The sequence below is a fragment of the Streptomyces sp. NPDC059897 genome, assembly GCF_042730865.1.
Lineage (GTDB): Bacteria > Actinomycetota > Actinomycetes > Streptomycetales > Streptomycetaceae > Streptomyces.
Genome location: NZ_JBHWKQ010000012.1, coordinates 1 through 57,671 on the forward strand (window position 1 = coordinate 1; position 57,671 = coordinate 57,671).

Annotated in this window: 45 protein-coding genes and 1 tRNA gene (1 of these 46 running past the window's edge); 20 read left to right on the forward strand and 26 right to left on the reverse strand. The window is 71.1% G+C overall.

Features of this window, described 5'->3' with window-relative positions; translation table 11 throughout:
• Window positions 1–165: 165 nt before the first annotated feature.
• The 4 genes from ACFV9W_RS15640 to ACFV9W_RS15655 all read right to left on the reverse strand — a co-directional run bounded on the left by ACFV9W_RS15640 (window position 166) and on the right by ACFV9W_RS15655 (window position 8,130).
• Window positions 166–930 (reverse strand): N-acetyltransferase, encoded by a 765-nt coding sequence (locus tag ACFV9W_RS15640; protein WP_385760413.1) that lies wholly within the window; start codon window positions 928–930, stop codon window positions 166–168.
• 90 nt (window positions 931–1,020) lie between these two features.
• A complete protein-coding gene (gene mfd, locus ACFV9W_RS15645; protein ID WP_385760415.1) occupies window positions 1,021–4,554 on the reverse strand; it encodes a transcription-repair coupling factor in 3,534 nt (1,177 codons plus the stop codon).
• 205 nt (window positions 4,555–4,759) lie between these two features.
• Window positions 4,760–7,345 carry an ABC transporter permease gene (locus ACFV9W_RS15650; RefSeq protein WP_385760418.1) on the reverse strand — a complete coding sequence of 862 codons (2,586 nt, stop codon included), beginning with the start codon at window positions 7,343–7,345 and terminating at the stop codon, window positions 4,760–4,762.
• Entirely contained in the window at window positions 7,342–8,130 is a 789-nt protein-coding gene (locus ACFV9W_RS15655) for an ABC transporter ATP-binding protein (RefSeq protein ID WP_385760421.1), read from the reverse strand. Before ACFV9W_RS15655 ends, ACFV9W_RS15650 begins: the two co-directional genes overlap by 4 nt.
• Before the next feature lie 297 nt (window positions 8,131–8,427).
• Here ACFV9W_RS15655 and ACFV9W_RS15660 point away from each other — a divergent pair, with 297 nt between their 5' ends.
• The 3 genes from ACFV9W_RS15660 (at window position 8,428) to ACFV9W_RS15670 (ending at window position 12,145) form a co-directional block, all read left to right on the forward strand.
• Complete coding sequence (locus tag ACFV9W_RS15660) at window positions 8,428–9,996, forward strand: MDR family MFS transporter (protein ID WP_385760424.1); 1,569 nt, start codon at window positions 8,428–8,430, stop codon at window positions 9,994–9,996.
• A 116-nt stretch (window positions 9,997–10,112) separates the two neighbouring features.
• Window positions 10,113–10,508: a DUF485 domain-containing protein gene (locus ACFV9W_RS15665; RefSeq protein WP_385760426.1), complete on the forward strand. Its 396-nt coding sequence runs from the start codon at window positions 10,113–10,115 to the stop codon at window positions 10,506–10,508.
• On the forward strand, window positions 10,505–12,145 hold the full coding sequence (locus ACFV9W_RS15670; protein ID WP_385760429.1) for a cation acetate symporter: 1,641 nt from the start codon (window positions 10,505–10,507) through the stop codon (window positions 12,143–12,145). Before ACFV9W_RS15665 ends, ACFV9W_RS15670 begins: the two co-directional genes overlap by 4 nt.
• A gap of 7 nt (window positions 12,146–12,152) precedes the next feature.
• Here ACFV9W_RS15670 and def read toward each other — a convergent pair whose 3' ends face one another.
• The 5 genes from def to ACFV9W_RS15695 form a co-directional block, all read right to left on the reverse strand.
• Complete coding sequence (def, locus tag ACFV9W_RS15675) at window positions 12,153–12,755, reverse strand: peptide deformylase (protein WP_385760432.1); 603 nt, start codon at window positions 12,753–12,755, stop codon at window positions 12,153–12,155.
• A 243-nt stretch (window positions 12,756–12,998) separates the two neighbouring features.
• Complete coding sequence (locus ACFV9W_RS15680) at window positions 12,999–13,898, reverse strand: cellulose-binding protein (protein WP_385760435.1); 900 nt, start codon at window positions 13,896–13,898, stop codon at window positions 12,999–13,001.
• Window positions 13,899–14,050: 152 nt separating this feature from the next.
• On the reverse strand, window positions 14,051–15,049 hold the full coding sequence (locus tag ACFV9W_RS15685) for an LCP family protein (RefSeq protein WP_385760437.1): 999 nt from the start codon (window positions 15,047–15,049) through the stop codon (window positions 14,051–14,053).
• Window positions 15,050–15,116: 67 nt separating this feature from the next.
• A complete protein-coding gene (locus tag ACFV9W_RS15690) occupies window positions 15,117–18,008 on the reverse strand; it encodes an SUKH-4 family immunity protein (RefSeq protein ID WP_385760440.1) in 2,892 nt (963 codons plus the stop codon).
• Between the two features lie 7 nt (window positions 18,009–18,015).
• Window positions 18,016–19,008 (reverse strand): SMI1/KNR4 family protein, encoded by a 993-nt coding sequence (locus ACFV9W_RS15695; protein ID WP_385760442.1) that lies wholly within the window; start codon window positions 19,006–19,008, stop codon window positions 18,016–18,018.
• Between the two features lie 300 nt (window positions 19,009–19,308).
• Between ACFV9W_RS15695 and ACFV9W_RS15700 the strand changes: the two genes are divergently transcribed.
• Window positions 19,309–19,872 carry a YwqJ-related putative deaminase gene (locus tag ACFV9W_RS15700; protein ID WP_385760445.1) on the forward strand — a complete coding sequence of 188 codons (564 nt, stop codon included), beginning with the start codon at window positions 19,309–19,311 and terminating at the stop codon, window positions 19,870–19,872.
• Window positions 19,872–20,369: an SUKH-3 domain-containing protein gene (locus ACFV9W_RS15705; RefSeq protein ID WP_385760448.1), complete on the forward strand. Its 498-nt coding sequence runs from the start codon at window positions 19,872–19,874 to the stop codon at window positions 20,367–20,369. The genes ACFV9W_RS15700 and ACFV9W_RS15705 overlap by 1 nt, the downstream gene beginning before the upstream one ends.
• 904 nt (window positions 20,370–21,273) lie before the next feature.
• Here ACFV9W_RS15705 and ACFV9W_RS15710 read toward each other — a convergent pair.
• Window positions 21,274–22,590 carry a sensor histidine kinase gene (locus tag ACFV9W_RS15710; protein ID WP_385760451.1) on the reverse strand — a complete coding sequence of 439 codons (1,317 nt, stop codon included), beginning with the start codon at window positions 22,588–22,590 and terminating at the stop codon, window positions 21,274–21,276.
• 158 nt (window positions 22,591–22,748) lie between these two features.
• Here ACFV9W_RS15710 and ACFV9W_RS15715 point away from each other — a divergent pair, with 158 nt between their 5' ends.
• The 7 genes from ACFV9W_RS15715 to ACFV9W_RS15745 all read left to right on the forward strand — a co-directional run bounded on the left by ACFV9W_RS15715 (window position 22,749) and on the right by ACFV9W_RS15745 (window position 28,369).
• Complete coding sequence (locus ACFV9W_RS15715; protein ID WP_385760454.1) at window positions 22,749–23,615, forward strand: helix-turn-helix domain-containing protein; 867 nt, start codon at window positions 22,749–22,751, stop codon at window positions 23,613–23,615.
• A gap of 8 nt (window positions 23,616–23,623) precedes the next feature.
• Window positions 23,624–23,696 (forward strand) — tRNA-Gln (locus ACFV9W_RS15720).
• A 118-nt stretch (window positions 23,697–23,814) separates the two neighbouring features.
• Complete coding sequence (gene glmU / locus ACFV9W_RS15725) at window positions 23,815–25,272, forward strand: bifunctional UDP-N-acetylglucosamine diphosphorylase/glucosamine-1-phosphate N-acetyltransferase GlmU (protein ID WP_385760457.1); 1,458 nt, start codon at window positions 23,815–23,817, stop codon at window positions 25,270–25,272.
• Window positions 25,273–25,402: 130 nt separating this feature from the next.
• Window positions 25,403–26,380 (forward strand): ribose-phosphate diphosphokinase, encoded by a 978-nt coding sequence (locus tag ACFV9W_RS15730; protein WP_385760460.1) that lies wholly within the window; start codon window positions 25,403–25,405, stop codon window positions 26,378–26,380.
• Between the two features lie 175 nt (window positions 26,381–26,555).
• Complete coding sequence (locus ACFV9W_RS15735; protein WP_385760464.1) at window positions 26,556–27,149, forward strand: 50S ribosomal protein L25/general stress protein Ctc; 594 nt, start codon at window positions 26,556–26,558, stop codon at window positions 27,147–27,149.
• An 89-nt stretch (window positions 27,150–27,238) separates the two neighbouring features.
• Window positions 27,239–27,838 carry an aminoacyl-tRNA hydrolase gene (pth, locus tag ACFV9W_RS15740; protein WP_385760467.1) on the forward strand — a complete coding sequence of 200 codons (600 nt, stop codon included), beginning with the start codon at window positions 27,239–27,241 and terminating at the stop codon, window positions 27,836–27,838.
• Between the two features lie 75 nt (window positions 27,839–27,913).
• Entirely contained in the window at window positions 27,914–28,369 is a 456-nt protein-coding gene (locus ACFV9W_RS15745; protein WP_385760470.1) for a hypothetical protein, read from the forward strand.
• Window position 28,370: 1 nt separating this feature from the next.
• Here the strand turns inward: ACFV9W_RS15745 and ppc are convergent, their stop codons facing one another.
• Entirely contained in the window at window positions 28,371–31,103 is a 2,733-nt protein-coding gene (gene ppc / locus ACFV9W_RS15750) for a phosphoenolpyruvate carboxylase (protein ID WP_385760472.1), read from the reverse strand.
• Between the two features lie 301 nt (window positions 31,104–31,404).
• On the opposite strand from ppc, the gene ACFV9W_RS15755 reads away from it, so the two are divergent.
• The gene (locus ACFV9W_RS15755) at window positions 31,405–32,394 is read left to right on the forward strand and encodes an acyl-CoA desaturase (protein WP_385760475.1); all 990 of its coding nucleotides are present in this window, start codon (window positions 31,405–31,407) and stop codon (window positions 32,392–32,394) included.
• A gap of 12 nt (window positions 32,395–32,406) precedes the next feature.
• Complete coding sequence (locus ACFV9W_RS15760) at window positions 32,407–33,108, forward strand: TetR family transcriptional regulator (protein ID WP_385760478.1); 702 nt, start codon at window positions 32,407–32,409, stop codon at window positions 33,106–33,108.
• Window positions 33,109–33,237: 129 nt separating this feature from the next.
• Here ACFV9W_RS15760 and ACFV9W_RS15765 read toward each other — a convergent pair whose 3' ends face one another.
• A complete protein-coding gene (locus ACFV9W_RS15765) occupies window positions 33,238–33,627 on the reverse strand; it encodes a VOC family protein (protein WP_385760481.1) in 390 nt (129 codons plus the stop codon).
• Entirely contained in the window at window positions 33,624–34,418 is a 795-nt protein-coding gene (locus ACFV9W_RS15770; RefSeq protein WP_385760484.1) for a trans-aconitate 2-methyltransferase, read from the reverse strand. The genes ACFV9W_RS15765 and ACFV9W_RS15770 overlap by 4 nt, the downstream gene beginning before the upstream one ends.
• Before the next feature lie 89 nt (window positions 34,419–34,507).
• On the opposite strand from ACFV9W_RS15770, the gene tamR reads away from it, so the two are divergent.
• Window positions 34,508–35,005, forward strand: a complete 498-nt coding sequence (tamR, locus tag ACFV9W_RS15775; RefSeq protein ID WP_385760487.1) for a MarR family transcriptional regulator TamR — start codon at window positions 34,508–34,510, stop codon at window positions 35,003–35,005.
• A gap of 67 nt (window positions 35,006–35,072) precedes the next feature.
• On the opposite strand, the gene ACFV9W_RS15780 is transcribed toward tamR, so the two are convergent.
• Window positions 35,073–35,822: a LuxR C-terminal-related transcriptional regulator gene (locus tag ACFV9W_RS15780; RefSeq protein ID WP_385760490.1), complete on the reverse strand. Its 750-nt coding sequence runs from the start codon at window positions 35,820–35,822 to the stop codon at window positions 35,073–35,075.
• 301 nt (window positions 35,823–36,123) lie between these two features.
• Here ACFV9W_RS15780 and ACFV9W_RS15785 point away from each other — a divergent pair, with 301 nt between their 5' ends.
• Window positions 36,124–36,567 (forward strand): GNAT family N-acetyltransferase, encoded by a 444-nt coding sequence (locus ACFV9W_RS15785; protein ID WP_385760493.1) that lies wholly within the window; start codon window positions 36,124–36,126, stop codon window positions 36,565–36,567.
• 3 nt (window positions 36,568–36,570) lie between these two features.
• Here the strand turns inward: ACFV9W_RS15785 and galK are convergent, their stop codons facing one another.
• Genes galK through galT form a run of 3 tightly spaced genes read right to left on the reverse strand, consistent with a single transcriptional unit; the run spans window position 36,571 to window position 39,800 of the window.
• Window positions 36,571–37,734, reverse strand: coding sequence for a galactokinase (gene galK, locus ACFV9W_RS15790; protein WP_385760496.1), 1,164 nt, complete (start codon window positions 37,732–37,734; stop codon window positions 36,571–36,573).
• A 36-nt stretch (window positions 37,735–37,770) separates the two neighbouring features.
• Window positions 37,771–38,736, reverse strand: coding sequence for a UDP-glucose 4-epimerase GalE (galE, locus tag ACFV9W_RS15795; RefSeq protein ID WP_385760499.1), 966 nt, complete (start codon window positions 38,734–38,736; stop codon window positions 37,771–37,773).
• Window positions 38,736–39,800, reverse strand: a complete 1,065-nt coding sequence (gene galT / locus ACFV9W_RS15800) for a galactose-1-phosphate uridylyltransferase (RefSeq protein ID WP_385760502.1) — start codon at window positions 39,798–39,800, stop codon at window positions 38,736–38,738. The genes galE and galT overlap by 1 nt, the downstream gene beginning before the upstream one ends.
• 238 nt (window positions 39,801–40,038) lie before the next feature.
• Here galT and ACFV9W_RS15805 point away from each other — a divergent pair, with 238 nt between their 5' ends.
• Complete coding sequence (locus ACFV9W_RS15805; protein ID WP_385760505.1) at window positions 40,039–41,721, forward strand: sodium:solute symporter family protein; 1,683 nt, start codon at window positions 40,039–40,041, stop codon at window positions 41,719–41,721.
• Window positions 41,722–41,739: 18 nt separating this feature from the next.
• Window positions 41,740–42,042: a hypothetical protein gene (locus tag ACFV9W_RS15810; RefSeq protein ID WP_385760508.1), complete on the forward strand. Its 303-nt coding sequence runs from the start codon at window positions 41,740–41,742 to the stop codon at window positions 42,040–42,042.
• A 256-nt stretch (window positions 42,043–42,298) separates the two neighbouring features.
• Here the strand turns inward: ACFV9W_RS15810 and ACFV9W_RS15815 are convergent, their stop codons facing one another.
• From ACFV9W_RS15815 to rsmI, 9 genes are all read right to left on the reverse strand, one after another.
• On the reverse strand, window positions 42,299–42,988 hold the full coding sequence (locus ACFV9W_RS15815; RefSeq protein ID WP_385760511.1) for a LuxR C-terminal-related transcriptional regulator: 690 nt from the start codon (window positions 42,986–42,988) through the stop codon (window positions 42,299–42,301).
• A gap of 249 nt (window positions 42,989–43,237) precedes the next feature.
• Window positions 43,238–44,857 carry a PQQ-binding-like beta-propeller repeat protein gene (locus tag ACFV9W_RS15820; protein WP_385760514.1) on the reverse strand — a complete coding sequence of 540 codons (1,620 nt, stop codon included), beginning with the start codon at window positions 44,855–44,857 and terminating at the stop codon, window positions 43,238–43,240.
• A gap of 174 nt (window positions 44,858–45,031) precedes the next feature.
• Window positions 45,032–46,840 (reverse strand): ABC-F family ATP-binding cassette domain-containing protein, encoded by a 1,809-nt coding sequence (locus tag ACFV9W_RS15825; protein WP_385760518.1) that lies wholly within the window; start codon window positions 46,838–46,840, stop codon window positions 45,032–45,034.
• 831 nt (window positions 46,841–47,671) lie between these two features.
• Window positions 47,672–48,553, reverse strand: a complete 882-nt coding sequence (locus tag ACFV9W_RS15830) for a 4-(cytidine 5'-diphospho)-2-C-methyl-D-erythritol kinase (RefSeq protein WP_385760521.1) — start codon at window positions 48,551–48,553, stop codon at window positions 47,672–47,674.
• 11 nt (window positions 48,554–48,564) lie between these two features.
• Window positions 48,565–49,431 (reverse strand): 16S rRNA (adenine(1518)-N(6)/adenine(1519)-N(6))-dimethyltransferase RsmA, encoded by an 867-nt coding sequence (gene rsmA / locus ACFV9W_RS15835; protein ID WP_385760524.1) that lies wholly within the window; start codon window positions 49,429–49,431, stop codon window positions 48,565–48,567.
• Between the two features lie 743 nt (window positions 49,432–50,174).
• The gene (locus ACFV9W_RS15840; protein WP_385760527.1) at window positions 50,175–51,485 is read right to left on the reverse strand and encodes a ubiquitin-like domain-containing protein; all 1,311 of its coding nucleotides are present in this window, start codon (window positions 51,483–51,485) and stop codon (window positions 50,175–50,177) included.
• Between the two features lie 79 nt (window positions 51,486–51,564).
• Complete coding sequence (locus ACFV9W_RS15845; protein ID WP_385760530.1) at window positions 51,565–52,443, reverse strand: TatD family hydrolase; 879 nt, start codon at window positions 52,441–52,443, stop codon at window positions 51,565–51,567.
• A gap of 24 nt (window positions 52,444–52,467) precedes the next feature.
• Window positions 52,468–52,902 carry a hypothetical protein gene (locus ACFV9W_RS15850; RefSeq protein ID WP_385760533.1) on the reverse strand — a complete coding sequence of 145 codons (435 nt, stop codon included), beginning with the start codon at window positions 52,900–52,902 and terminating at the stop codon, window positions 52,468–52,470.
• A gap of 198 nt (window positions 52,903–53,100) precedes the next feature.
• Window positions 53,101–53,985 carry a 16S rRNA (cytidine(1402)-2'-O)-methyltransferase gene (gene rsmI / locus ACFV9W_RS15855; protein ID WP_385760536.1) on the reverse strand — a complete coding sequence of 295 codons (885 nt, stop codon included), beginning with the start codon at window positions 53,983–53,985 and terminating at the stop codon, window positions 53,101–53,103.
• Between the two features lie 63 nt (window positions 53,986–54,048).
• Here rsmI and ACFV9W_RS15860 point away from each other — a divergent pair, with 63 nt between their 5' ends.
• Both ACFV9W_RS15860 and ACFV9W_RS15865 read left to right on the forward strand, forming a co-directional pair.
• A complete protein-coding gene (locus ACFV9W_RS15860) occupies window positions 54,049–55,821 on the forward strand; it encodes a dolichyl-phosphate-mannose--protein mannosyltransferase (protein ID WP_385760539.1) in 1,773 nt (590 codons plus the stop codon).
• Between the two features lie 947 nt (window positions 55,822–56,768).
• On the forward strand, window positions 56,769–57,671 hold the 5' portion of the coding sequence (locus ACFV9W_RS15865; protein ID WP_385760542.1) for an HNH endonuclease. Its footprint extends 780 nt past the window's final position; only the first 903 of its 1,683 coding nucleotides appear in the window; its start codon is at window positions 56,769–56,771; its stop codon lies beyond the right edge, outside the window.

Below are 57,671 nucleotides of genomic sequence, written 5' to 3' on the forward strand. Positions count from 1 at the left end.
GCCCTATCCGTTCCAGCCGTACCCCCCCCCCCCCACCCCCCCCCCCACGCACCCCCCCCCCCCCCCCCCCCACCCCCCCCCCCGCGAAAAGCGCCAGCAGCCCACCCCCAACCCCTGGCCGCGCCCCCGCGCCCCCCCCCCCCCGCGCGTGCCGCGTCCGCGTGTTCACAGCGCGTGCCGCACCCACACGTTCGGCTCGACGTACACGGCGTAGCCGTGTTCGGGCTCGCAGCGCACCGGCACCAGCGCGGCGGGGACCTCGACCGGGCCCTCCTTGTCGAAGGGCAGACCGGTCCAGCTCCGCCACTCCTCCAGCGAGCCCGCCACGACCATCGAGGCGGGCGCGGCCTTCTCGATGACGCCGCCCGCCCGTACGTGCACCCGCAGCCACGGGTCGTGCGGCAGCCCGTCCGGCTCCCGCACCCGGAACGCGTACTCGCCGATGAGCGCCTCGGGTTCGAGGTGCTTGGCGCTCGGCCGCACCGGCGCGACGACCTCGGCGAAGCCACGGGCCCGCGCGTTCTCCCGCATCACCGCCAGCATCCGCCCCGACAGGCCGCGACCCTGGAGCCCCGGCGCGACGGCGATCTCGATGGCGCTCACGGTGTCGGGCGCGACCCCGGCGGCCAGGTCGGCGAACGCCCACCGCAACACCTGGTCCCAGCCCCCGTCCGGCAGCTCCCCGCGCCCCTCACCGTGCAGCGCGAACGGCACGCTGTACGCCTTGGCGACCACGTCCCCTTCGGCGTCCGTCCCCACGAACGCGTACTCGGGCAGCTCCCGCCAGATACGCCGCAGGAAGGCCTCGGCACACGGATCGTGCCCGATGAACGCGGGCCAGGTGTCCGGCATCTCCCACATGGGGAGAGCGAGTTCGGGACGCTCGGCGAGGGTGGTGACCGTCAGATCGGTGCCCGGCTCGGAATTCATGCGCACATCGTCCAGCGGCCGGCACTGGCCCGCAGCCGGTTTTCCCTCGCGGGTGGGGGCGCCCGCCCCCACCCGTCGACCGCCCGAGGCCTACGCCCCCAGGATCGAGGTCAGGAACTCGCCGACCCACGCCAGCAGCTCCCGGCCCACCACCGGCTTGCCGCCCATCTTCTTGGGCTTTGGGCGCGGGACGAGGAGCTGCCCCGTGGCCGACTTGATGACCGTGCCGGGGTAGAGGCGCTTGAGGCGGAGTTCCTGGGACTCGCGCAGTTCCACCGACGCGAAGCGGATGTTGTTGCCCTGGAGGACGATCTCGCCGACCCCGCAGGCCCGCGCGAGCATCCGCAGACCCGCCACGAGCAGCAGGTTCTCCACCGGTTCTGGCAACTTGCCGTAGCGGTCGACGAGTTCCTCGCGGACGTGGCGGACGTCCTCCTCCGTGTTCGCGGAGGCGATGGCGCGGTAGGCCTGGAGGCGCAGCCGCTCCCCCGGCGCGTAGTCGTGCGGGACGTGCGCGTCGACCGGGAGCTCGATCTTGACCTCCAGCGGCGGCTCCTCCTCGACGCCGCCCTCGAGCGAGGCCCGGTAGTCCGCGACGGCCTCGCCCACCATGCGTACGTACAGGTCGAAGCCGACGCCCGCGATGTGACCGGACTGTTCGCCGCCGAGGAGGTTGCCCGCGCCGCGGATCTCCAGGTCCTTCATCGCGACGTACATGCCCGCGCCCATCTCCGTGTGCTGGGCGATCGTGGCGAGGCGTTCGTGTGCGGTCTCGGTGAGGGGCTTCTCCGGCGGGTACAGGAAGTAGGCGTAGCCGCGCTCGCGGCCTCGGCCGACGCGGCCGCGCAGCTGGTGGAGCTGGGAGAGGCCGAAGTTGTCGCCGCGCTCGACGATGAGGGTGTTGGCGTTGGAGATGTCGATGCCGGACTCGACGATCGTCGTCGAGACGAGGACGTCGAACTTCTTCTCCCAGAAGTCCACGACGACCTGCTCCAGGGCCTGTTCGGACATCTGGCCGTGCGCCGTCGCGATCCGCGCCTCCGGCACGATCGCCCGGAGCCGCGCCGCCGCCTTGTCGATGGACTCGACGCGGTTGTGGATGTAGAAGACCTGGCCCTCGCGCAGCAGTTCGCGGCGGATCGCCGCGCCGATCTGCTTCTCCTCGTACGGGCCGACGAAGGTGAGCACCGGGTGGCGCTCCTCCGGCGGCGTCGTGATCGTCGACATCTCGCGGATGCCGGTGACCGCCATTTCGAGCGTACGAGGGATGGGGGTCGCGGACATGGTGAGCACGTCGACGTTGGCGCGGAGCTTCTTCAGCTGCTCCTTGTGCTCGACGCCGAACCGCTGCTCCTCGTCGACGATGACCAGGCCCAGGTCCTTGAACCTGGTCTCGGAGGAGAACAGGCGGTGCGTGCCGATGACGATGTCCACGGCGCCATCGCGCAGGCCTTCGAGCGTCGCCTTCGACTCGGTCTCCGTCTGGAAGCGGCTGAGTGCCTTGACGCTCACCGGGAACTGGCCGTACCGCTCGGTGAACGTGCCGAAGTGCTGCTGCACGAGGAGCGTCGTGGGCACGAGGACCGCGACCTGCTTGCCGTCCTGGACCGCCTTGAAGGCGGCGCGCACCGCGATCTCCGTCTTGCCGTAGCCGACGTCGCCGCAGATCAGCCGGTCCATCGGGACCGTCTTCTCCATGTCCTCCTTGACCTCGGCGATCGTCGTCAGCTGGTCGGGCGTCTCCACGTACGGGAACGCGTCCTCCAGCTCCCGCTGCCAGGGGGTGTCCGAGCCGAAGGCGTGGCCGGGCGCCGCCATCCGCGCCGAGTACAGCTTGATCAGGTCGGCCGCGATCTCCTTGACGGCCTTCTTGGCCTTCGCCTTCGTCTTCGTCCAGTCGGCGCCGCCGAGCCGGTGCATCGTCGGGGCCTCGCCGCCGACGTACTTGGTGATCTGCTCCAGCTGGTCGGTCGGGATGTAGAGGCGGTCGCCGGGCTGGCCGCGCTTGGCGGGCGCGTACTCGACGACGAGGTACTCGCGGGTCGCGCCCTGCACCGTGCGCTGCACCATCTCGATGTAGCGGCCGACACCGTGCTGCTCGTGCACGATGTAGTCGCCGGATTCGAGGGTGAGCGGGTCGATGGTCTTGCGGCGCCGCGCGGGCATGCGGGCGCCCTCCTTGCCGGCGGCCCGCTGCCCGGTGAGGTCGGTCTCGGTGAGGACGGCGAGCTTCAACGCCTGGTCCACGAAACCGAATTCGAGGCTGCCGCAGGACACCTGGACGACGGACGGGGCGAGTTCGCCGAGGTCCTTCTCCAGGCGGGCCGCGATGCCCTCGCCGCCGAGCACCTCGACGGTACGGGTCGCCGGGCCGTGCCCCTCGGTGACGTACACGGCGCGCCAGCCGTCGGCGAGCCAGCCCTTGGTGTCGGCGAGCGCGCGGGCGGTGTCACCGCGGTACGTCTCCGGGGCGTGCATGCCGAGCTGGAGGGTGTCCGTGTCCGAGTCGACGGCGTCCGCCGCGAACGGGGACACCGACCACCACATCATCCCGAGCTCGCGCGCCCGGTCCCGGACGTCCGCGATGGCCCACAGGGACGCCGCCCCCACGTCGATGGGGGCCTTACCGCCGGTGGCCGAGGCCGCCCACGACGCCTGGAGGAACTCCTGCGAGGTCGCCACCAGGTCGGTGGCGCGCGTGCGCACCCGCTCCGGGTCGCAGACCATCGCCATCGACCCGGCGGGCAGCACGTCCAGCAGCAGCTCCATGTCGTCTACGAGGACGGGGGCGAGGGACTCCATACCCTCGACGGCGATCCCCTCGGCGATCTTGCCGAGCAGTTCGCCGAGCTCAGGGTGCTGTTCGGCGAGCTCGGCCGCGCGGGCGCGGACATCGTCGGTCAGCAGCAGCTCGCGGCAGGGCGGTGCCCACAGACCGTGCTCGGCGATCTCCAGGGAACGCTGGTCGGCGACCTTGAAGTAGCGGATCTCCTCGATGTCGTCGCCCCAGAACTCGACGCGGAGCGGGTGCTCCTCCGTCGGCGGGAAGACGTCGAGGATGCCGCCGCGCACGGCGAACTCGCCGCGCTTCTCGACGAGCTCGACCCGGGCGTACGCCGCCGCGGCCAGCGCCTGGACGGTCTCCTCCAGGTCGGCGCTCTGCCCGGTGCGCAGCGCCACGGGCTCCAGGTCGCCGAGCCCCTTGACCTGCGGCTGGAGCACGGAGCGGATGGGCGCGACGACGACCGAGACCGGGCCGGTCTCCGGGTCGTCGGTGCTCGGGTGGGCGAGGCGGCGCAGCACGGCGAGGCGGCGGCCGACCGTGTCCGAGCGCGGGCTGAGCCGCTCGTGCGGCAGCGTCTCCCACGACGGGTACTCGACGACGCCGTCGGGCGGCAGCAGCGAGCGCAGCGCCGCCGCCAGGTCCTCGGCCTCCCGGCCCGTGGCGGTCACCGCGAGGACCGGGCGCTTCGCCTCCCGGGCGAGCGCGGCGATGGCGAAGGGGCGGGACGCGGGCGGCCCCACCAGGTCGACGTGCATCCGGTTGCCGTCCCCGGCGGCCTTCACCGCTTCAACGAGGGCCGCGTCCTTGACGACGGCGTCGAGCAGTCCGTGCAGGCTCATGGAGAAAGGTCCGTCCCGGGTCGGAGGGCAACGCGAAGGGCCCGACACGTGGTACGGGCCGGGGGTTCCCAGCGTACGTCTTCCTCCGGAGGCTCACCCGTTTGATCCGTTGCGCCCCGCCCGGACGTGGCAGCCCCCACGGCGTTGCGGTCGCGGGGCGCTGCCCCGGACCCCGCTGCTCAATCGCCGCAGGGGCTTTAAAGAACTACTCCGTTGCGATCGCGTTCAGGACGTTCATGCGGCCTGCCCGGAACGCTGGGATCAGGGCTGCGAAGAGGCCCACGAAGGCCGAGGCGATGAAGACCGCCGTGATGGTCGGCCAGGGGATTTCCAGGACGCCGAGGCCCTCCAGGGCCAGGAGCTTCTGGGCCGTCGCGCCCCAGCCCATTCCGAGGCCGAGGCCGAGGAGGGCGCCGAAGACGGCGATGACCACCGACTCCAGGCGGATCATGCGGCGCAGCTGGCGGCGGGAGAGGCCGATGGCCCGCATCAGGCCGATCTCGCGGGTCCGCTCGACCACCGAGAGGGCCAGCGTGTTCACGACGCCGAGCACCGCCACGATGATCGCGAGCGCGAGCAGCCCGTAGATCATGTTCAGGAGCTGGCCTATCTGGTCCTTCAGCGTCTCCTTGTAGTCGGTCTGGTCCTTGACGTGGACCGTCGGGTCGGCGGCGACCGAGGCCTTGAGCGCCTTGTACGCCTGGTCGGCCTTGCCGGGCTCCGCCTTCGCGAACATCATCCCGTTCAGCGGCATCCGGTCCGCCGGCAGGTGGCTCGCCGCCGTCGTCAGGTTCGTGTACATGGCGCCCTTGTCGAACGTGGTGTCGTCCGACGTGACGGCCGCGATCTTCAGCTTGGCGGTGCGCCCGTGGTCGAAGGCGACGGTCATGGTGTCGCCGACCTTCACCCCGTGCTTCTCGGCGAAGGCGGAGCCGACCGACATCGCGTTCTTCCCGTAGGCCGCGGACAGCTCGCCGGAGGTCGTCTCGCGGCGCAGGTCCTGGGCGTAGGTCGGGGAGGCCGCGACCAGTTCCTCCGACTCCTTCGCGCCGTTCGGAGCGGTCAGGTCGGCCTTGACGTACTTGACCTCCGTGACGTGGGAGACGTACCCGTCCTGCTCGACCTGCTTCAGGTCGCGGGCCGCCTGCGGCTTGATGCCGCCCTGGCCCTCGACGATGTAGTCGGCGCCGACCGACTTGTCGAGCTCGCTGGTCGCCGAGGCCACCATCGAGGAGCCGACGACGGAGAGGCATGCGACGAGCGCGAGGCCGATCATCAGGGCCGCGCCGGTCGCGCCGGTACGGCGCGGGTTGCGCAGTGCGTTGCGCTCGGCCATCCGCCCGACGGGGCCGAAGATCCGCAGCAGGACCGCGCTGATGACGCGGACCACGACGCCGGCGAGCAGCGGGCCCACGACCACGAAGCCGATCAGCGAGGCGACGATGCCGACGCCGAGCCACAGCGCGCCCTGGCTCGCCTTGTCGGCCTGCGTCGCCAGATAGAGGGCGAATCCGCCGCCTGCCGTGAGGACGACACCGATGACGCCGCGTACGACGCCCGCCTTGACGTCGGCCGGGGTGCCCGCGTCGCGCAGCGCGGCCATCGGGGAGACCTTGCCCGCGCGGCGGGCCGGCAGATACGCGGCGAGGACGGTGACGACGATGCCGAGCAGCAGGCCGATCGCCGGGGTCGTCCACTTCACGGTGAGGTCGTCGGTGGACAGGTCCATGCCCATGGACGACATGAGCTTCATCAGGCCGACGGCCAGACCCACGCCCGCGCCGACGCCGAGCACCGAGCCGACGACGCCGAGCAGCAGCGCCTCGACGAGCACCGACCGGTTGACCTGCTTGCGCGAGGAGCCGATGGCGCGCATCAGGCCGATCTCGCGGGTGCGCTGGGCGACCAGCATCGAGAACGTGTTGATGATCAGGAAGATGCCGACGAGGAAGGCGATGCCGGCGAAGCCGAGCAGGGCGTACTTGATGACGTCCATGAAGGAGCCGACGTCCGCCGCGTTGGCGTCCGCGGTCTCCTGCTGGGTCTGGATCTTGTACGTGCCGCCGGCTCCGAGGGCCGCGGCGACGTCCTTCTTGAGCTGCGCGTCGCTGACACCGTCCGCGGCGGCGACGTTGACCTGGGTGAACTGACCCGTCTTGCCCAGGAGTTCGCGCTGCGCGGTCGCGGTGTCGAAGTAGACGACGGCCGCGCCGGGGTTGGTCACCTTGAAGGAGGCGATACCGGTGATCTTCGCCTTGATGTCACCCGAGGCGGTGATGGTGCGCAGCTCGTCGCCCATCGCGAGGTGGTGCTTCTTCGCGGTGTCGGCGTCGACCATCACCTCGGTGGGGCCGCGCGGCGAGTGCCCGGAGGTGATCTCCATGGAACGCAGGTCGTTGCGCGTCCAGTTGCCCGCGATGGTGGGGGCGCCGGTGGAGGACCCCATGTTCTTGTTGTCGGAGTTCACCACCGTCACGTTCATCGAACTGACCGCGCCCTCGGCGGACTTGACGCCCTCGGCCTCGCGGACGGTGGCGAGCGCGGACGCGGGAAGCGCCTCGGGGCGCCCGGTGGCGCTGCCCTCGGCCTCGGCTTCCTTGGGGCTGACGGTGACGTCCGACGCCGTGGCGGTGAACAGCTTGTCGAAGGTCTTGTCCATCGTGTCGGTGAACACGAGGGTGCCGCAGACGAAGGCCACCGACAGCAGGACGGCGACCGCCGAGAGGGCCATCCGGCCCTTGTGCGCGAAGAAGTTGCGCAGCGAGGTCTTCATGACCGTGTTGGCACTCATGACGTGCGGCCCCGCGCGTCGAAGTCCTTCATGCGGTCGAGGACGGCCTCGGCGGTCGGCCGCGCCATCTCGTCGACGATGCGGCCGTCCGCGAGGTACAGGACGCGGTCCGCGTAGGAGGCGGCGACCGGGTCGTGCGTGACCATCACGATGGTCTGGCCCAGCTCGTCGACGGAGCGGCGCAGGAAGCCGAGGACCTCGGCGCCGGCGCGCGAGTCGAGGTTTCCGGTCGGCTCGTCACCGAAGATGATCGACGGCCGGGAGGCCAGGGCGCGCGCCACGGCGACGCGCTGCTGCTGACCGCCGGAGAGCTGGGTGGGCCGGTGCTTCAGGCGCTCGGCGAGCCCCACGGTCTCGACGACCTGGCGCAGCCACGCGGCGTCCGGCTTGCGTCCTGCTATGTCCATCGGGAGCGTGATGTTCTCGATCGCGTTCAGCGTCGGCAGCAGGTTGAACGCCTGGAAGATGAAGCCGATGCGGTCCCGGCGGAGCTTCGTGAGCTTCTTGTCCTTCAGGCCGGTGATCTCGGTCTCGTCGAGGAAGATCTGCCCGGACGTGACGGTGTCCAGGCCCGCCAGGCAGTGCATCAGCGTCGATTTTCCGGAGCCCGAGGGGCCCATGATCGCGGTGAACCGGCCGCGCGCGATGTCCACGTCGACCTGGTCGAGCGCGACGACCCGGGTCTCCCCCGACCCGTACGCCTTCACCAGTTGCCGCGCTCGCGCGGCGACGGCCGAACTCTGTCCAGTGCCCCCGTGCCTGGGGATGGTTGCAGCCGTAGTCACGGTAAGTCTCCTAAGTCGGTCACGCGTCGGATGCGTGGAACAACGCCTTGTGCGGCCAAGTCTGGTGGAGCGGGGTGCCCCGGCGCGTTGTGGAAAAGCCCCGTCTTTTCCGGGGGAAAACCCCACCACCGAAACGCTACGAAGGTCCCCGCGCCGCCTCGTCCTCCAACGGGACGACCCGACCCTGCCCCCTTCTACGGAGGTCCCCTTAGGGGAGGTCCACCCCTCGGAGGACCCCTACTCAGGGACACCTCCACCGGCCTAAGCTCCCGACGTAGATACGTGCAGGGGGAACACATGCAGGGAAGCACCGACCGGCGGCGCGGAGCCGTCGTCGCCGCGCTGATGCTGAGCATGGCGCTCGCCGCGCTCGACACGACGATCGTCTCGACCGCCGTGCCGCAGATCGTCGGCGACCTCGGCGGGTTCTCCGTCTTCTCCTGGCTGTTCTCGGGCTATCTGCTCGCGGTCACCGTCACCCTCCCCGTCTACGGGAAGCTGTCGGACACCTTCGGCCGCAAGCCGGTGCTGATCGCGGGCAGCGTGCTGTTCCTGGTCGGCTCGCTGCTGTGCGCGTCCGCGTGGAACATGGGCGCCCTGATCGCCTTCCGGGTGGTGCAGGGCCTCGGCGGCGGCGCGATCCAGGGCACGGTGCAGACCCTCGCCGCCGACCTCTACCCCCTCAAGGAACGCCCCAGGATCCAGGCCAAGCTGTCGACCGTGTGGGCCACTTCCTCGGTCCTCGGCCCGGCCCTCGGCGGACTGCTCGCCTCGTACGCGGGCTGGCGCTGGATCTTCCTGATCAACCTGCCGATCGGCGCCGTCGCCCTCTTCCTCCTCGTACGGCATCTGCACGAACCCCGGGCGGACCGGGAGCGCACGGCGCGGCCGCGGATCGACTGGGCGGGCGCGCTCGCGGTGTTCGCGGCCGGCGGGGCACTGCTGACGTGGCTGGTGCAGGGCGGCGTCGCCTGGTCGTGGGGGTCCGTGCCGTCGATCGCCCTGCTCTGTACGGGAGTTGCCCTCATCGGCGCCGTGTTCGTGATCGAACGCAAGGTGGCCGAGCCGATCCTGCCGGGCTGGGTGTGGCGGCGGCGCACCATCGCGGCGGTCAACCTGGCGCTCGGCGCGATGGGCCTGCTGATGGTGGCGCCGACCGCGTTCCTGCCGACGTACGCGCAGTCCGTCCTCGGCCTGTCCCCCACGGCCGCCGGTTTCGTGCTCTCCGTGATGACGCTGAGCTGGCCGGTCTCCGCGGCCCTGAGCCAGCACGTCTACCGCAGGATCGGCTTCCGTGACACGGCCGCGCTCGGCATGGCGGGCGCGCTCGTGCTGCTCGCCGCGTTCCCGCTGCTGCTGCCCTACCCGGGCTCGGTCTGGCAGCCCACGCTCCTCAGCCTGCTGCTCGGCGCGGCCCTCGGCCTCTTCCAGCTCCCGCTCATCGTCGGCGTGCAGTCCACGGTCGGCTGGGCCGAGCGCGGCACCGCCACCGCGTCGGTCCTCTTCTACCGGCAGATCGGGCAGACGGTCGGCGCCGCCGTCTTCGGCGCGGTCGCCAACGCGGTGATCTCGGCCCGCCTCGGCTCCGGCACCGACCTCGACTCGGTGGCCCGCGACCAGGGCTCCGACGGGGTGCGCCGGGCGATCGACGCCGCCGTCGACTCGGTGTACGTCGGCGCGGCCTGCGCAGCCGCGGTCGCCCTGCTCGTCCTCCTGACGCTGGCCCCGCGGCGCTTCCCCGTCCTGGATTCGGACTCCTCGGACCCCGTATCGGACGGGAGCGAGCAGGAAAAGTCATCCGCCGCACAACTCCCCCACCAGCAACACTCACCTCAGGTACAAGAAAAGTCGCCCGGCACGGACTGATCGTTCGGCCAAACGCTCCCCAACTCGTCTACCTACGAGTAACGTTCCGGCTCCCCACACACTCCCTGCGGTCCGCCCAGTCCCCGGCGGACCCGAGCCATGCAAGGAGAACAGGGATGTCGTACCAGCCGCACCCGTCGCAGCCCTATCCGTTCCAGCCGTACCCCCACCCCCACACGCCACCCCGCTCGCACCGCCTCCCCCGCCACCCCGACGCCCCCAGCGGCGAACTGCGCCTGCTGCGCACCGCCTACCGCTGGCAGCGCCGCGTCGCCACCCTCACCGCGCTCGGATACTTCACGCTCTTCCTGCTGCTCTCCGCGTTCGCGCCGGGCCTGATGAACCGCTCCGCCACCGGCGGCCTCTCCACGGGGCTGCTCATCGGCCTGTGCCAACTCCCGGTCACCTGCCTGGCGTTGTTCCTGTACGAGTACACGGCCCGGCGCCGCGTGGACCCGCTCGTCCACCGCATCCGCCGACAGCGCCGCACGGGCGGGGGCTACGCGCGATGACCCCAGGTCACACCGTTGCCGCCGCGTCCACCGACGCCATGTCCCTGGTCGCTTTCACGGCGGTGGCCACGATCACGCTCCTGCTGTGCATCATGACCGGCCCCGACCGCGACGGCCTGGAGGAGTTCTACACAGGCTTCGGCCACCTAGGGCCGGTCCGCAACGGCCTGGCCATCGCGGGCGACTACATCTCCGCGGCCACCGTCCTCGGCACCGGCGGCGTCATCGCGCTGCTCGGCTACGACGGCGTGGCGCTCGCCCTGAGCACCGCGCTCTCCCTGATGCTGCTGATGTTCCTGCTCGCCGAACCGCTGCGCAACGCGGGCCGGTTCACGATGGGCGACACCCTGGCGCGGCGGATGCCGGGCCGCTCCGTACGGATGGCGGCCTGCGCGGCGACGATCGCCGCCCTGATGCCCATCATGCTGGTCCAACTGGCGGGCGCGGGCGACCTGTTGGCGTTCCTGCTCGGCTTCACCAACGAGACCTTCAAGACGGTCTGCGTGATCGCACTGGGCGGGCTCATGATCAGCTACGCGGCGATCGGCGGCATGAAGGGCACCGCCGTCATCCAGATCTTCAAGATCGTGATGCTGCTCGGCTCGGGCGCGGTGATCGCCGTGCTCGTCCTGAGCCGCTTCGACTGGGACCCCGGGGCCCTGCTCACGGCCGCCGCGCGCCGCAGCGGCGCGGGCAACGCCTATCTGACCTCGGGCCTCCAGTTCGCGAACAGCCCCGCCCCGCGCCTCGACATGATCACTTCGGAGCTGACCGTGGTCGTCGGCGGGGCCGCGCTGCCGCACGTCACGATGCGCATGTACACGGCCCGCCACGCGCGCGAGGTGCGCCGCTCGATGACCTGGGCGGTGTCCGCGGTCGGCCTCTTCGCCCTGGTCATCTCCGTGGTCGCCTTCGGCGCGACGGCGATGCTGGGCGCCCCGGCGATCGCGGCGGCCGACCGGCAGGGCAACACGGCGTACCTGCTCGGCGCGCGGGCCGTCTTCGGCGCGACGACGAACACCGGCGAGTCCCTGCTGTTCACCGCCGTCACCACGGCGCTGTTCCTGACGCTCCTGGCGTCCGTCGCGGGCATGATCCTGGCCTGCGCGAACTCCCTCGCACACGATGTGCTGGCCTACGGCAAACGGGGCCTGACGGACCGTAAGGAACTGTCGATCGCCCGGATGTCGGCGCTCGGCGTCGGCGCCTTCGCGATCGCCCTGGCCTGCGTGTTCCAGCACCGCAACCTGCAGCCGCTGGTCATGCTCTCGATCTGCCTGGGCGCCTCCGCCATCGCCCCGGCCCTCGTCTACAGCCTCTTCTGGCGCCGCTACACGCGCGCGGGCCTGCTGTGGACACTGCTCGGCGGCTCGGGCGCCTGCGCCGTCCTGATGACCGGGACCAACCTGGTGTCCGGCTCGCCCACTTCGGCGTTCCCCGGCATGGACTTCAACTGGTTCCCGTTCACGACGACGGGCGTCGTGTCCATCCCGCTGGGCTTCCTCTTCGGCTGGCTCGGCACGGTCCTCACGGACCGGCGCAGGGCCGACACACAGCGGCAGCAGTACGAGGCCGTGGAGGCGTGGATCCTGGCGGGCTCACCGACGGCGCCGGGCGGCGGCAGCACACGGAGCTGAGGGCGCGCTACTTCCCGAGCCGCTCCGCCAGCTCGGCGCGGCGCGCGAGGACGCCGCCCTTCAGCTCCTCCATCTCCCGCAGCGCGTCCCGGCGTTCACGCTTGGCGAGGCGGTCGATGTAGAGGCGGCCGTACAGATGGTCCGTCTCGTGCTGGAGGCAGCGGGCGAAGTAGCCGCGGCCCTCGACGGAGATCGGGTTGCCGTCCTTGTCCTGGCCGCGCACGACGGCGTGCTCGGCGCGCGCCACGGACTTGTAGGGGCCCGGCACGGAGAGGCAGCCCTCCATGTCGTCGACGAGCCGGCGCTCCGCCGGGGGCTGCTCGTCGAGCACGGGGTTGCAGATGTGGCCGGTGTGCCGCACGCCCCAGTCGTCCTCCATGTCGTAGACGAACAGCTGGAGGTCGACGTCGACCTGGTTGGCGGCGATGGCGGCGCCGTGCGCCACGTGGTTCGTCGCGAACATGTCGTCGATCAGACGGTCGAGCTCCGGCGTGCCGAAGAGGGCGTCGGTGACGGGGGCGCAGCGGCGGCGCAGTACGTCCTCGCCCACGATGGTGATGCGCCGGACCGTTCCACGCGCGACCTCCGGTGTCAGCTGGCCATCACCCATGCCGATTCAACCTCTCGCATCCGCCCACCACTTGACGACCGCCCACCTTAACGGGGCGCCCGCCCGCCCCCACGCCACGGGGCTCCGCCCCGGACCCCGCTGCTCAAACGCCGCAGGGGCTTGAAATACCGACTCCCGCCGCCGGTCCGGCACATGAGGGTGCGAAGTCACCACATTCAAGCCCCGCCGGCGATTGAGGCGCGGGGTCCGGGGCGGAGCCCCGCGGGCGGAGGACGGGTGGCCTCACTCCGCGTCGGCCGTCTTGCCCGTCAGGGCGGACAGCGACGCCCGGACGTGTTCCATGTGCGCGCGGAGCTCCTCCCGCTGCTCCTCGTGGCCCTCGAGGATCGACTCCGTCTCCCGCTCGATCCGCTCCGCCCGCGCCCGCGCCTGCGCGAGCAGCTCCGCCGCGGCGGCCTCCGCGTCCTCCTGGCCGTGCCGCGCCTCCTCCTCGGTCTCGCCGAGCGCCCGCTTCGCCCCGGAAAGGCGTTCCTCCGCCTCGGCGACGGCGCCCGCCTCCCACGCCTCGGACGCGGCCACCTGCTCGGCCGCCTCCCGGTCGGCCTCCTCGGCCCGCTCGGCGTGCTCCTTCGCCTGGGCGGCGAGGTCCGCCTCCGTGCGCTCACGCATCGCGCGCAGTTCCTCCAGGGCCTCGCCCCGGGTCTCCTTCGCGTCGCGCCGGGCGGACGTCCGGATGTCGTCGGCCTCCGCCTGCCCGGCCGCGATGCGCCGCTGCGCGTACTCCTCGGCCTTGGCGCGCACCTCGTCGGAGTGCGCCTGCGCGTCGTCCCGCGCCTCGTCGGCGGCCGCCCGCGCGGCGTCGGCCTCGGCCTGCGCGTCGTCCCGCGCGGCGCCGCGCACGGCGGTGTCCTCCTCCTCGGCCAGTTCGAGGAGGTACTGGGCGCGCTTGCCGAGCGACTCGTACGTCTGCGGGGCGAGGTTCGCGACGGCCTCGCGCAGCCGCTCCGCCTCCTCCTCCATCTCCTTGGCGAGGACGGTCAGGCGCGCGGCCCGCTCCCAGGCCTCGTCCCGTTCCCCGGAGAGCGTGGCGGCGGCGGCCTCCACCTGCTCGGGCCGGTAGCCCCGGCCCCGTACGACGACGAAGCCGTACTGCGACGACTCCGCTCCACCCGCACCGCTCATCTGGATCCCCTCTCCGGCAAGGCACCGACCCGCACCAGCAGGCCCGATCTACGACATTTTGCGCGATTGGCGCACATCTTGATGGAACAACCGGAGGCGGCCACAATCCGACACACGTGACACTCAGGTCGACCCACTCGGTCCAGGATGCGTCAATTGCCGTCGAAAGTCGGAATCGCCTTGTCCTCGCGCAGTGCGGTGAAGAGCTGATCGGCCTCGCTCTCGTTCCACATCACCACGTCCCCGGCCCCCGAAACATTGGGCTCACTGCCCACAGGAACGGTCGTCGTCGCGGCCGGGTCCGACATTTTGACACCCATGTTCGCCAGCGCCGCGACCCCGGTGTCCTGGTCGACGGTCAGCGCGTCGAGCGAGGCGCTCATGAACGGGACCAGGTTCCACGGCGGCACCAGCACCCCCGGGCTGAGCGCCTTGGCGGCGATGGCGTCCACCAGCTGCTGCTGCCGTTTGACGCGGCCGAGGTCGCCGGTCGGATCGGAGTAGCGGGCACGCGCGAACTGCAGGGCCTGCGTGCCGTTCATCGTCTGGCAGCCCCCGTCGAAGTCGGCGCCCGACTTCTCGTCGTGCAGACCGCCGTCCGCCACACAGATCTCGACCCCGCCGAGCGAGTCCACGACATCGACAAGACCCAGGAAACTGACCTCCGCGTAGTGGTCCATGCGCAGCCCCGTCGACTGCTCCACGGTCTGCGTGAGCAGCTTCGCGCCGCCCACCGAATACGCGTAATTGATCTTGTTCTTGCCGTAGCCCGGGATCGAGACGTACGAGTCGCGCGGGATCGAGACGAGATACGGGCCGTTGTCCCCGTAGTGCAGCACCATGATCGTGTCGGTGCGGTTGCCCTCGTCGTTGCCGACGTGCAGGTCCTTGCGCTGTTCGGGCGTCAGGTTCTCCCGCGAGTCCGAACCGACCAGCAGCCAGTTCGTGCCCGCGCCCGCCGCCGGACGACCCTCGTAGTCACTGAACGCGTCCGTCGTCTGCAACCGCGAACCCGCCCAGAAATACAGGCCGACCCCGTACGCGGCGAGCACCACGAGGACGACGAGCAGGGTCAGCGCGAGCCGCCTGGGCCAGCGCCGCCGCGGCCGCGTCGCCCGCACCGTCGTCGGCTCACTCCACTCACCAGCCATGTGCGCATGATCGGGGCGCCCGACCGATCCCGCAGGTCGAGCGCCCCTCACATCCGTACGTACGCGCCTACAGCAGGCCGTCCCACATCTGCTCGAGCAGCACCGACCACCAGGTCTCGGGCGAACCGAGCGCCGCCGAGTCGATCGCGTTCAGCTCCGCCTGGAAGTCGACGGTCCAGCGGCCCGCCTGCTCCTGGTTGAGCCCGAAACGCAGCCGCCACATCCGGCCGAGCAGCGCGAGGGACCGGGCGAACTCGGGCAGCCCGCTGTTCACGAACTGCGGCGGAGCCGGAGCCCCGTCGGGCCCGGCCTCCACCGGCACGGCCACGATGTTCGCCGTCCCGTACTGCACGCACAGCGCCTTGCCGAAGTCGCTGCCCATCACGAGGTACGAGCCCGCGTCCGACGCCGCCTGCACGCCACGCTCCTGCGCCAGCTCGGCGAGCGTCGGCACGGGGCGGCCCGGCTGGGCCTGCGCCCAGAAGAACGGCCCGAAGTCGGACGGCAGCCCCGCCACGACGAGCGTGTGCGCCACGGTGTCCGGAACGCCCTGCCGCGACACGGCCCGCTGATCGAACCTGAACACACCGGGGCCGAACGCCGCCGCCAGCTCCTGCGCGATCGCCTCCGGCGCGGCCGGGGGCGCGGGTTGCCCGGGCCGCAGCGGGGCGCGCACCGGGGCCGGACGCGCCGGTCCGTCGGCGACCTGGTGCAGCTCGCCCTGGTGCGCGAGAAGCTGCTGCATGCCCTGCTGACGGCTCGCGTGATCGGTGCCGTACGGCGCGATCGACGTGATCCGCGCCTGCGGCCACTGCTCCTTGATCATGCGCGAGCAGTACGCGCCCGGCAGCGAACAGGACTCCAGCTCCGTGTGGAGTTCGAGGACCTGGTCCGGCGGGATGTTCATGCCGCGCAGCTCGTGGAAGATCTGCCACTCCGGGTGCGGCGTCCCCGGCGCGGACCGCCGGATGAGCTGCTGCTCGGACCCGTCGGGCGCGCGGTAGCGCAGCACGGCCTGGTACCCGGGCCCCACGGTCGGCTGGCTCGTCGGCGGGGCGGGCTGCTGGGGCTGCTGCGGCTGCGGATATCCGTACGCCGCCGGGGGCGGGCCCGGAACCTGCTGACCGGGAGCCGGCGGGGGCATGGGGCCGGGCGGCGGGGGCTGGTGGCCACCGGGGGCGCCGGGAACGCCGGGCGGCGGGGGCGGGCCGGGCGGCGTCGCTCCGGGGCCCTGCGGGGCGGGGCCGGACAGCATCGTCGCCGCGTGGTGCACGCCCTCGCCGGGAGAACCGGGAGCACCGGGTGCGCCCGGAGCGCCAGGAGGTGGCGGCGGGCCCGGGATGCCCGGAGCGCCGGGAGGCGGCGGGGTCTGGCCGGCGGGGCCGCCGGGGCCCTGCGGGGCGGGGCCGGACAGCATCGTCGCCGCGTGGTGCACGCCCTCGCCGGGAGAACCGGGAGAACCGGGTGCGCCCGGAGCGCCAGGAGGTGGCGGCGGGCCGGGCGTTCCGGGCGTCTCCGGCTGCCCGTTCGGGGCGGGCGCGGACACCATCTGCGTCGGCACGTAACCGCCCGCCGGGGCGCCGGGCGGTCCCGGCGGCGGCGGGGTCTGCGCGCCGCCGCGCGGGGGCTCCGCCTTGCTGGTCGCGGCGTTCGCGATGTCACCGGCGCCGGGCGCGAGCGGCCGGCCCGCGGCGTCGCGGCCCTCGGGACCCTCCTGCGGACAGCCGTACGAAGCACCCGGAGGCGGCGGCCCGGGAATCGCGGTCCCCGGCGCGGGCGGCGGGAACGAGGCCCCGCCCGCACCCTGCGGATACCCGTACGAAGAAGCCGGGGCGGGCGGCGCCGACGGCGGCTGGGCGGCGGCGTCGGGCGGACCCTGCGGGAAACCGTACGACGGAGTCGGGGGCGCGGCCGGAGGCTGAGCACCCGCGTCGGGCGCGGCCTGCGGGAAACCGTACGAAGGAGCCGGCGGCGCCGCCGGAGGCTGAGCACCCGCGTCGGGCGCGGCCTGCGGGAAACCGTACGAAGGAGCAGGCGGCGCGGGCGGCGCCGCCGGCGGCTGGGCGGCCGCGTCGGGCGGGCCCTGCGGACGGGCGTACGAGATGGGGACGTCCGACGGAGGCGGCGGCGGGGGCGGCGGGATCGCGCCCTGCGGATAGCCGTACGAGGCCGGGGCCGCGGGAGGCTGGGCGGGCGCCGCGTCGGGGGCGCCCTGCGGGTAGCCGTACGGCGCCGCCTCCGGCTCCTTGTCCAGGGCCGGGGACACCGCCGTCGGCGGCAACCGGCTGCCGCCCACGATGCGGGCCGTGTGCGCGTCCGGCACGACACCGGGCGGCGGCGCGTCCTCGGCGAGCGGCGGCGAGAACACCGTGTCGGGCAGCGGGACCGAACGGTCCTCCTCGTCGCCCACCCCGTTCGTGTCCGTACCGGCCCACGGCGTCGCGTCGACCGGAAGCGGCGGCACGGCATCCTGCGGCTCGGCATCCCGGGGCTCGGCAAGCGCCGCAGCCGGAATCGCGTCCGCGGGCGTCTCACCGGCCGCCGACGAAGCGGCCGCGGCCGGAGCCACCGGCCCCGACTCGTCCGCCTTCTTGTCCGCCGCCTCCTGCAACCACTCCGGAGGAGTCAGCAGGAACGACGTCTGATTCAGGTCCATCGGCTCCGGCGGCTTCGCCGCCTCCGGCCCGACCGGCGCGTCCGGCAGCCCGTACTCCTCCTCGTACCGCCGGATCACCTCGCCCACCGGCAGCGAAGGCCACAGCGAGGCGTCCCCGCTGTCCCGCGCGATCACGAGACGCTGCCGCCCGCCGTCGGACTGCGGACCGGCCTCCCGGTCCTCCGCCCACACGACGAAACCCAGCTCGAACTCCCGGACCCGCACCTCACGATGCTGGTACGCGGGCACGTCCCCGTTGATCCATTCCTCGGCGCGCTCCTGCGCCTGCGCGAACGTCACCATCGCGAGCTCACTCCCCACCGGCGACGGGGACGGCACGCGCGAAGCCGCCGTCCACCATCAGATTCGCCACCGTCTCCAACTCCGGCGGACTGCCCGCGAGCCGGGACAGAAAACCGTCGAAGTCCGCACCACAGGGCAGCAGCAGCCGCTCCACCCGCTCGGCCACCGGCAGCTCCGCCGTCGCACCGCTGTCCCGCGCGTCGTCGTACGCGCAGAACCACACCGAACCGACCGCCTCGCCCCGCACCTTCACGGCGAGCAGCCCGCCCTGCACGAACGCGACCCCCAGATAGTCCTTCGTCAGGTGATCGCGCAGACACTTGTTGACATACACCAGGTCGTTCACGGCCGCCTCGTCGCGCACCGTGAAGAACGGCTGATCGACCAGCAGACCCAACTCGGCGTCCAGACCCGTCCCGACGGGCGCACAACCGCCGCCCGCCTTCAGGAACGAGCGGTACGCCCCCGGCAGCCGGTACCCCAAGTCCTCCTCCGCGGAAAGCACTTGGCTCTCCGACACCGCGACCCCGGACTTCGGCAGACCGAAGTGCACGGGCCGCGTGTCCTGCAACGGCCGCGTGCCACGCTTCTGCTGGTCCACCGCCGCCGTCGCGAGACCGCCGTGGTGCCGCAGCAGCGCCTTCACCTCGACCGGGACCAGTTCGAGGCGGCGCGAGCCGCGCGCGTGGTGCCACGTCCAGCCGTGCGGGGTCGCCACCGGCGGGATCGTGTCCCACAGTTCGTGCCCGGACGCGGCGAGCGCCGCGTTCGCCGACACGTAGTCCGTCAGCCGCAACTCGTCGACACCGAAACCCTGCGGCGGATCGGCGATCTCCGCCACGGCACGGGCATACGGGGCGAAATCCGGAAAACCGTCACCGTCCACGCGAACCCCGCGCGGATGACGGGCGGCACGGACCGGGTCCGGGAAGTGCACGACCTGCCCGGCATAAGCCGCGTTCGGCGGCGCGGCCTGCTGCCCGAGCCGACCTGTCGTCATGGCTGTTGCCCCCTGCGGCGCTGGTGACGGATGCGGATCTGTCCCGGGGCTGTTCCGGGTCTGTTCCGGACCTGCTCCTGATCCGTACGAATCAAACGACAGCCTATGCGGTTGTGCGACACCGGTCACCGGGCCTCCGGTTCCATGACCAGCAGTCACCCGAGGATCACCACGACGTGACGATCGGGCGTGACACGCGCCGACATCGGGGTCCGACTTCCACACCCGCGGGCCCGTTTGGCAGTCTGTGCAGGCAACCAGGGGGATTGCAGTGGGGAACTGCAGGAGGGGAAACAACAGATGCGCAGCGGTACCGCAGAGGAAACTGCACCCGCGGACGAGCAGCCCGGCGACGACCCGCGCGTCGGCTGGAGCGCCACCGACGACGGCGCCGTCCCCACCCTTCGCGTGCGCCGGGACGGCATACTCCCCACCGTCGCCGCCGCCCTCTCCGTCCGCGGCACCACCCTCACCGCCACCGCGGCCCGCGGCGAACGGGCCCCGGACCTGCACCCGTTGGTCCAGGACTTCCTGGATACGCTGACCAGCGCGCAACGCGACCGCTTCACCGGGCGCTGCGCCGAGACCATCCTCGTCTCCCGGCACCTCACCACGAGCGACACCGAGCGCACCGAGAAGTCGAAGCGGGCCCGCCGCAGGCCCATGACCATCGGAGAGGCCCGCAAGGCCCTCAAGCAGTCCAAGCTCACCACCCGGCGCATCCGCGAGGACGGAGACCCGCTGCACGGCGGATTCGCCCGCCCCTGCCGCGCCTGCACCGCGCTGACCGCCCACTTCGGCGTCCACGTAGTGGCCCCCGAAACGGACAGCACCCCGCACGACGACAACGAGGCCGCGCACTGATGCCCCACCCCACCTCCCAGGACGCCCGCTTCTCCGACCTGGTCGACGCCACGCTGCGCGTCGCCGGGTGGCAGCCGGGCCGCTGGGACATCAAGCAGGCGGAATTCTGGGCGGACGCGCTGCGCACCCACGTCTCCCCCGCGGGCCACCGCCACTCGGTCTTCCCCGCGGCGGTCGAGGCCTGGGCCGAATTCGGCGGCCTCCACCTCACACCCACGGGCCCCGGCCGCCACATCGCCCCCGCCCAGCCACACCTGGACCCCCTCCACGGCCTCCACGCGGCCCGCACCCTCGGCGACCTCGGCCGCGCCCTCGACACGGAACTCGCTCCGCTGGGCGCCGAGTCGGGCACGGAAGCCCTCCTGGCCATCGACACGGAGGGCCGCATCTACGCCCTCGACCACAGCGGCGACTGGTACCTGGGCCCCGACATGGACAACGCCCTCGCCACCCTGATCACCGGCCTCCAGCCACCACGACTGTCCCCTCCGGGGTAGCGGGGGGGGCGGTCCCCCTGCGGGGCTGCTGGGTCTGCCCGCTGCGGCGAGGGGACCGGGCCGTCCGCGTTACGGTGCGGCGCTCTTGGGCGGCGCCACCCACGCGGCACAGGGCTCCCGGACGACGACGCATCCCCCGCCCATCTCCCACCCACCCGCCCCCTCCGGGGGCGTCGGCCTCACGGGTGCCCGGTGCCGGGTGCCGTCACCGACTTGTGTGGTCCGCCGCCCACCACGGCTCACCACCCGTGACGGCCGACCGCCCCCGCCTCGGGCAACCCGCCACCCCGGCTCCCGGCCCCGTAACGACGGCCCCACCCGCCTTGGGCAATCTGCCGCCACCACGCCTCCCCACCCGCTGCGGCCGACCGCCCCCGCCTCGGGTAACCCGCCACCCCGGCTCCCCACCCGTGGCGCTGGGCCGCCACCGCCTTGGGCAATCTGCCGCCACCCCGGCTCCCCACCCGTGACGGCCGACCACCCCCGCCTTGGGCAATCTGCCGCCACCCCGGCTCCCCACCCGTGACGGCCGACCGCCCCCGCCTTGGGCAATCTGCCGCCTTGGGCGGCAGGGTGGGCAAGGCGGCCCCCGGTGCCGCGCACCCATGACGACGGGCCACGACCCCGGCAAGAGCCCCGGCCACCGGTGCCGCGCGATCAGAGCGACGGGGCCACGACACAACGACCGGCCCCCGGACGGGCCGAAGCCCCCGGAGGGGGCGGGTGGTGGGAGATGAGCCGGCGACGACGAACCGGCGCCGCGCAACCGCCACACCCGACACCACCCCCGGCGCCGCGCCGCGAAACGGCCAAGCACCGCCCCGGCCCACCTCAAAAGACCCCGGCCCCGCGCAACACCACCCCACCCGACAGCACGACCCCACCCACCGCCGGAGGCCCCCGCCTACGACGCCGCCGGCAGCACCGCCGACACCCGAAACCCACCCGCATCCGTCGGCCCCGACACGAACACGCCGCCGAGCCCCGCCACCCGCTCCTTCATGCCCACCAAACCGTTTCCCCCGGACGGCAACCCGGCCGACGCGGCAGCCCCCGGCTCCGGCGGCGCATCGTTCTCCACCTGCATCGCCACCTCCGCCCCCCGATGCGCGAGCCGCACGTACGTCTTCGCACCCGCCGCATGCTTGTGCACGTTCGTCAACGCCTCCTGAACCACCCGGTACGCCGTCTGCTCCACCACCGCCGCATACGCCCGCACCTCACCCTCCACGGACACCTGCACCACCATCCCGGCCGCCCGCGACTGCTCCACCAACTCCTCCACCTCGGACAGCAACGGCCCCCCGTCCACCTCCGCCTCGGCCCGCGAGGCCGCCGCCGCAGCAGCCACCCCCACCGCCTCCAACGGCAACCGGTCCGCACGCCCCGGCACCGGATCCCCGGCCCGCAGCACCCCCAACATCTCCCGCAGCTCGGTCAGCGCCTGCCGCCCCATGTCCCCGACCAGCGCCGCGTTCTTCACCGCCTTCTCCGGGTCCTTGCGCGCAACCGCCTGCAACGCCGCCGCGTGCACCACCATCAACGACACCCGGTGCGCCACCACGTCGTGCATCTCCCGCGCGATCCGCGTCCGCTCCTCGCCCCGCGCCCACTCGGCCCGCTCCTCGGCCCGCTCCGCGAGCAGCCCCAGCTCCCGCTCCAACGACTCGTTCCGCTCCTGCAACGAATCCATCAGCCGGCGCCGCGCCCCCACGTACAACCCGAGCAGCAACGGCGGAGCCGTCACCCCCAGCGCCGTCGTGATCGCCAGGAACGGCACCACCCAGTTCGCCACCTGGAACGTGTCCGCGTGCGCCGCCGAATCCTGCTGCACCCGCACCACCGACACGATCAACGTGCCCAGGAACGACATCCCCGCGAGCGCCCCGATGATCCGCCGCGGCACCTCCGACGCCGCCAGCGAATACAGCCCGACGACGGTCAGCAGCACGCCCATCTGCGCCGGCGTCACCGCCACCGAGATCAGCACCACCGCGATCGGCCACTGCCGCCGCAGCACCAGCGTCGAACCGGTGAGCACCCCGAAGAGCACCCCTACCCAGACCGGCAGACCGGCCTTGTGCGCGAACGGCACCCCCTCCACGGCACACTCCACCGCGGACGCCACCGCCAGCACCACATCCAGCGCGACGGCCCTGCGCCGCGCCCACCACCACGGCCCCCCGGCCGCGACTCGGTGAACTTCCCCCGCTGTGGTCATGCCTTCCAGACTACGGGCGACGAGTGCCCGTTTTCCGGTGAGTTTCGACGCCCCATGCCTGTGGACAACCGACGCGTTGTGGATAACTCGACCACACTTCCCAGCGAACCCCCACGGAACACCCGCCCGGCGCCCCGGCTCCACCGGAATCTGTGCCCATGACGCACACCACAGGCAAGTACGCCGACTTCGAGTCCCTCCGTGAGCAGGCAATCGCGCTGCGCCGCCAGGGGCTCAGCCTTCGCCAGATTCGCAACGAACTCGGGGTCTACAACAACGACCTCCTCAACCGCCTGGTGAAGGGCGAGCCCGCACCGGAGTGGACCAAGCGCCCCAACGCGAAGGACGACCTCCGCGCGAAGGCACGTGAACTCCGGCTACAGGGGTGGACATACGACCAGATCGAGGAGGAGCTGGGGTGCTCCCGGAGCTCGGTTTCCTTGTGGGTACGAGACCTGCCGAAGCCGAAGCCGCGCTACACCCCCGAGGAGCAACGGGCCCTCATGAACGCCGGGCTGGCTCGGCTCCGCTCCGCCCAAGATGAGGCCCGCGAGGAGACCAGGCGCTCGGCCAGCAGGGAAATCGGCAAGATGACCGAGCGCGAGCTGTTCCTCACGGGCATAGCTCTGTACTGGGCAGAAGGGTCCAAGAGCAAGCCGTACGCCCGTCGGGAGCGGGTGGTATTCGTCAACAGCGACCCCGGAGTGATCAGGGTCTACCTGGCCTGGCTGGACCTTCTCGACGTCGACCGCGCGGACCTGCGCTACCGGCTGCTCATCCACGAGTCAGCGGACATCGAGTCCGCCCACCAGTTCTGGGCAGACGTGGCATGCGCCGACGCCACAGAATTTGACAAGCCAACGCTCAAGCAGCACAACCCGAAAACCGTCCGCAAGAACACCAACGACGACTACCACGGATGCCTCGTCGTCTCGGTTCTTCGCAGCGCCCAGCTCTACCTGCGCATCGAAGGTTGGTGGCACGGGATCGTTCTTGGCAGTCAGCCCGAAACAGGTAAGGTCTGACGCAGCGATCCGCCGTAGTGTAATTGGCAGCACGTCATCTTTTGGTGGTGTTCGGTCTAGGTTCGAGTCCTAGCGGCGGAGCTGCCACGGGCGGGGCCCACCAAAACTGGTCGGGCCCCGCCCCCATGCCCGGCCCAAAACGCCCCGGTATCCTGCGGATGTCCACCCCACAACGCATCCGACGCCGAAGGGCCCACCCGTGAGCAGCGCCAACACCCCGGCAGCCGTCGTCGTACTCGCAGCGGGTGAGGGCACCCGTATGAAGTCGGCCACGCCGAAAGTCCTGCACGAACTCTGCGGCCGTTCGCTCGTCGGTCATGTGCTCGCCGCCTCCCGTGAGTTGGAGCCGGAGCAGCTCGTCGTGGTCGTCGGCCACGAGCGGGAGAAGGTCGCCGCGCATGTGAACGCGATCGACGCCGGCGCCCGTACCGCCGTGCAGGCGGAGCAGAACGGCACGGGGCACGCCGTGCGGATGGGGCTGGAGGGCCTCAACCCCGACAACGGCCTGGACGGCACCGTCGTCGTGGTCTGCGGCGACACTCCGCTGCTCACCGGCGGGACCCTCAAGGCCCTGTCCGCGACGCACGCCGCCGACGGCAACGCGGTGACCGTGCTGACCGCCGAGGTCCCGGACGCGACGGGCTACGGGCGGATCGTCCGGGACAACGTCTCGGGTGCCGTCACCGCGATCGTCGAGCACAAGGACGCGACCGAGGCGCAGCGTGCGATCAGCGAGATCAATTCGGGGGTCTTCGCCTTCGATGGCCGCCTGCTGACCGAGGCGCTGAAGCAGGTGCGTACGGACAACAGTCAGGGTGAGGAGTACCTCACCGACGTGCTCGGGATTCTGCGTGAGGCGGGGCACCGGGTCGGTGCGTCCGTGGCCGCCGACCATCGTGAGATCGCCGGGATCAACAATCGGGTGCAGCTGGCCGAGGCCCGCCGCACGCTCAATGACCGTCTTCTCGAGCAGGCGATGCTCGCGGGCGTCACGGTCGTGGACCCGGCGAGCACGTTCGTCGATGCCACGGTGACGTTCGAGCGGGACGCGACCGTGCTGCCGGGCACGCAGTTGCACGGCGCCACGCATCTCGCGGAGGGTTCCGTTGTCGGTCCCAACTCGCGTCTCACGGACACCCGCGTCGGCGCGGGGGCCCGGGTCGACAACACGGTCGCGTACAGCTCGGAGATCGGCCCCGAGGCGTCCGTCGGGCCCTTCGCCTACCTTCGCCCGGGCACGCGGCTTGGTCTGAAGTCGAAGATCGGGACGTTCGTGGAGGCGAAGAACTCGTCGATCGGTGAGGGGACGAAGGTGCCGCATCTGTCGTACGTGGGTGACGCGACGATCGGTGATTTCACCAACATCGGTGCGGCGAGTGTCTTTGTGAATTACGACGGGGAGAGCAAGCACCACTCGGTCGTCGGGTCCCACTGCAAGACCGGTTCGGACAACATGTTTGTGGCTCCTGTCACTATCGGGGACGGTGCGTACACCGCCGCCGGGTCCGTGATCACGAAGGACGTACCGGCCGGTTCGTTGGCCGTGGCGCGGGGCCAGCAAAGGAATATCGAGGGTTGGGTGGCCCGAAAGCGTCCGGGGAGCGCGGCCGCCAGGGCGGCGGAGGCGGCGTCCCGGAACCCGGAAACCGCTGACTGACGCGGTCTGACCGGAAACAGGTGCGCCCGACACGGCGTACCGTGATAGGTGCTCACGATTCGCCTGGCTCGCTGCTAAAGGGACGCGCGGGCAGCTGCGGCGGACGAACTCGTCTGAGGAGACTAGTGCTGTGACCGGGATCAAGACGCAGGGCGAGAAGAAGTTGATGCTCTTCTCTGGCCGCGCCCACCCCGAGCTTGCCGAGGAGGTCGCGCACCAGCTCGGTGTCGGGATCGTCCCGACCAAGGCGTTCGACTTCGCCAATGGCGAGATCTACGTCCGCTACCAGGAGTCCGCTCGCGGCGCCGACTGCTTCCTGATCCAGAGCCACACGGCTCCGATCAATAAGTGGATCATGGAGCAGTTGATCATGATCGACGCGCTGAAGCGCGCGTCGGCCCGCTCCATCACCGTCATCGTGCCGTTCTACGGTTACGCGCGGCAGGACAAGAAGCACCGTGGGCGTGAACCCATCTCGGCGCGTCTGGTCGCGGACCTGATGAAGACCGCGGGTGCGGACCGCATCCTGACGGTCGACCTGCACACGGACCAGATCCAGGGCTTCTTCGACGGCCCGGTGGACCACCTGTTCGCGCTGCCGATCCTGGCGGACTACGTGGGCGCGAAGGTGGACCGGAGCAAGCTGACGGTCGTCTCCCCGGACGCCGGCCGCGTGCGGGTGGCGGACCGCTGGTGCGACCGGCTCGGTGCGCCGCTGGCGATCGTGCACAAGCGCCGCGACAAGGACATCGCGAACCAGGTGACGGTTCACGAGGTCGTCGGTGACGTGAAGGGCCGCGTCTGTGTGCTCGTCGACGACATGATCGACACGGGTGGCACGATCTGCGCCGCTGCCGACGCCCTGTTCGCGCACGGCGCGGAGGACGTCATCGTGACGGCGACGCACGGTGTGCTGTCGGGCCCCGCCGCGGACCGTCTGAAGAATTCGAAGGTGAGCGAGTTCGTGTTCACGGACACGCTGCCGACGCCGGGCGAGCTGGAGCTGGACAAGATCACGGTCCTGTCGATCGCTCCGACGATCGCCTCCGCGGTGCGCGAGGTCTTCGAGGACGGCTCGGTGACCAGCCTCTTCGAGGGCGAAGCCTGATCTTGAAGTAGAAGATCCATTTGGGTGCGGCCTCCCTCGCCGAGTAGACTGTCGGAGTTGCTCGGCGAGGGAGGCCGTACTTTTTTGTACGGCGATCCGTTATCGACGCGCTCTTCGTAGCAGGCCGTTCGTGGCCGGGTGACCATTTCCCTAGTTCTACGAGGAGTTGAAGAGCATGTCCGAGGTCAAGCTTTCCGTCGAGACCCGCACCGAGTTCGGCAAGGGTGCCTCCCGCCGTCTGCGCATGGTCGAGAAGGTTCCGGGTGTCGTCTACGGCCACGGCAACGACCCGCAGCACATCGTGCTCGACTCGCACGCCCTGATGCTGGCCCTGCGTACGCCGAACGTCCTGATCAACCTGGACATCGACGGCAAGAGCAACGAGCTGGTCATCCCGAAGTCCGTGCAGCGTGACGCGATCACGAGCTTCCTGGTCCACGTCGACCTGCTCCAGGTGAAGCGCGGCGAGAAGGTCACCGTCGAGCTCCCGATCCACACCGAGGGCGAGCTGGCCCCGGGTGGCAACCTGCTCGAGCACGTGCTGAACACGCTGTCGGTCGAGACCGAGGCCACGCACATCCCCGAGTCGGTCACCGTCTCCGTCGAGGGCCTCGAGGCCGGTGCCTCGGTCCACGCCAAGGACATCGCGCTGCCCAAGGGCACCACGCTGGCCACCGACGAGGACGCCGTCGTCCTGCAGGTCCTGGCCGCGCAGGCCGAGGAGGCCCCGGCCGAGGCCGAGGGCGACGAGGCCGCCGCGGAGGCCTGAGCCTTCAGGGTCTGACCTGTACGGGGTGGTGGGCGCGGCCCACCACCCCGTTTCGCTGTTTCGACGTACACCCGACGTACACCTAAGGAATGTGCATGTCCGACGAGAACGCTCCCTGGCTGATCGCCGGGCTCGGCAACCCTGGTCCGGAGTACGCGATGAACCGGCACAACGTCGGTTTCATGGTGGCCGATCTGCTGGCGCGGCGGATGGGTGCGAAGTTCAAGCGGGCGACCAAGGGGCAGGCGCAGGTCGTCGAGGGGCGGATCGGTCCGCCGGGGCCGTTGAACCGCCGGGTGATTTTGGCGAAGCCGATGTCGTACATGAATGTCTCGGGTGGTCCGGTGACGGCGCTGTGCGACTTCTACAAGGTGCCGACCGAGCACATCGTGGCGGTCCACGACGAGCTGGACATCGACTACGGGGTGCTGCGGCTGAAGCTGGGCGGCGGCGACAACGGGCACAACGGTCTGAAGTCGATCACGAAGTCGCTGGGCAGCGACTATCACCGGGTGCGGTTCGGGATCGGTCGTCCGCCGGGGCGGATGCAGGTCGCGGACTTCGTGCTGAAGGACTTCTCGTCGGCGGAGCGCAAGGAGCTCGACTACTTCGTGGACCGTGCGGCGGACGCGGCGGAGGCGTTGGTCATCGAGGGTCTTGAGCGGGCGCAGTCGACGTACAACTCCTGACCTGTACGGACTTGTCGGGGGCGGATTCCGGCCGGGAGTTGACCGTGTGCAGGGTGATGGCCAAGGATCCCGGCCATGTTGCCTGTTGCCCGACGTGTCGCGGCGGCCGTGGTCGCCGCGTTGTTGCTGATCGCCGGCGTGTGGGCGTCGTGGGGTGCGGCGCAGCACGTGATGTTCCCGACGGGCCGTGAGCGCGGCACGATGACGGTGAGCCGGTGCGTGGAGGAGAGCTGCGCCGGCCCGTTCTCGCCGGCGTCCCCCACTGCTGTGCGGCATGCGAGCGTGACGATCGACCGCTCGATCGGGGAGAAGAAGGGCGCGCGGTTCCCCGTGGTCCTCAAGCCGAGTTCGACGGATGCGGTGCGCGCGGGCACGGCCGGTTTTCTGCACGCGTGGGTGCCGCTCGGCGGTGCGCTGCTGCTGGCGTCGGTGGTGCTGGCGGGCGGGATACGCGACCGGCGCCTCACGTGGGTCACGGGAGGCGCCGGTGTCGCGCTGCTGACGGCGGCGTTCGCCGCCCTGAACCTCTAGGTCAGCCGGTGTTGCGCAGGCCCGCCGCCACACCGTTCACGGTGAGCAGCAGGGCCCGGCCGAGCGTCGGGTCCGGGGTCTCGTCGGCGGCCGCCGCGTCGCGCTGCCGCTTGAGCAGGGCGACCTGGAGGTACGAGATCGGGTCGAGGTAGGCGTCGCGGATCGCGAACGTCTGCTTCAACACGGGCTGTGCGTCGAGGAGTTCGGTGCCGCCGGTGATGCGGAGGACCTCGGCGACGGTCAGCTCGTGCTCGGCGACGATGGCGTCGAAGACGTGCTTGAGGTTGTCGGGCACGAGGGTGTCGACGTAGTGCTTGGCGATCCGCAGGTCCGTCTTGGCCAGCGTCATCTCGACGTTGGAGATGAAGTTGCGGAAGAAGTGCCACTGCTCGTGCATCTCGTCGAGCATGGTGTCGAGGCCGGCCTCGCGCAGCGCCTTGAGGCCGGAGCCGACGCCGTACCAGCCGGGGACGATCTGCCGGGACTGGGTCCAGCCGAACACCCACGGGATGGCGCGCAGGCCGTCGAGGGAGACGCCGGAGCCGGGGCGGCGTGAGGGCCGGGAGCCGAGGTGCAGGTCGGCGAGCTGGTCGACCGGCGTCGAGGCGAGGAAGTAGTGCGGCAGGTCGGGGTCCTCGACGAGCTCGCGGTACGCGGCGTGGGCCGCGTCGGAGACGACGTCCATGGCGGCGTCCCAGCGGGCGAGGGCCTCGTCGGACTGGCGCGGCGCCGTGTGCAGGGCGGAGGCCTGCAGTGTCGCCGCGACGGTCAGTTCCAGGTTCTCGCGGGCCAGGGACGGCACGAGGTACTTGTCGGAGATGACCTCGCCCTGCTCGGTCACCTTGATCTCGCCCTCCAGGGTTCCCCAGGGCTGGGCGAGGATCGCGTCGTGCGAGGGGCCGCCGCCGCGGCCGACGGTGCCGCCGCGGCCGTGGAAGAGGCGCAGGCGGACGCCGTAGCGGTGCGCGACGTCGCGCAGGCGGCGCTGGGCGCGGTGGATCTCCCACTGGGAGGTGGTGATGCCGCCGAACTTGGAGGAGTCGGAGTAGCCGAGCATGACCTCCTGGACGTCCCCGTTGAGCGCGACGAGGCGCCGGTAGGAGGGGTCGGAGAGCATGTCCTCGAGGATCGTGTCGGCGGCCTTGAGCTCGTCCGTCGTCTCCAGGAGCGGCACGATGCCGATCTTCGCCCAGCCGGCGTGCAGGTCGATGAGGCCCGCTTCGCGCGCGAGGACGGTCGCGGCGAACACGTCGTCGGCGCCCTGGCACATCGAGATGATGTACGACTCGATGACCTCGGGTCCGAAGACCTCGAGGGCCTTGCGGATGGTGTGGAAGACGCCGAGGGTCTTCTCGCCGTCGGCGTCGAGGGGCGCGGGGGTGGGGCCGAGCGGGCGCCGGGAGCGGAGCTCCTTGGCGAGCAGCTTGCCGCGGTAGTCGCGGGGCATGTCGGCGTAGCGCCAGGACTCCTCGCCGAGCCGGTCGAAGAGCTGGCCGAGGGCGTGGTGGTGGGCGTCGGCGTGCTCGCGGACGTCCATCGTGGCGAGCTGGAGGCCGAAGGCGGAGAGCGTACGGATCGTACGGTTCATGCGGCCTTCGGCGAACAGGCCGCCGCGGTGCTCGCGCAGCGAGGTCTGGATGAGCGTCAGGTCGTGCAGGAGTTCGGCGGTGCCGAGGTAGTCGCGGCCGTCCTGGTGCGGGGTGTTGTTGGCGAGCCGCGTCTTGGTGTTCTCGAGCTTCTGCCGGATCGCGGTGGCCTTGAGCCGGTAGGGCTCCTCGGCGTTGAGCCGCTTGTAGCGGGGGCTGATCTCGGGGAGGCGCTCCAGGTCGCACTGGAGCGAGGTGAGGAGTTCCTCGGTGGCGCCCGTGTAGCGGATCGAGTTCGACAGGAAGCCGCGCAGCTCGTCGATCATGTCGAGCGCGTCGTTGATGCCGTGCTCGTGCTGGAGGATCAGGACGTCCCAGGTGACCTGCGGTGTCACGTTCGGGTTGCCGTCGCGGTCGCCGCCGATCCAGGTGCCGAAGGTGAGCGGGCGGCTCTCCTCGGGGAGCGTGTAGCCGACGCGCTCCAGTTCGGCGGTGAGGTCCTCCAGGACGTCGCCGACGGCGCCGGCGTGCAGCTCGTCCAGGTAGTAGATCGCGTTGCGGGACTCGTCGGTGACCTCGGGGCGCACGACGCGCAGCTCGTCGGTCTGCCATACGAGGTCGATGTTCTCGGCCAGCCGGGTGTCGTAGCGGCGCCTGTCGGTCTCCAGGACCGGGGTCTCCAGGAGCTCGGCGACGCGGCGCAGCTTGTTGAGGACGCTTCGCCGGGCGGCCTCCGTGGGGTGCGCGGTGAAGACGGGTCGCACGTTCAGGTTCTTGACCGTCTCGCGCAGGTGCTCCGGGTCGGCGTCCTTGAGCCGGTCCGCGGTGCGGGCGAGGAGGCCGCCCTCGGCGGCCCGCATGGCGCGCAGCTCGCGACCACGGTGCACCTGCTCCGTGACGTTGGCCAGGTGGAAGTACGTGGAGAAGGCGCGGACCAGCTTGGCCGCGGTGTCCAGCTCGGTGCCGCCGAGCAGCTCGGCGGCGGCCTCGCCGTCCTCGCGGGTCAGGCGGCGGACCCGTTCGACCAGCTCGAGGAGTTCCGGGCCCTCCTGGCGGACCAGGGTCTCGCCCAGCAGGTCGCCGAGCCGACGGATGTCGGCGCGCAGCTCGGCGCTCGTCGCAGCGGTCTGTTCGTCGGCACTGCTCACAGGTGCGGCTCCTTGCATGGTGAAGCACGTCGGGCACGTGGTGAAGCACGTCGGGAGGGAGGATCCCCGGATCCGGGTACGTAACCCAGGGAGGAGATTCAGAGCGGACCGCGCTGTCCGACCGATTCCAAGGATATGTGCCACCGCCGACGGCGAGGTCGGAGCCTCTTGCCGCACGGCTGCACGCCCAGCTACTTACGGTGTCGTAGGTTACGGAACCGTAGGCAAGCTGTCCGCGGATCCCCGTGGATCTCCTGACCCGTCTCAGCCCGTCTCAACCCTCGACTTACAGGGGACTCCCATGGCCACCAGTGCCGATGTGATCGAAGAAGCCGCCAATCCGGCGTCAGGACCGCCCGCCACCTCGCATTCTGCGACACTCGGCGGCGAACAGAAGCGTTCCGTGGAGCAGATCACACTGCTCCTGTTCATCGCCGTCCCGTTCCTGGCCCTGCTCGCGGCGGTGCCGCTGGCCTGGGGCTGGGGGGTGAGCTGGCTCGATCTCGGGCTGCTCGTCGTCTTCTACTTCGTCGGCTGCCACGGCATCACGATCGGCTTCCACCGGTACTTCACGCACGGCTCCTTCAAGGCGAAGCGTCCGCTGCGGATCGCGCTGGCGATCATGGGCTCCCTTGCGGTGGAGGGCCCGGTCGTGCGCTGGGTCGCCGATCACCGCAAGCACCACAAGTTCTCCGACGCCGAGGGCGACCCGCACTCGCCGTGGCGGTACGGGGAGACGGTTCCCGCGCTGCTGAAGGGCCTGTGGTGGGCGCACATGGCCTGGATGTTCGACGAGGAGCAGACCTCGCAGGAGAAGTACGCGCCCGATCTGGTCAAGGACCCGGCGATCCGCGCGATCTCCCGCCAGTTCATCGCCTGGACGGCGCTGTCGCTCTTCCTGCCCGCCCTGATCGGCGGTCTGGTCACGATGTCGTGGTGGGGCGCGTTCACGGCGTTCTTCTGGGGCTCGCTCGTCCGGGTGGCGCTGCTGCACCACGTGACGTGGTCGATCAACTCGATCTGCCACGCCGTCGGCAAGCGCCCCTTCAAGTCCCGGGACCGCTCGGGCAACGTGTGGTGGCTGGCCGTGCTGTCCTGCGGCGAGTCCTGGCACAACCTGCACCACGCGGACCCGACGTCGGCGCGGCACGGCGTGGAGCGCGGCCAGATCGACTCCTCGGCCCGTCTCATCCGCTGGTTCGAGCGGCTGGGCTGGGCGCACGACGTGCGCTGGCCGTCGCGGGACCGCATCGCCTCGAAGCGCAAGGAGCAGGTCGCCGACGCGGCCTGACCACCACACGGCATGATGGAAGACGTGGCGACCGACTCAAGCACCCCGAGCAATTCGAGCAGCGACAGGCCGGACCGGCCCGAGAAGGCCCGGCGCACGCGCAGAACGCGGATGACGGGGGCGGAACGGCGTCAGCAGCTCCTGGAGATCGGTCGCGTCCTCTTCGCCGCGAAGGGCTTCGAGGGCACGTCGGTGGAGGAGATCGCGGCGAAGGCCGGGGTCTCCAAGCCGGTGGTGTACGAGCACTTCGGTGGCAAGGAGGGGCTGTACGCGGTGGTCGTGGACCGCGAGATGCGCCAGCTCCTGGACATGGTGACCAGCTCGCTGACGGCCGGGCATCCGCGTGAGCTGTGCGAGCAGGCGGCGTTCGCGCTCCTCGACTACATCGAGGAGTACACGGACGGTTTCCGCATCCTGGTCCGCGACTCCCCCATCCCGCAGTCCACGGGTTCGTTCGCCTCGCTGATCTCCGACATCGCCACGCAGGTCGAGGACATCCTCGGCCGCGAGTTCAAGAACCGCGGCTTCGACGCGAAGCTGGCGCCGCTGTACGCGCAGGCGCTGGTCGGGATGGTCGCGCTGACGGGCCAGTGGTGGCTGGACGCGCGCAAGCCGGGGAAGGCGGAGGTGGCGGCGCATCTGGTGAACCTGGCGTGGCATGGCCTTGACGGGCTGGAGCCGAAGCCGCGCCTGATAGGTCACCGGAAGAGTTGAGCAAATCAAGCCCCTGCGGCGATTGAGCAGCGGGGTCCGGGGCGGAGCCCCCGATCTTTTGAGCCCCCGCGGCGATTGAGTGGCGGCGCCGTGGCCGAGGTCGCGGGGCTCTGCCCCGGGCCCCGCGCCTCAATCGCCGGCGGGGCTTGAATGTGGAGACTTCGGCTCCAGGAACTCCAGCCGGTTTCCGACGGGGTCGGAGCAGTAGAAGCGGCGGCGGCCCGGCAGCAGGTCGTCCCACTCGACCGGCACACCCCGCTCCCCCAGCCGTCGCGCGTACGCCTCGATGTCGCGCACCAGCAGGCCCGGGTGAGCCTTCCTTGCCGGGCGGAAGTCGGGGTCGATGCCCACGTGGAGGCGGACCGGGCCCGCTTCGAACCAGCAGCCGCCCCGCGCCGCGAGCGCCGGTGGCTTCGGGGTCTCGGTCATGCCGAGGTCGTCGGCGTAGAAGGAGCGCAGGATCTCCTCGCTCCCCGGTGGTGCCGCGAGTTGCACGTGGTCGATCCCGACGAGTGTCATGCGCGGGTCGCCACCACGAAGATGCGGCGGAACGGGAGGACCGTGCCGTGCGGTGTCGACGGGTACGCCTCGCGGAGCAGGTCCCGGTATTCGGTGATGAACGCGTCGCGGGCCGTCGGGTCGTCCTCCAGCGCCGTCAGGACGGGGCGCAGGCCCGTGCCCTTGACCCAGTCGAGGACCGGGTCGGGGCCCTGTAGGAGGTGCAGGTACGTCGTCTCCCAGGCGTCGACCGCGCAGCCGAGACCGGCCAGGCGTTCCAGGTACGCGGCGGGCGCGAGGACCGCGTCGCCGTGGCGGAGCACTCCGGACAGGCGGTCCTTCCAGCGGGCCGATTCGGCCAGCTCCCGCATCAGGACGTGGCTGGGGGCCTCGAAGTTGCCGGGCACCTGGAAGGCGAACGTGCCGCCGGGGGCCACCGCGTCGATCCACCGGGGGAAGGCGTCGGCGTGGCCGGGGACCCATTGCAGCGTGGCGTTCGACAGCAGCAGGTCGTACGTCTCCGTGGGCGCCCAGTCGGCCGCGTCCGCGTACGCGAAGTCGAGGCGGTCGGTGGCGTGGGCGGCGGCCTGCTCCAGCATCTGCGGCGAGTTGTCGTAGCCGGTGATGCGGGCGGTGGGCCAGCGTTCGGCGAGCAGCGTCGTGGCGTTGCCGGGGCCGCAGCCGAGGTCGGCGATGCGGGCCGGTTCCCTGGGAGGATCGGGGACGCGGGCGAGCAGATCGACGAAGGGGCGGCCTCGGTGTCCGGCGTGCCGGAGATACTGCTGGGGGTCCCAGGTGGGTGCGGGCGTCATACCGTCAAGCGTCTTCCCGAAAGTGTCTCGATGTCAAGATAATCGACCTCAAGAGACTTCATGTCGACACACCCCCTACACTGATCGTCATGGAGGACGAGGTCGACCGTCTGGTCTCAGCGTGGCGCCGAGAGCGCCCCGACCTCGACGTGGAGCCCCTTGAGGTGCTCAGTCGGGTCAGCAGGCTCGCGCGCCATCTCGACCGGGCCCGCCGCCTGGCCTTCTCCGAGCACAACCTGGAGCCGTGGGAGTTCGACGTCCTGACGGCGCTGCGCCGCGCGGGCACCCCATACCAGCTCTCCCCCGGTCAGTTGCTCACGCAGACCCTGGTGACGTCCGGCACGATGACGAATCGTATCGACCGGCTCGCCAAGAAGGGGCTCGTCGAGCGGCTGCCCGATCCCAGCGACCGCCGCGGCGTGCTCGTGCGGCTCACGGACGAGGGGCGGGACCGCGCCGACCAGGCCCTGGCCGGGCTGCTTGACCAGGAGCGGGCGATCCTGGCGGAACTGTCACGTGGGCAACGGGGTGAACTGGCGGGGTTGCTCCGCCAGTTGACCGCACCGTTCGACAACATTCCTGGTTGACGCTGATCGACGTCGCGGGGCTCTGCCCCGGACCCCGCGCCTCAATCGCCGGCGGGGCTTGAACGGCTCAGCTCGCCGCTTCCAGGTCGACCGGACCGACCCCCGCCCTGCGCGCGAGCGCTACCGCTGCCAGTGTCGAGTGGACGCCGAGTTTGCCCAGCACGTTCTGCATGTGCGTGCGCACCGTGTGCGGGGACAGGAAGAGGCGCTCCGCCACCGCCTTGCGGCCGAGCCCGGCCACCATGCAGCGCAGCACCTCGCGCTCGCGCGGCGTCAGGGACTCGACGAGCCGCTCGGACTCGGTGCGGTGCTTGCGGGCCGCGGTCAGTTCCCGCAGGACGCCCGTGAGGAGGGCCGGCGGGAGGTGCGTCTCCTCGCGCAGCACGCCCCGTATGACGGTCAACAGGCGTGACAGGGAACAGTCCTTGGCGACCCAGCCGGACGCCCCCGCCTGGAGCGCGAGCGCCGCGCGGCGCGGGTCGTCCCGCTCGGCGAGCACCACCGTGCGCACCGCGGGCTGGGCCGAACGCACGCCCGCGACCAGGGAGATGCCGTCGACGAGGCCGTCCTGAGCGGCGCTGTCGGGCACCGGTGTCGGCGCGCGCATGCCCTGGAGCGACGCCGCGCCCAGGTCCGCGTCGATCAGCAGCACATCGAACCTGCGGCCCTCCGCGACCGCCCGGTCGAGGCAGCGCAGAGCGGCGGGGCCGCTCCCCGCGGCCGAGACGTCGACATCGGGCTCGGCGGCGAGCGCCGCCGCGAGCGACTCCGCGAAGATGCGGTGGTCGTCGACTACGAGGACCCGGATACGAACCACGTGATTTACCCCCTTCCCCGAGCTCCGGTACGGAGCAGGGGATACCCCAACGTCGGGGGACGGACCAACACAGGTACGGCGCCCGGAGTGCGGGTCGCCGCAGCCGCACGGCCGCCGCCGTGAGCCGAACTGCCACCCCCGCTCCGGGCGTCGTACCCGGCTGTCTCGCCCCCTGATCGGCACCGGCCCCCACCGGTGCTGTCCTCAGACTAGAGGCGAAGGCCCCGAGGGGAAGTCAATTCGCAGAACTGGTTGGCGGTTGGCGGAGCAGCGACTGTCCTGCGCGTTTATGGTGATGCGCATGTTTCGCATCGAGACAGAAGTCGACAAGGAGCGCGCCCTTCGGCTCCGGTCGCTGCTGCGGGAGACGAACGCGGCGGCGTCACCGGTCCTGCGGGAGCTGCGCGGCACCGCCGCCGACCAGCATCTCCCGTTGCAGGTCTGGCTGGTGGGAGAGGACGGTTCCCTGGCGGCGGGGCTCGACGGGTACACGTGGGCGCACTGGCTGCACGTGGATCTGCTGTGGGTCGCCGAGCAGCACCGCGGCGCGGGCCTCGGCTCCCGCCTCCTCGCGGAGGCGGAGCGCATCGCGTACGAGGACCGCGGCTGCGGCGGCTCCCGCCTGGAAACCTGGGACTTCCAGGCGCCGGGCTTCTACCGGCTGCACGGGTACGAGGTGGTGTCCGTGATCCCCGACTACCCGCCGGGGCTCAAGGAGTTCACGCTGACGAAGCGGCTCGGGTAGCCGCTACGAGGTGCGGCGGGCGCCCGCCGAGGGGACTGCCGGGAACACGCGCGGCGCCGTGTATCCGGCCTCGGCGAAGGCGTCGGCGATCGACTTCGTGACGGTGTCGGCGTCGTCCGCCTCCACCAGGACGATCGCGGAGCCGCCGAAGCCGCCGCCCGTCATCCGGGCGCCGACCGCGCCGGAGGTCATGGCCGTGCCGACGACCAGGTCGAGCTCCGGGCAGGAGATCCGCAGGTCGTCGCGGAGCGATACGTGACCCTGGACGAGGATCGGGCCGATGGCGCGCACGTCGCCCGCGTCGAGCAGCTCGATGACGCGCTCGACGCGGTGGTCGTCGGTGACGATGTGGCGGACGTAGCGGACGACCTTCTCGTCGACCCCGGCCATCTCCAACTCCGCGACGGACCGGCCCAGTTCGGCGTACGGCACGTCGCGCAGGTGGGAGACGCCGAGGACGCGGGCACCCTCCTCGCAGCCCGCGCGGCGCTCCGCGTACGCGCCGTCGCCCAGCTCGTGCTTGACGCGGGTGTCGACGACGAGGAGCTGGAGGCCGTGCGCCGCCAGGTCGAAGGGGACCTGGCGGATCGACAGGTCGCGGCAGTCGAGGTGCAGGGCGTGACCCTCGGTGGCGCAGGACGAGGCCATCTGGTCCATGACGCCGCACGGCACGCCGACGAAGGCGTTCTCCGCACGCTGGGCGAGGACCGCCAACTCGGCGCCGGTGAGCCCGAGTTCGTACAGGTCGTTCATCGCGTACGCCGTCACGACCTCGAGGGCCGCCGACGAGGACAGGCCCGCGCCGGTCGGGACCGTGGAGGCGAGGTGGATGTCGGCGCCGCCCACCGTGTGGCCCGCGTCGCGCAGCGCCCAGACGACGCCCGCCGGGTAGGCGGCCCAGCCGCCCTGCCCGTACTTCGAAAGGGGCGCCAGGTCGTCGACGCGCAGTTCCACGACCGGGGCGTCGATGTCGGCGGAGTGCAGGCGAAGGACGCCGTCCTCGCGCCGGGCCACCGCGGCGACCGCGGTGTGCGGCAGCGCGAGCGGCATGACGAAGCCCTCGTTGAAGTCGGTGTACTCGCCGATGAGGTTGACGCGGCCGGGGGCCGCCCAGACTCCGGCGGGCTCGTACCCGAACAGGTCGTTGAACTGCGTGGCGACGGACATCAGTTGGCTACCTGACCCTCGTAGTGACTGCTGCTACTACTGCTGCTGCTCGCGGGCCTGGGCGAACGTCCAGGCGTCGGCGACGATGCCCGCGAGGTCCGCGCGGGACGGGTTCCAGCCGAGGCGCTCGCGCGCGGTGCCGGCGGAGGCGACGAGGACGGCGGGGTCGCCGCCGCGGCGCGGGGCGACGACCTCGGGGATCGGGTGCCCGGTGACCCGGCGGACGGTCTCGATGACCTCGCGGACGGAGAAGCCGTTGCCGTTGCCGAGGTTGCAGATGAGGTGCTCGCCGGGCTGTGCGGCCTCGACGGCGAGGAGGTGGGCCTCGGCGAGGTCGGCGACGTGGATGTAGTCGCGGACGCAGGTGCCGTCGGCCGTCGGGTAGTCGTCGCCGAAGACGTTGATCGCCTCGCGCCTGCCCTGGGCGACCTGGAGGACGAGCGGGATGAGGTGCGACTCGGGGTCGTGCCGCTCGCCGCAGTCGCCGTACGCGCCCGCGACGTTGAAGTACCGAAGGGACACGGCGGCCAGCCCGTGCGCGGTCGCCTCACCGGTGATCATGTGGTCGACGGCGAGCTTCGAGGCGCCGTACGGGGAGGTGGGCGCGGTCGGGTCGGTCTCGGTGATCGGGGTGTTCACCGGCTCGCCGTAGGTGGCGGCGGTCGAGGAGAAGACCAGCTTGCGGACGTCCGCGGCGCGCATCGCGGCGAGCAGCTCCATGGTGCCGCCGACGTTGTTCGCCCAGTACTTCTCGGGCTTCACGACGGACTCGCCGACCTGTGAGAACGCGGCGAAGTGCAGCACCGCGTCGTACGAGGAGTCGAGCCACTTGCCCGCGTCGCGGATGTCGCCCTCGATGAAGGCGGCGCCCGCGGGCACGCCCTCGCGGAAGCCGGTGGAGAGGTTGTCGAGGACGACGACCTCGTGGTCCGCCTCAAGAAGGTGCTGGGCGACGACGGAGCCGACGTATCCCGCACCACCCGTGACCAGGTACTTACCCATTACTCGCTCGCTACCTCTCGCAGTCGCTCGGCCGCGGTCTCCGGCGGCACGTCGTTGATGAACACACTCATGCCGGACTCGGAACCCGCGAGAAACTTCAGCTTGCCGGAAGTGCGGCGGATGGTGAAAAGCTCGAGGTGCAGCGCGAAGTCATCGCGGTTGACGCCCTCGAACTCGTCCAGCGAGCCGAACGGGGCCTGGTGCCAGGCCGCGATGTACGGCGTCACCGGCTGGTCCGCACCGAAGATCCGGTCGAAGCGCCTCAAGAGTTCCAGATAAATCTTGGGGAACTCTGTGCGCGCGTCCTCGTCGAGCGCGAGCAGGTCGGGAACCTGGCGCTTGGGGTAGAGGTGCACCTCGTAGGGCCAGTGCGCGGCGTAGGGCACGAAGGCCACCCAGTGCTCGCCGTCGATGACGACCCGGGAGCCGTCCGCCACCTCCTTCTCGACGACGTCGGCGAAGAGGTTGCGGCCGCCGGTCTGCTCCTTGTGCTCGGCGGCGTTGCGCAGCATCAGGGCCGTGCGCGGCGTGGTGAAGGGGTAGGCGTAGATCTGGCCGTGCGGGTGGCCGAGGGTGACGCCGATCTCGGCGCCGCGGTTCTCGAAGCAGAAGACCTGCTCGACGGAGTCGAGGTGGGAGAGCTCGGCGGTGCGGTCCGTCCACGCGTCGAGGACCAGGCCGGCCTGTTCCTCGGTGAGGTCCGCGAAGGACTTGTCGTGGTCGGACGTGAAGCACACGACCTCGCAGCGGCCCGAGTCCCCGGCGAGCGAGGGGAAGCGGTTCTCGAAGACCACCACGTCGTACGAGGAGTCGGGGATCTCGCTCAGCCGCTCGCCCTCGGAGGGGCACAGCGGGCACTCGTCGGCCGGCGGGTGGTAGGTGCGGCCCTGGCGGTGCGAGGCGATCGCCACGGAGTCGCCGAGCAGCGGGTCGCGGCGCACCTCGGACGTGGTGACCGTGGGGTCGAGGGGGCGGCGGTCGGCCGCCTCTCGGACGACGTCGTCGCGCGAGTCGTAGTAGATGAGCTCACGACCGTCGGCGAGCCGGGTCGACGTCTTCTTCACGTCCGATGCTCCTCATCACACCAACCAAACAGAACCAAACACAACAAAGCATAAGGCAACAGCGACGTCAAGGGTGCGGCCGGGCGAGGCTCTGTGCGCTTTCTGTGCTCTCGCGAGCACTCCGGGCGAGGCCTCGATCACAATCCAACAAAGAACATCATGCGAACTGTTCACTTATTGAAGCCGGAGGCGTAGGTTCCGGACTGTTTCAGTTCGCGCAACGAAGCGAGATTCCTCCATGCTGTCCCCCACAACAACCCTGGCCGAGGGGCTCCGGCTGCCCACCAATGGCCTCGACTACGCGATCATGGCGATCTACTTCGTCGTGGTGCTGGGCATCGGCTTCGCCGCTCGCCGGTCCGTGAAGACCAGCCTCGACTTCTTCCTGTCGGGGCGCTCCCTGCCCGCCTGGGTCACCGGTCTCGCGTTCGTCGCCGCGAACCTGGGCGCCACCGAGCTCCTCGGCATGGCGGCGAACGGGGCGCAGTACGGCCTCTACACCGTGCACTGGTACTGGATCGGCGCCATCCCCGCCATGGTCTTCCTCGGCCTGGTGATGATGCCCTTCTACTACTCGTCGAAGGTGCGCTCCGTCCCGGAGTTCCTGCTGCACCGCTTCGGACCCTCGTCCCACCTGCTCTCCTCGATCATCTTCGCCGTCTCCTCGGTGCTGATCGCGGGCGTCAACCTGTACGCGATGGCCCTGGTGCTCCAGGCGCTGCTCGGCTGGCCGCAGTGGGTGGCGATCGTCATCGCCGGCCTCTTCGTCCTCGCGTACATCACGATCGGCGGCCTGTCGTCGGCGATCTACAACGAAGTGCTCCAGTTCTTCGTGATCCTCGCCGCGCTGATCCCGCTGACGATCGTCGGCCTCAAGCGCGTCGGTGGCTGGGACGGCATCTCCGACTCGCTGACCAGCTCGCACGGTGACTCGTTCATGACGGCGTGGCAGGGCACGGGCATCGGCGACGCCAACCCGCTCGGTGCCAACTGGCTGACCCTCGTGCTCGGCCTCGGCTTCGTGATGAGCTTCGGCTACTGGACGACGAACTTCGCCGAGGTGCAGCGCGCGCTGTCCGCGAAGAACCTCTCCGCCGCCAAGCGCACGCCGCTGATCGCCGCGTTCCCGAAGATCCTCATCCCGATGGTCGTCGTGATCCCCGGTCTGATCGCCCTGGTCATGGAGCCGTCCATCGGCAAGTCCGCGGACGGCCTCCAGTACAACGACGCCATCCCGGTCCTCATGCGCGACCTGCTCCCCAACGGTGTCCTCGGCATCGCGGTGACGGGCCTGCTCGCCGCCTTCATGGCGGGCATGGCGGCCAACGTCTCGTCCTTCAACACGGTGTTCACCAACGACATCTGGGCCGCGTACATCAAGAAGGGCCGGAGCGACCGGCACTACCTGGCGACCGGCCGCGTCGTCACCGCCGTCGGCGTCGTGATCGGCATGGGCACCGCGTTCATCGCGGGCAGCTTCAGCAACATCATGAACTACCTGCAGACGCTGTTCTCGTTCTTCAACGTCCCGCTGTTCGTGGTCTTCATCATCGGCATGTTCTGGAAGCGCACGACGCCCGCCGCCGGTTTCTGGGGGCTGCTCACGGGCACCGTGGCTGCGATGGTGAACTACTTCTGGTTCTACAAGCAGGGCGTCATCTCGATCCCCTCGGACCAGGGCGCCAACTTCGTCTCGTCGATCGTCGCGTTCGTGGTCGGCGCCGTGGTGATGTTCGTGGTCACGCTCTGCACCAAGTCCAAGCCCGCCGAGGAGCTGGCCGGTCTCGTGTACGGCACGAAGTCGCCGGGCATGGAGGAGCCGCCGGCCGAGGGTGACGACGCCTGGTACCGCAAGCCGGCCCTGCTGGGCTGGGGAGCGATCATCCTCGCCACCATCTGCTACATCCCGTTCTCCTTCTGAGGTCCGAGGTAACACGACATGAGCGACGAAATGAACCAGCACGTCGAGGAAGTGAAGGAGCTCGAGGCCAAGTCGGCGACGGCCGCCCGCCTCTTCGACGTGCGACGCATCATCGGCGGCCTCTTCGTGGTGTACGGCGTGATCGTCACGATCGCCGGCTTCACGGCGTCCGACGCCGACCTCAAGAAGGCCCAGGACATCAACATCAACCTGTGGACCGGCATCGGCATGCTGCTCCTCGGCCTCTTCTTCCTGATCTGGATGAAGCTGCGCCCCACGGTCCCGCCGACGGCGGAGGAACTGGCGGAGGCATCCGAGTAGCACCGCCCACCCCGTGAAACCGGGGCCGGAGCCCACCACTTGGGAGAGCGGTGGGGCTCCGGCCCTTCGCATGCCGTGGGCCGCACCGCACAACGCACAAGGCCCGCCCCGCCTGAGCGGAACGGGCCTTGATTGCTGGAGCGCCGGGCAGGCCTTGCACCTGCATTTCCCCGCAGGAAGCGGGGCGTCTTTCCTTGGACCACCAACGCGTGGTCGTTCACCGCGAGTTGCGGTGACCAACAAGATCAACTGTAGCTCAGGACTCGGGTTCTGGCGAGCCCACCGGGCCCGCCCGGTCCAGCAGGCCCGTGCGGGCCGCCAGCGCCGCCGCCTCCAGGCGGGAGCCGACGCCCAGCTTCATCAGGACGCGCTGGACGTGCGTACGGGCCGTGGACGGGGCGATGCCCATGCCCGCCGCGATCAGCCGGGTGTCCTCGCCGTCCGCGACCCGCACCAGGACCTCGACCTCGCGCGGCGTGAGCATCTGGAGCAGCCGCTGCCCCTCGTCGTCCGGCTGGGCCGCCGGGTTGAGCAGTTCCCCGAACGCGCCCTGGAGCAGCGCCGGGGCGACCGCCGCCTCCCCCGCCCGCGCCTTCATCAGCGCGCGCTCGACGCCCTCTATGCGCTCGTCGTGCCGTACGTAGCCGGAGGCGCCCGCCGCGAAGGCCGACGCGATGCCTCTCGGCGAGGGGACGGGGCCGAGCACCACCACGGCCACCTGCGGGCGCTCGCGCTTGATGCGGACGACCGGGTCGAAGGTGCCCGGCTCCGCCGGGGTCGCCGTGCCCAGGAGGCAGACCTCGGGCGCCCGCGAGATGACCAGGTCCGCCGCTCCGGCCGCCGGTGCGGCCGCCGCGAGCACCCGGTGCCCGCGCAGCTTCAGGGCCGAGGCCAACGCCTCGGCCAGCAGTCGGTGGTCATCGACCACCATCAGCCGCACTCCCATCGGGCCAACCCCCCAATCGACCCCGGGAGTCTCCTCCAACCCCCGGGCCCCCCAAGGACAGGCGAGCCCCCCGACTCCCCGTCCTCCTTCATCCCCCGGAAGCTACACGCTTGTTCGAGGTTGCGCGCCCCCTACCGGCCAGAAGCGGCCCTGAATGCTGAAATCCAGTGCATTGAGGGATGTTTGGGGGTACAGGAACGCAAAGCCAGCACCAAGCGCCCTTCGTTCAGGGCGACTTCGCGACCGTTTTCAGCCGGTGCCGAAACCGATCGCCGTGTACCGCTTGTCGCCGTCCGCGTAGGGCTCGCCGATCAGGGGCTGGCCGAGGAACAGTCTGCCCCGGGAATAGCGGAGTTCGGAATTCGAGCGGCCCGGCGCGATGCCGTTGATCATGTCCCGGACCTCGCGCGTCGCCGGCGTCTCCACCAACGTCGACCGCTTCAGGGTGCGGGGGTCGATCGTGACGATCCGGCTGCCCTTGTCGGCGGACCCCGTCGTGAACGCCAGGACGTTCCCGCCGTCCATGCGCACCGGGAAGATGTCGGGGTGGTCGCCTCCGGTGACGCGGTCGCCCGTGCGTTTGCCCGTCTCCAGGGAGTAGGACACGATCTCGTTGGCCGGGCCCGCGCCGCCTTCGCTCTCGTGCGGGCGGGTCGCGAAGTAGATCCGCCCGTCGCCGACGGTGACCTTCGCGCAGCCCTCGGTCTTGCCGACCTCGCAGCCGAAGTCGTACTTCTTGGGGTCGACGGCGAACCTGCTCGCGAGGCGGCCCCGGCCGTCCAGGGCGAAGACGTCGGTGATGGTGCCCGCCGCGTCGGTTCCCCTGCCCACGCCGAAGACGACCGGCTTGGTGGACAGGACCTTCACGTAGGCGAGGCCCTTCGCGAGCTTGTACGACCACCTGGGCTGGCCCGTCACCGGGTCCAGGAGCTGGACGTCGTACGTCGCGTGCTCGCCGTAGGTGCCGCACTTGCGGACCGTCACGAGCTGGGCGCCGCCGTGGTAGCCGAGGTCCTGGCACTCCCCCGTGTCGGGCTGCCACAGGATGCGGCCCGTCTTGACGTCGAAGGCGGCGCCGCCGTCGAGGCCGCCGCCCGCCGCGAGCGTGTTGCCCGTCAGGGACAGCTCCTCGAAGATCCGCCGGTTCGAGCCCTGGCCCAGGCTCTGCGTCCAGCGCTCTTTACCCGTGTTGACGTCGAAGACCGTGATCTGGCTGCACGGCTTGTGGTCGCCGTTCGCGTTCCGCTTGCCCGCCTCGCTGACCACGGCCGCGAGCGCGCCGTCGGTGACCGTGTCCGTCCCCGCGCACGTCTGCCCCGACAGCGGGAGGGTCCAGGTCTTCCTGCCGCTCGCGGCGTCGTACCCGACGAGCTGGTTCACGCCCGCCTTGGCGTACGTCTCGTCGGTCAGCCAGGAGCCCTGGACGCTGTCCACCTGCCGCTTCGCCACCTTCGGCGCGGGCAGCCGCAGCGTCACCTTCGCCGACGGGTCGGCCGGGGCCCGCTCCGCCACGGGACCCTCGAAGCCGTCGCCGCCCTTGTCGCCCGTGGCGCCCGCACCCGGGCCGTCGCCCGACCGCGTCACGTAGAGGAAGCCACCGCCGACGATCAGCGCGAGGGCGGCGACCGCGGCGCCGATGACGAGCGCGAGCGGCGGCACCTTCTTGCGGGTGGGCGGCCTCGGGGGGCCGTACTGGGGCTGCTCGTACGGCTGTTGGAGCGCCAGCCGGGCGCGGGCCTCGGGCGGGAGCGGGGTGCGCAGGGTGCCGTAACCGGGGGCGGTGTACGGCGGCATGGGCGGTGGGGCGCCGAATTCGCCCTGCGGGGACGGGGGTTCGTTCGGCGGGCGGGGCGGGGGTGGCTGGGTCATGACCTGGGTACCTCGGGGACGTTGAGTTTCGGCAAGGCCAGTCGCCGTGGGCCGGATCGCACGTTCTCGTCCCGGCGGCCCTTTTCTATCACTCGCGTCTGTCACGCGCGGCCGACAGCCGACGGGCCGGCCCTTCCCCGTACCCAGGGGAGGACCGGCCCGCGGTGCGCTGCGCTACGCGTCCTCGGCCAGCTCCAGCCAGCGCATCTCCAACTCCTCGCGCTGCGCGACCAGATCACGCAGCTCCGCGTCGAGCTTCGCGACCTTCCCGAAGTCGGTGGCGTTGTCCGCGATCTGCGTGTGCAGCTTGGCCTCCTTCTCGGAGATCTTGTCCATCTGCCGCTCGACCTTCTGGAGTTCCTTCTTCGCGGCCCGCGCATCGGCCGCGGAGGGGCCCGCCTTCTCGGCCGCGGCGGGGGCGGCCGCGGGGGCGGGGGACGCGGCCTCGATCATCCGCTGCCTGCGCTCCAGGTACTCGTCGACGCCGCGCGGCAGCATCCGCAGCGTGGCGTCGCCGAGCAGGGCGTACGTGTTGTCGGTGGTGCGCTCCAGGAAGAACCGGTCGTGGGAGATCACGACCATCGAGCCGGGCCACCCGTCGAGCAGGTCCTCCAGCTGCGTGAGCGTCTCGATGTCCAGGTCGTTCGTCGGCTCGTCGAGGAACAGCACGTTCGGCTCGTCCATGAGCAGGCGCAGGATCTGCAGCCGGCGCCGCTCGCCGCCGGACAGGTCGCCGACCGGCGTCCACTGCTTGTCCTTCGCGAAGCCGAACTGCTCGCACAGCTGGCCCGCGGTCATCTCGCGGCCCTTGCCGAGGTCGACGCGGTCACGGACCTGCTGGACGGCCTCCAGTACGCGGAGTGTGGCCGGGAGTTCGGTGACGTCCTGCGAGAGGTACGCGAGCCGGACCGTCTTGCCGACGACGATCTTCCCCGCCTCGGGCTGTACGTCGCCCTGGCTGCGGGCCGCCTCGTCGAGGGCGCGCAGCAGGGACGTCTTGCCCGCGCCGTTCACACCGACCAGGCCGACGCGGTCGCCGGGGCCGAGCTGCCAGGTCAGGTGCTTGAGCAGCACCTTCGGGCCCGCGGTGACCGTCACGTCCTCCAGGTCGAAGACGGTCTTGCCGAGGCGGGCGTTCGCGAACTTCATCAGCTCGCTCTTGTCGCGCGGCTCGGGCACGTCCGCGATCAGCTCATTGGCGGCCTCGATGCGGTAGCGCGGCTTGGAGGTGCGGGCGGGGGCGCCGCGGCGCAGCCAGGCCAGCTCCTTGCGCATCAGGTTCTGCCGCTTGGCCTCCTCGGTCGCGGCGATCCGCTCCCGCTCGGCGCGCGCGAACACGTAGTCGCTGTAGCCGCCCTCGTACTCGTAGACGTCGCCCTTCTGCACGTCCCACATGCGGGTGCAGACCTGGTCGAGGAACCAGCGGTCGTGCGTGACGCAGACGAGGGCGGAGCGGCGGGCCCGCAGGTGCTGGGCGAGCCAGGCGATGCCCTCGACGTCGAGGTGGTTCGTCGGCTCGTCGAGGACGATCAGGTCCTGTTCGGCGATGAGGAGCTTGGCGAGCGCGATACGGCGCCGCTCGCCGCCGGAGAGGGGGCCGATCACGGTGTCCAGGCCCTGCGGGAAGCCCGGCAGGTCGAGGCCGCCGAAGAGGCCCGTCAGTACGTCGCGGATCTTGGCGCTGCCCGCCCACTCGTGGTCGGCCATGTCGCCGATGACCTCGTGGCGGACGGTGGCCTTCGGGTCGAGCGAATCGTGCTGGGTGAGCACGCCCAGGTGCAGGCCGCCGCTGTGGGTGACGCGGCCGGTGTCCGCCTCCTCCAGCTTGGCGAGCATCCGGATGAGGGTGGTCTTGCCGTCTCCGTTGCGTCCCACGACGCCGATCCGGTCGCCCTCCTGTACGCCGAGGGAGACGCCGTCGAGGAGGGCACGGGTGCCGTAGACCTTCGAGACGTTCTCGACGTTGACCAGATTGACTGCCATTACGCTCCGCTCCGGGTGGGTGGGCCAGTCTTCCAGCGTAGTCGGCTCGCCGATGGTGCCGGTCCCGCCCCGGGCCCCGCGGGCACTCGTCCTGGAGCGGGGCTGCTTCTGCCGAACCGGCGTTGCGGCCTCGGGGCTCCGCGGGCTCTCGTCCAAGAGCGGGGCTGATTCTGCCGAACCGGCGTTACGGCCACGGGGCTCCGCCCCGGACCCCGCTGCTCAAACGCCGCAGGGGCTTGAGCGGCCCACCCGTCGCAGGGGCCTGATGTGCCCGCCCGCCACAGGGGTTCAAGTTGGCCCGCCGCCCCGCGGGCAATCGCCCGGGCACCCGCCCATCTCCCACCCACCCGCCCCCTCCGGGGGCGTCGGCCCCACGGGGCACCGCTGCCAGGCCCGGCTCCCCGGCCCGTTGCGGCCGGCCGCAACCGCCTAGGACGGGCCGCCGCAGACCCGGCCCCCACCCGCGACAGCCAACCGCCACCGCCTCGGGCAATCCGCCACCCATTGCGGCCGTCCGTCCCGACTTGGGCAATCCGCCGCCGGAACGCCTCCTCACCTGCGGCGGCCGGCCGCCCCGCCTTGGGTCTCCCGTCGTCGGAACGGCTCCCCACCCGGGACGGCGGGTGCCGCCCCGCCTTGGGCAATCTGCCGCCTGGGGCGGCAGGGTGGGCAAGGCGGCCCCCGGTGCCGCGCAACGACAGCAGGGGCCCCGGCCACGGCCCAGGTCAGGAACCACGGTGCCGCGCAACAGAGGCCGCAGGGGCCGGTCCCGGTACCGCGAAGGGACCCGGTGCCGCGGAGGGCCCGGTGCCGCGCAACGAGGGCCTCGGGTCAGAGGAGGGTGGCTCCCGGCGCGGGGGACGGGGCCACGTGGGCCGTGCGGCAGACGCCGGCGCCGGTCAGCGCCGTCGCAACCGCTCGGGCCGAGGCCTCGTCCGGCGTGAGGAAGGCCGTCGTCGGGCCCGAGCCGGAGACCAGTGCGGCGAGTGCGCCCGCCGCCGTACCGGCCGCGAGGGTGTCCTTCAGGGACGGGAAGAGGGAGAGGGCCGCGGGCTGGAGGTCGTTGGTGACCGTGGCCGCGAGGGCCTCGACGTCGCCGGTGCGCAGCGCCTCCAGGAGGGCGGGCGCGGCGACGGGCTCGGGGGCGTCGGGGCTGAGGCGGTCGAACTCGCGGTAGACGGCCGGCGTGGACAGCCCGCCGTCCGCGGCCGCGAACACCCACCAGAACTGCCCGGCCACGTCGAGGGGTTCGAGCTTCTCGCCCCGCCCCGTACCGAGCGCCGCCCCGCCGACCAGGCTGAACGGCACATCGCTGCCCAGCCCGGCGCAGATGTCGAGGAGTTCCGCGCGGGACGCGTTCGTGCCCCAGAGCGCGTCGCAGGCGACCAGCGCGCCCGCCGCGTCCGCGGAGCCGCCCGCCATGCCGCCGGCGACGGGGATGTCCTTGGCGATGTGGATACGGACGTCGGGGGCGATGCCGTACCTGCGCCCCAGCTCGATGGCCGCGCGTGCCGCCAGGTTCGTACGGTCCAGGGGGACCTGGTCGGAGCCGGGGCCCGTGCAGGTGAGGGCGAAGGAGTCCGCCGCCGACACCGTCACCTCGTCGTAGAGGCCGACGGCGAGGAAGACGTTCGCCAGGTCGTGGAAGCCGTCCGGGCGGGCGCCGCCGACCGCGAGCTGGACGTTGACCTTGGCGGGTACGCGTACGGTCACCGATGTCGCTGTCACTGCTGCTTGGCCTCCGCGATGCGGGCGAACTCGTGGACGGTGAGCGCCTCACCGCGCGCCTGCGGAGAGACGCCCGCCGCGACCAGCGCCTCCTCGGCGGCCTGCGCCGAACCCGCCCACCCGGCGAGCGCCGCGCGCAGCGTCTTGCGGCGCTGGGCGAAGGCGGCGTCAACGACCGCGAAGACCTCCTGGCGGGACGCGGTGGTGGGGATCGGCTCGGTGCGGCGCACGAGGGAGACGAGGCCGGAGTCGACGTTCGGGGCGGGCCAGAAGACGTTGCGGCCGATCCGGCCGGCGAGCTTGACCTCCGCGTACCAGTTGGCCTTCACGGACGGGACGCCGTAGACGCGGGAGCCGGGCCCGGCGGCGAGCCGGTCGGCGACCTCGGCCTGCACCATCACGAGGGTCCGCTCGATGGTCGGGAAGCTCTCGAGCATGTGGAGCAGGACGGGGACCGCGACGTTGTACGGGAGGTTCGCGACGAGGGCCGTGGGCTCGGGGCCCGGCAGGTGCGTGACCTGCATCGCGTCCATGTTGACGAGGTCGAAGGAGTCCTTCTTGGCCGGGAGGCGGGCCGCGATGGTGGCGGGCAGGGCCGAGGCCAGTACGTCGTCGATCTCGACGGCCGTGACGTGGCGCGCCGCTTCGAGGAGGGCGAGGGTGAGCGAGCCGAGGCCGGGTCCCACCTCTACGACGGCGTCGTCCTCGGTCACGTCCGCGGTGCGGACGATGCGGCGGACGGTGTTGGCGTCGATCACGAAGTTCTGGCCGCGTTGCTTGGTCGGCCGGACGTTCAGTGCCGCGGCGAGTTCGCGGATGTCCGCGGCGCCGAGGAGGGGGCCCTGGGGGTCACTGGTGCTCACCGTTCAAGGGTAGCCGGGCCTTTCGCCTCTGCGGCGCGGCGCCGGGGCCTCGCGGCTGGGGCCGTGCCACTCGTTGCGCGGCACCGTGGTTCCTGGCCTCAGCCGTGGCCGGGGCCCCTGTTGTCGTTGCGCTGCACCGGGCGCCGCCTTGCCCACCCTGCCGCCCAAGGCGGCAGATTGCCCAAGTCGGTGGCGGCCGACCGCAAGGGGTGGGGAGCCGTTCCGGCGGCAGATTGCCCAAGTCGGTGGCGGCCGACCGTCGCGGGTGGGTGCCCGTGCCGGCGGCAGATTGCCCAAGTCGGTGGCGGCCGACCGCAAGGGGTGGGGAGCCGTTCCGGCGGTGGATTGCCCAAGTCGGTGGCGGTCGACCGTCGCGGGTGGGGAGGCGTGATGGGCAGCGGAATACCCAAGGCGGCGGTCGACCGTCGCGGGCCGGGGAGCCGGGCCTGGCAACGGCTCGCCCCAGGTGGTGGCGGCACCCCGCGAGGCCGACGCCCCCGGAGGGGGCGGGTGGGTGGGAGATGGGCGGGCGCCGGGCGATTGCCCGCGGGGCGGCAGGCCAACTTGAACCCCTGTGGCGGGCAGGCACATCAGGCCCCTGCGACGCGCGGGCACATCAGGCCCCTGCGCCGGATGGGCACATCAAGCCCCGCCGGCGATTGAGGCGCGGGGTCCGGGGCGGAGCCCCGAGGCCGTAACGCCGGGACGGCAGAACCCGCCCCGAGGCCGCATCCACGGCGCCGCTACAAACGGGAACCGCAATGGGGCCACGGCGTCGCGCCCCGGCTGACGTACAACCGCTTCGCGCGGAGCGTCTGCTCTGCCGCGGGGGCGTCCTGGGGGCGGCCCGAGCCGCCGAGACTCTGCCACGTCTGGGTGTCGAACTGGTAGAGGCCCCCGTACGTACCGGTCGCGTCCGTGGCGTTCGGGCGGCCGCCCGATTCGCATGCCGCGAGCCCCGCCCAGTTGAGCGAGTCCGCCCCGGCCACGGACGTCGGCATCGGCTTCGTACCGACCCTGACCTGCTGCGTCCGCGGCTCCCGTACGATCTCCTGCCGCACACGGCGCGGCTTCATCCGGACCCCGTTGACGGTGCGCACCGAGTACGTGACCCGCTTCATGCCGGGCTCACCGGCCCGCGTGACGACCTCGGTGCCCTGGAACTGCGAGGCGTCGTCCGTGCGCTCGGTCGCGTACGGGATCGGCTCCTCGCGGACCTCCTTCTCGCCCGTCACCCGCATCACCGTGATGACCTGCCCGTCGCGCGGGAAGCTGCTCTGCGGCACCGACGTGGTGTCCTGCCCGCGCAGCGTGATGCCCGCGTCCTCGACGGCCTCGCCGACGGTCGCCGCGTTCGTGCGGATGGTGCGGCGGTTGCCGTCGGCCATGATCGTGACGCTGCGCTCGGTGCGGACGTCGAGGTCGAGGCCGTGGCGGGCGATGCGCTGGGAGCGGGAGGCGGAGACGTACGCGCCCTCGGCCCGCACGCCGAGCTGCCTGAGCGCCCCGTGCACGGTCCGTGCCGTCGTCCACACCTCGCGGCGCTGCCCGTCGAGGGTGAGCCTGACGGGCCGCCCGAAGTGGACGGCGACCTCGTCCCCGCTGGTCAGTTCGGCCCCCTCGCCGGGCGCCACGACATCGTGGTCGCCGACGTCCACGCCCTCGTCGGCGAGGAGTTCGGTGACGTCGTCGGCGAAGGTGTGCAGGGTGCGTTCCTTGCCGTCGACGCTGAGGTGGATCGCCTTGTCGTCGGCCACGAACGCGGACGTGCCGCCCGCGAGGAACGCGACGACGAGGGCCTGCGGCAGCAGCCTGCGCAGCGATTCCGGGCGCTGCGCCACCTTCTTGCGGCGTGCGGCGCGCCGGGCGGCGGCCCGCCCGCCGGTCGGCGCCGGGGCGAGGACCTCGGTCTCCGCCTCGGGGCTCCGGTACGGCTCGTACCGCTCGTACGTCTCCTGCGGCGTAATGCTCACGACGACGCTCCAGGCACTCACGGGTTCCGCCCCCGGGGAGGGGCGGATCGGGCGAGCAGAACCTAGCGGAGCGTTCGTCACCCTCCAAAGCCACGCGACTACTCTGCGTGGCGACTTTGCCCGGAGGTGACCGGACGCGAGCGCCCGTGACCGTTATCGCTCAGTAATCGAAGGCGCGCGCGGTGTTGGCGGAGACCGACGTCGCGAGGGCTTCCTCCGTGACGCCCTTGACCTTGGCCATGGCCCGCAGCGTGACCGGAATGAGATACGGGGCGTTAGGCCGACCGCGGTACGGGGCGGGCGTCAGGAACGGCGCGTCCGTCTCGACGAGGACCAGTTCGAGCGGGGCCACGGCGAGGGCGTCGCGCAGCGGCTGCGCGTTCTTGAACGTCACGTTCCCCGCGAACGACATGAAGTAGCCGTTCTCCGCGCAGATTTGGGCCATGTCCGCGTCACCGGAGTAGCAGTGGAAGACGGTGCGCTCGGGCGCGCCCTCCTCCTTGAGGACGCGTAGCACATCGTCGTGCGCCTCGCGGTCGTGGATGACGAGCGCCTTGCCGTGCCGCTTGGCGATCTCGATGTGCGCGCGAAAGGACTTCTCCTGGGCGGCCTTGCCCTCGGGTCCTGTACGGAAGTAGTCGAGGCCGGTCTCGCCGACGCCCTTCACGTGCGTCAGGGCGGCGAGCCGGTCGATCTCGGCGAGCGCCTCGTCGAGCCCGGCGTCGCCGAGCGGCTCGCGCGCGCCCTGCCGGGACCAGCCGTCGGGGTCGCCGTGCACGATGCGCGGCGCCTCGTTGGGGTGCAGGGCGACGGTCGCGTGCACGCGCGCGTGCTCCTCGGCGACGGAGGCCGCCCACCGCGAGCCCGCGAGGTCGCAGCCCACCTGGACGACCGTGGTCACCCCCACCGACGCCGCCTTGGCGAGCGCCCCCTCCACGCTGCCCTCCTGCATGTCCAGGTGGGTGTGGGAGTCGGCGACCTCGACCTCGAGGGGCGCCGGCAGCGGCGGCGGGGTGACGTCCTTGGTGCTTGGGCTCATGCCCCCGATCCTACGAAGCCGGTGTCACTCGTCCCGCTTGTGGTGGCTGAAGGGGTGCAGCAGGTCCGACAGGTGCCAGTGGTGCCCCTCGCGCTCCGCCGCGTCCGGCTCCGGCATCTCCACGGGGCCCGCCTGCGGCGTGCGGTGCTGCTGCAGCGCGTCATGGGCGGAGGAGACCCGGCCCGAGCGCATGATGCGCACGACATGGCCCCCGCAGTTCAGGCACGTGGGCCGGGTCAGTGGCGACGGCACCCGCTCGCCCTTGACCACGTACATCACGAACTCCGCACCCTCCCCGTCGACGTGGTGCTCGATCTCGTAGGACTGCTCCCAGCCGTGCCCGCACCGCATGCAGGCGAACGCGTACGCCTCGTGAACGACGGATGTCGCCGCGCTGCGATTGGGCGCCGGGGGCGTCTGTGCACCAATGGCTGTCTTGGAGACTGCGAACTCGCTCATGCCAGCTCCTCTTGCCCGCTGGACAAACGCTGCTCTTCAGCAGCGTGGGGACGGGTGCGTCCCCTTCAACCAGTGGACGCCTCCGCTGGGCCGAGCGCAAAAGCCCTGTCGACTATTGGATCCGATTTGGTCTTTCCCTGCCGAAACGGGCCGGGCGCGCGGTCTTCGCTTTGCTTTTCAGGTTAGCCCTTTACGCCCCTATGGGGTGGTCCGCGCCGCATTCTTTGCCGCCACCACGGCATCGAACACCTCGCGCTTGGGCAGCCCGGCGTCGGCGGCGACCGCGGCGATCGCCTCCTTGCGCCGCTCCCCGGCCTCCTCCCGCACGCGCACCCTGCGCACCAGCTCATCGGGGGTGAGGTCGTCGGCGGACTTCTCCGGCGCGCCCTCGACGACGACCGTGATCTCGCCCCGTACGCCCTCGGCGGCCCACTCGGCGAGCTCCTTCAGGGCGCCGCGCTTCACTTCCTCGTACGTCTTGGTGAGCTCGCGGCACACGGCGGCGCGGCGGTCCTCGCCGAAGGCCTCGGCCATCGCGGCGAGGGTGTCGTCGAGGCGGTGCGGGGCCTCGAAGTAGACGAGGGTGCGGCGCTCCTCGGCGACCTCCTTGAGGCGGGAGAGCCGCTCGCCCGCCTTGCGCGGCAGGAAGCCCTCGAAGCAGAAGCGGTCGACCGGGAGGCCGGAGAGCGCGAGGGCGGTCAGCACGGCGGAGGGACCCGGCACGGCCGTGACCCGGATGTCCCGCTCGACGGCGGCCGCGACCAGCCGGTAGCCGGGGTCGGACACGGACGGCATCCCCGCGTCCGTCACGAGCAGCACACGCGCCCCGCCGGCGAGCGCCTCGACGAGCTCCGGCGTGCGCGCCGATTCATTGCCCTCGAAGTACGACACGACACGCCCGCCGACCTGCACCCCGAGCGCCTGCGTGAGCCGCTTCATGCGCCGGGTGTCCTCGGCGGCGACGACATCGGCGGTGGCCAGCTCCTGGGCCAGGCGCGGCGGCGCGTCCGACACGTCACCGATCGGGGTGCCGGCGAGCACGAGGGTTCCGGGGGACGCGGGGGATTCTGCGGTTCCTGTCACGTTTCCAGTCTCGCAGGAGCGGGCGACACGACTCGCACAGTCGTGTTCCCTACGATGGCGCGCGTGACCAGTACCGCGTCGTCGTCCGGGGCGACTCCGACCAGCGCACCGACCGAGCAGGCCGCAAGCGTGGAGCCGCAGCAGTCGTCGTGGCTGCGCGGGCTGCGCAGGTACGGATACCGGGCGCAGGCCAGAAGCGGTGCCGTGGGCACGCGACTGGTGCCGCCGTTCCCGCCGCTCGGGGGCCGCCTGTGGGCGTCGTTCGGGCTGAGCCGGTTCTCCGCCGCGCAGGCGGAGCGGATCGTCGGCTGGGTGGGCCCGCTGCTCGTCACGCTCGTCGCGGGCCTGGCGCGGTTCTGGAACCTGGGCAGCCCGAAGGCCGTGATATTCGACGAGACGTACTACGCGAAGGACGCGTGGGCGCTCATCCACCGCGGCTTCGAGGTGAACTGGCCCAAGGACGCCAACGACAAGATCCTGGCCACGGGCGGAAACGTACCGATCCCGCACGACGCCTCGTACGTCGTGCATCCGCCGGTCGGCAAGTACGTCATCGGGATCGGCGAGTGGATGTTCGGGTTCGACCCGTTCGGCTGGCGGTTCATGACGGCGGTCCTCGGCACGCTGTGCGTGCTCATGATCTGCCGGATCGGCCGCCGCATCTTCCGCTCCACGTTCCTCGGCTGCCTGGCGGGCGCGCTGCTCGCCGTCGACGGGCTCGCGTTCGTGATGAGCCGCACCGCGCTGCTCGACTCGATCCTGGTCTTCTTCGTGGTGGCGGCGTTCTGCTGTCTGGTGCTCGACCGGGAGCGCACGCGCGGGCAGTTGGCCGCCGCGCTGCCCGTGGACGAGCACGGCCTGCCGCACCCGGACGCCGAGGTCGCGGAGACGCTGCGCCTCGGCTGGCGGCCGTGGCGGCTGCTCGCCGGGCTGTGCCTCGGGCTGGGCGCCGCGACGAAGTGGAACGGCTTCATCTTCCTGGCCGCGTTCGCGCTCATGTCGGTGCTGTGGGACGTGGGTTCGCGTCGCGTCGCGGGCGCCGAGCGCCCCTACCGCGCGGTGCTGAAGCGGGACGTCGTCCCGGCGTTCGTCTCGACGGTCCCGGTCGCCATCGCCACGTACGTGCTGTCCTGGCTCGGCTGGATCCTCTCCCCCTCCGACGGCTCCGGCGGCTACTTCCGCAACTGGGCGGCGACGGACGGCAAGGGCGGCAGCTTCACCTGGCTGCCGGACTGGGTGCGCAGCCTGTGGCACTACGAGCACGAGGTGTGGAACTTCAACACCACGCTCAGCTCGCCGCACACCTACCAGTCCAACCCGTGGAGCTGGATGGTCGACGGCCGCCCCGTCTCGTACTTCTACGAGTCGCCGAAGCCGGGCGCGCAGGGCTGCCCCGCCGACGCCGCCGACACCGCCGAGAAGTGCGCCCGCGAGGTCCTCGCCCTCGGCACGCCGCTGCTGTGGTGGGCGGCCTGCTTCGCGCTCCTGTACGTGCTGTGGCGCTGGTTCTTCCGCCGCGACTGGCGGGCGGGCGCGATCCTGTGCGGCATCGCGGCGGGCTACCTCCCCTGGTTCAACTACCAGGAGCGGACGATCTTCTACTTCTACGCGGTCGTCTTCGCCCCGTTCCTCTGCCTGGCGCTCGCGATGATGCTCGGCGCGATCATCGGCAAACCGGGCTCACCGGAGCGCCGACGGGTGATCGGCGCGGCGGGCGCGGGCGCGCTGGTGCTGCTGATCGCGTGGAACTTCATCTACTTCTGGCCGATCTATACGGGGGACGCGATTCCGGTCGACTCGTGGCGGTCACGGATGTGGCTCGACACCTGGGTCTAGCTGGGCAAACGAACGGGAGGGGCACGGCCACAGCCGCACCCCTCCCGTTGTTGTTGGTCGTTGTTGGTCGACCTGGGCCGCCCTCGGACGGCCCAGGGACGGCCCAAGCCAGCACACCGCACCCGCGTATCTCGCAGCTTCACAGCGGGCCGACCCGGCCCCCATCTGCGCTGGGGGGGGGTGGGTAGTTGGTGCAGTCGCGAAGGGCGCATGGGGGAACCTCCGCCAAGGGGCGCTTCAACCGGCTCTGCCGATCACCTCAATTCGCCACCTTTCGCCACCCCTTGCAGAGCCCTGACCAGGCACTTCTAGACGATCTTCTTGAAAAGCGGCTAATCGCCACCTCGCGCCACGCCTTAACCAGGGGTTTCGCTACGCTTTTTGGATCATGAAGCGGCTTCCGCCGCTTGAAGCACTTGACGACTTGAGGTTTCCTCGTCATGGAGCCGAAAGGCACCTACGCCGCATGACGGCCTGGCTCCGGGTAGCCCCCCGGAGCCAGGCCCACATGCGGGTTACGGGCGGGTCCGGCCGACTACGCAGCGGTCGGGCTCGCCCCACGCCCAACCCACCGTCCGGAACGCCTCTGTTGCATCACACAAAGTGTTCGATGCACCCCGCGATGGCAGTGACCGCAGTCAGGACCAAGACCACAAGCTGAACCCAGTCCGGTAACTGGCTACGCCTGCGGCATTGTGCTCGTCGTGTCGATCGCTTCATCTGATTCGATCTCCCATCTCTCAGTGATCCCAACAGAGTTGGGGCCCGCCCGGTTCAGGCTGGCGCTCGGGGAGAGAGGTATCGAACCTTCAAGAAGGTAGCTGGTGGACCAGTGGCGCGAGTGCCCGTTCAAGGGTGGCGAAGGTTGGCGAACTCTCGCCCAGCTACTGCCCCCGCACACGGCAGCGCCATCTTCACTGTCAGTGCCCTGCTTTACGGTGTCGCCCATGGCACCCTCGGAGATCACTCGTGCAGGCATCCTGCAGGCGATTGCGGAGCACGATCGGCTCGGCCCAGAAGCGTTCCGAGCTACGTACGGATTCCAAGCCGCGGCAACGTACTTGCTTGAGTACGAAGGCAACTTGTACGACTCCAAGGCCATAGCCGGCGTCGCCCACCTGTACGACTTTGGCACCGCCCTCAAGCCATCTTCTCCAGGGCTCAGCGGTGGCCTCAGGCACGCAGTGGCTTGGCTGCGGCGTGAAGGCTTCACTGTTGTGGAGCCTCCCAAGAGCTTCCACCGACGAGTGGGCGACGTGCGGCCGGCCCGCCGCGCGAAGGGCCCAGCCCTGCACCGCCCCATCCTCCTCCTGTGGGCAATCGGGCAGGCCACAGCCGGTGCGCCTCGTCTGCAGTCCTGGTCGGCCACTCGCGACGCAGTCGCGCCCCTGATGGAAAAGTACGGCCGGACTGAAGACGGCGTAGATGGGGCTCGCTACCCGTTCTGGGCCCTCGTGCGCGACGACCTCTGGATCGTTGAGCAGGCAGAAGGACTCACCCTGACGAGTCGAGAGCGTCGCCCAACCCTGGAATCCCTCAACGCAGTCGACCCTTCAGCGGGGCTGCGTGAGGATGATTACAACCTGCTTCGCTCGCAGCCTGAGGCCGCTGCGGCAACAGCCGCAGGGCTGATCGCCCGATACTTCCACCTCCTCCCAGTGGGGTTCCTGGAGGACTTCGGCCTTCATGACCTACTCGCCGGCCGGTGGCCGGACGCCTTGCGGCCTCTGATCGGTGAAACCTTCAAGGACCGCGATGCGATCTGGCGAACCTACGGCGGCGAAAAGATGGGAGGCATCGGCTGCCTCGCCGACGGCATCCTGAGCGCGTTCTCCGATGACAAGGGCCCA

Coding starts and splice junctions, on each gene's coding strand:
- ACFV9W_RS15640 (WP_385760413.1), bottom strand. CDS start 930: ATGAATTCCGAGCCGGGCACCGATCTGACGGTCACCACCCTCGCCGAG.
- mfd (WP_385760415.1), bottom strand. CDS start 4,554: ATGAGCCTGCACGGACTGCTCGACGCCGTCGTCAAGGACGCGGCCCTC.
- ACFV9W_RS15650 (WP_385760418.1), bottom strand. CDS start 7,345: ATGAGTGCCAACACGGTCATGAAGACCTCGCTGCGCAACTTCTTCGCG.
- ACFV9W_RS15660 (WP_385760424.1), top strand. CDS start 8,428: ATGCAGGGAAGCACCGACCGGCGGCGCGGAGCCGTCGTCGCCGCGCTG.
- ACFV9W_RS15665 (WP_385760426.1), top strand. CDS start 10,113: ATGTCGTACCAGCCGCACCCGTCGCAGCCCTATCCGTTCCAGCCGTAC.
- ACFV9W_RS15670 (WP_385760429.1), top strand. CDS start 10,505: ATGACCCCAGGTCACACCGTTGCCGCCGCGTCCACCGACGCCATGTCC.
- def (WP_385760432.1), bottom strand. CDS start 12,755: ATGGGTGATGGCCAGCTGACACCGGAGGTCGCGCGTGGAACGGTCCGG.
- ACFV9W_RS15680 (WP_385760435.1), bottom strand. CDS start 13,898: ATGAGCGGTGCGGGTGGAGCGGAGTCGTCGCAGTACGGCTTCGTCGTC.
- ACFV9W_RS15685 (WP_385760437.1), bottom strand. CDS start 15,049: ATGGCTGGTGAGTGGAGTGAGCCGACGACGGTGCGGGCGACGCGGCCG.
- ACFV9W_RS15690 (WP_385760440.1), bottom strand. CDS start 18,008: ATGGTGACGTTCGCGCAGGCGCAGGAGCGCGCCGAGGAATGGATCAAC.
- ACFV9W_RS15695 (WP_385760442.1), bottom strand. CDS start 19,008: ATGACGACAGGTCGGCTCGGGCAGCAGGCCGCGCCGCCGAACGCGGCT.
- ACFV9W_RS15700 (WP_385760445.1), top strand. CDS start 19,309: ATGCGCAGCGGTACCGCAGAGGAAACTGCACCCGCGGACGAGCAGCCC.
- ACFV9W_RS15705 (WP_385760448.1), top strand. CDS start 19,872: ATGCCCCACCCCACCTCCCAGGACGCCCGCTTCTCCGACCTGGTCGAC.
- ACFV9W_RS15710 (WP_385760451.1), bottom strand. CDS start 22,590: ATGACCACAGCGGGGGAAGTTCACCGAGTCGCGGCCGGGGGGCCGTGG.
- ACFV9W_RS15715 (WP_385760454.1), top strand. CDS start 22,749: ATGACGCACACCACAGGCAAGTACGCCGACTTCGAGTCCCTCCGTGAG.
- ACFV9W_RS15735 (WP_385760464.1), top strand. CDS start 26,556: ATGTCCGAGGTCAAGCTTTCCGTCGAGACCCGCACCGAGTTCGGCAAG.
- pth (WP_385760467.1), top strand. CDS start 27,239: ATGTGCATGTCCGACGAGAACGCTCCCTGGCTGATCGCCGGGCTCGGC.
- ACFV9W_RS15745 (WP_385760470.1), top strand. CDS start 27,914: ATGTTGCCTGTTGCCCGACGTGTCGCGGCGGCCGTGGTCGCCGCGTTG.
- ACFV9W_RS15755 (WP_385760475.1), top strand. CDS start 31,405: ATGGCCACCAGTGCCGATGTGATCGAAGAAGCCGCCAATCCGGCGTCA.
- ACFV9W_RS15760 (WP_385760478.1), top strand. CDS start 32,407: ATGATGGAAGACGTGGCGACCGACTCAAGCACCCCGAGCAATTCGAGC.
- ACFV9W_RS15765 (WP_385760481.1), bottom strand. CDS start 33,627: ATGACACTCGTCGGGATCGACCACGTGCAACTCGCGGCACCACCGGGG.
- ACFV9W_RS15770 (WP_385760484.1), bottom strand. CDS start 34,418: ATGACGCCCGCACCCACCTGGGACCCCCAGCAGTATCTCCGGCACGCC.
- tamR (WP_385760487.1), top strand. CDS start 34,508: ATGGAGGACGAGGTCGACCGTCTGGTCTCAGCGTGGCGCCGAGAGCGC.
- ACFV9W_RS15785 (WP_385760493.1), top strand. CDS start 36,124: ATGTTTCGCATCGAGACAGAAGTCGACAAGGAGCGCGCCCTTCGGCTC.
- galK (WP_385760496.1), bottom strand. CDS start 37,734: ATGTCCGTCGCCACGCAGTTCAACGACCTGTTCGGGTACGAGCCCGCC.
- galE (WP_385760499.1), bottom strand. CDS start 38,736: ATGGGTAAGTACCTGGTCACGGGTGGTGCGGGATACGTCGGCTCCGTC.
- ACFV9W_RS15805 (WP_385760505.1), top strand. CDS start 40,039: ATGCTGTCCCCCACAACAACCCTGGCCGAGGGGCTCCGGCTGCCCACC.
- ACFV9W_RS15810 (WP_385760508.1), top strand. CDS start 41,740: ATGAGCGACGAAATGAACCAGCACGTCGAGGAAGTGAAGGAGCTCGAG.
- ACFV9W_RS15815 (WP_385760511.1), bottom strand. CDS start 42,988: ATGGGAGTGCGGCTGATGGTGGTCGATGACCACCGACTGCTGGCCGAG.
- ACFV9W_RS15820 (WP_385760514.1), bottom strand. CDS start 44,857: ATGACCCAGCCACCCCCGCCCCGCCCGCCGAACGAACCCCCGTCCCCG.
- ACFV9W_RS15825 (WP_385760518.1), bottom strand. CDS start 46,840: ATGGCAGTCAATCTGGTCAACGTCGAGAACGTCTCGAAGGTCTACGGC.
- ACFV9W_RS15845 (WP_385760530.1), bottom strand. CDS start 52,443: ATGAGCCCAAGCACCAAGGACGTCACCCCGCCGCCGCTGCCGGCGCCC.
- ACFV9W_RS15850 (WP_385760533.1), bottom strand. CDS start 52,902: ATGAGCGAGTTCGCAGTCTCCAAGACAGCCATTGGTGCACAGACGCCC.